Origin of the sequence: Coleofasciculus sp. G1-WW12-02 (assembly GCF_040219735.1) — a bacterium.
In the GTDB taxonomy this organism is placed as follows: domain Bacteria; phylum Cyanobacteriota; class Cyanobacteriia; order Cyanobacteriales; family Coleofasciculaceae; genus Coleofasciculus.
Genome location: NZ_JAVJRX010000103.1, coordinates 1 through 41,974 on the forward strand (window position 1 = coordinate 1; position 41,974 = coordinate 41,974).

37 protein-coding genes and 1 pseudogene are annotated in these 41,974 nt (G+C 45.1%); 30 read left to right on the forward strand and 8 right to left on the reverse strand.

Annotation, left to right across the window (positions count from 1 at the left end; all coding sequences use genetic code 11):
* The first annotated feature begins 8 nt into the window (after positions 1-8).
* Complete coding sequence (locus RID09_RS17220; protein WP_446337191.1) at positions 9-143, forward strand: WD40 repeat domain-containing protein; 135 nt, start codon at positions 9-11, stop codon at positions 141-143.
* Between the two features lie 237 nt (positions 144-380).
* Positions 381-1,328 (forward strand): glycosyltransferase family 2 protein, encoded by a 948-nt coding sequence (locus tag RID09_RS17225; protein WP_446337155.1) that lies wholly within the window; start codon positions 381-383, stop codon positions 1,326-1,328.
* 5 nt (positions 1,329-1,333) lie between these two features.
* Here the strand turns inward: RID09_RS17225 and RID09_RS17230 are convergent, their stop codons facing one another.
* Both RID09_RS17230 and RID09_RS17235 read right to left on the reverse strand, forming a co-directional pair.
* Complete coding sequence (locus RID09_RS17230) at positions 1,334-2,203, reverse strand: polysaccharide pyruvyl transferase family protein (RefSeq protein WP_446337156.1); 870 nt, start codon at positions 2,201-2,203, stop codon at positions 1,334-1,336.
* A gap of 150 nt (positions 2,204-2,353) precedes the next feature.
* Positions 2,354-3,235 carry a phytanoyl-CoA dioxygenase family protein gene (locus RID09_RS17235; RefSeq protein ID WP_446337157.1) on the reverse strand — a complete coding sequence of 294 codons (882 nt, stop codon included), beginning with the start codon at positions 3,233-3,235 and terminating at the stop codon, positions 2,354-2,356.
* A 562-nt stretch (positions 3,236-3,797) separates the two neighbouring features.
* Between RID09_RS17235 and RID09_RS17240 the strand changes: the two genes are divergently transcribed.
* The 5 genes from RID09_RS17240 (at position 3,798) to leuS (ending at position 11,698) form a co-directional block, all read left to right on the forward strand.
* Positions 3,798-5,666, forward strand: a complete 1,869-nt coding sequence (locus RID09_RS17240) for a protein kinase domain-containing protein (RefSeq protein ID WP_446337158.1) — start codon at positions 3,798-3,800, stop codon at positions 5,664-5,666.
* Positions 5,667-5,739: 73 nt separating this feature from the next.
* On the forward strand, positions 5,740-7,161 hold the full coding sequence (locus RID09_RS17245) for a DnaJ domain-containing protein (protein ID WP_446337159.1): 1,422 nt from the start codon (positions 5,740-5,742) through the stop codon (positions 7,159-7,161).
* A 217-nt stretch (positions 7,162-7,378) separates the two neighbouring features.
* The gene (gene adhP, locus RID09_RS17250; RefSeq protein ID WP_446337160.1) at positions 7,379-8,404 is read left to right on the forward strand and encodes an alcohol dehydrogenase AdhP; all 1,026 of its coding nucleotides are present in this window, start codon (positions 7,379-7,381) and stop codon (positions 8,402-8,404) included.
* Positions 8,405-8,409: 5 nt separating this feature from the next.
* Positions 8,410-8,550 (forward strand): hypothetical protein, encoded by a 141-nt coding sequence (locus RID09_RS17255; protein WP_446337161.1) that lies wholly within the window; start codon positions 8,410-8,412, stop codon positions 8,548-8,550.
* Between the two features lie 580 nt (positions 8,551-9,130).
* On the forward strand, positions 9,131-11,698 hold the full coding sequence (gene leuS, locus RID09_RS17260; protein ID WP_446337162.1) for a leucine--tRNA ligase: 2,568 nt from the start codon (positions 9,131-9,133) through the stop codon (positions 11,696-11,698).
* A 422-nt stretch (positions 11,699-12,120) separates the two neighbouring features.
* On the opposite strand, the gene RID09_RS17265 is transcribed toward leuS, so the two are convergent.
* Together RID09_RS17265 and RID09_RS17270 are read right to left on the reverse strand one after the other, a co-directional pair.
* Positions 12,121-12,285: a hypothetical protein gene (locus RID09_RS17265; protein ID WP_446337163.1), complete on the reverse strand. Its 165-nt coding sequence runs from the start codon at positions 12,283-12,285 to the stop codon at positions 12,121-12,123.
* Between the two features lie 243 nt (positions 12,286-12,528).
* Positions 12,529-13,836, reverse strand: a complete 1,308-nt coding sequence (locus RID09_RS17270) for an SUMF1/EgtB/PvdO family nonheme iron enzyme (protein ID WP_446337164.1) — start codon at positions 13,834-13,836, stop codon at positions 12,529-12,531.
* Here RID09_RS17270 and RID09_RS17275 point away from each other — a divergent pair.
* The 8 genes from RID09_RS17275 (at position 13,814) to RID09_RS17310 (ending at position 25,896) form a co-directional block, all read left to right on the forward strand.
* The gene (locus tag RID09_RS17275; protein WP_446337165.1) at positions 13,814-16,525 is read left to right on the forward strand and encodes a two-partner secretion domain-containing protein; all 2,712 of its coding nucleotides are present in this window, start codon (positions 13,814-13,816) and stop codon (positions 16,523-16,525) included. The genes RID09_RS17270 and RID09_RS17275 overlap by 23 nt on opposite strands.
* 447 nt (positions 16,526-16,972) lie before the next feature.
* Positions 16,973-19,264, forward strand: coding sequence for a formate C-acetyltransferase (pflB, locus tag RID09_RS17280; RefSeq protein WP_446337166.1), 2,292 nt, complete (start codon positions 16,973-16,975; stop codon positions 19,262-19,264).
* Between the two features lie 243 nt (positions 19,265-19,507).
* Positions 19,508-20,287, forward strand: coding sequence for a pyruvate formate-lyase-activating protein (pflA, locus tag RID09_RS17285; protein ID WP_446337167.1), 780 nt, complete (start codon positions 19,508-19,510; stop codon positions 20,285-20,287).
* 16 nt (positions 20,288-20,303) lie between these two features.
* Positions 20,304-20,561, forward strand: coding sequence for a (2Fe-2S) ferredoxin domain-containing protein (locus RID09_RS17290; protein WP_446337168.1), 258 nt, complete (start codon positions 20,304-20,306; stop codon positions 20,559-20,561).
* A gap of 25 nt (positions 20,562-20,586) precedes the next feature.
* Complete coding sequence (locus RID09_RS17295; protein WP_446337169.1) at positions 20,587-21,093, forward strand: PAS domain-containing protein; 507 nt, start codon at positions 20,587-20,589, stop codon at positions 21,091-21,093.
* Between the two features lie 94 nt (positions 21,094-21,187).
* Positions 21,188-22,354: a SpoIIE family protein phosphatase gene (locus tag RID09_RS17300; protein WP_446337170.1), complete on the forward strand. Its 1,167-nt coding sequence runs from the start codon at positions 21,188-21,190 to the stop codon at positions 22,352-22,354.
* 20 nt (positions 22,355-22,374) lie between these two features.
* Positions 22,375-22,926, forward strand: a complete 552-nt coding sequence (locus tag RID09_RS17305) for a hydrogenase maturation protease (RefSeq protein ID WP_446337171.1) — start codon at positions 22,375-22,377, stop codon at positions 22,924-22,926.
* A 225-nt stretch (positions 22,927-23,151) separates the two neighbouring features.
* A complete protein-coding gene (locus tag RID09_RS17310) occupies positions 23,152-25,896 on the forward strand; it encodes a bifunctional acetate--CoA ligase family protein/GNAT family N-acetyltransferase (protein WP_446337172.1) in 2,745 nt (914 codons plus the stop codon).
* 102 nt (positions 25,897-25,998) lie between these two features.
* On the opposite strand, the gene RID09_RS17315 is transcribed toward RID09_RS17310, so the two are convergent.
* On the reverse strand, positions 25,999-26,667 hold the full coding sequence (locus tag RID09_RS17315; protein ID WP_446337173.1) for a hypothetical protein: 669 nt from the start codon (positions 26,665-26,667) through the stop codon (positions 25,999-26,001).
* A gap of 119 nt (positions 26,668-26,786) precedes the next feature.
* Here RID09_RS17315 and RID09_RS17320 point away from each other — a divergent pair, with 119 nt between their 5' ends.
* The 9 genes and pseudogenes from RID09_RS17320 to RID09_RS17360 all read left to right on the forward strand — a co-directional run bounded on the left by RID09_RS17320 (position 26,787) and on the right by RID09_RS17360 (position 33,135).
* Positions 26,787-27,050: a hypothetical protein gene (locus tag RID09_RS17320; RefSeq protein ID WP_446337174.1), complete on the forward strand. Its 264-nt coding sequence runs from the start codon at positions 26,787-26,789 to the stop codon at positions 27,048-27,050.
* A 119-nt stretch (positions 27,051-27,169) separates the two neighbouring features.
* On the forward strand, positions 27,170-27,451 hold the full coding sequence (locus RID09_RS17325; protein WP_446337175.1) for a DUF433 domain-containing protein: 282 nt from the start codon (positions 27,170-27,172) through the stop codon (positions 27,449-27,451).
* The gene (locus tag RID09_RS17330; RefSeq protein WP_446337176.1) at positions 27,448-27,795 is read left to right on the forward strand and encodes a DUF5615 family PIN-like protein; all 348 of its coding nucleotides are present in this window, start codon (positions 27,448-27,450) and stop codon (positions 27,793-27,795) included. Before RID09_RS17325 ends, RID09_RS17330 begins: the two co-directional genes overlap by 4 nt.
* 212 nt (positions 27,796-28,007) lie before the next feature.
* A complete protein-coding gene (locus RID09_RS17335; protein WP_446337177.1) occupies positions 28,008-28,142 on the forward strand; it encodes a hypothetical protein in 135 nt (44 codons plus the stop codon).
* A 580-nt stretch (positions 28,143-28,722) separates the two neighbouring features.
* Positions 28,723-29,196 (forward strand): glucosaminidase domain-containing protein, encoded by a 474-nt coding sequence (locus RID09_RS17340; RefSeq protein WP_446337178.1) that lies wholly within the window; start codon positions 28,723-28,725, stop codon positions 29,194-29,196.
* Positions 29,197-29,271: 75 nt separating this feature from the next.
* Complete coding sequence (locus RID09_RS17345; protein ID WP_446337179.1) at positions 29,272-30,267, forward strand: glycosyltransferase; 996 nt, start codon at positions 29,272-29,274, stop codon at positions 30,265-30,267.
* 121 nt (positions 30,268-30,388) lie between these two features.
* Positions 30,389-30,664 (forward strand): annotated as a pseudogene (locus tag RID09_RS17350) (ATP-binding protein); the annotation flags it as partial.
* A 41-nt stretch (positions 30,665-30,705) separates the two neighbouring features.
* A complete protein-coding gene (locus tag RID09_RS17355) occupies positions 30,706-31,506 on the forward strand; it encodes a tetratricopeptide repeat protein (RefSeq protein WP_446337180.1) in 801 nt (266 codons plus the stop codon).
* A 114-nt stretch (positions 31,507-31,620) separates the two neighbouring features.
* Entirely contained in the window at positions 31,621-33,135 is a 1,515-nt protein-coding gene (locus tag RID09_RS17360) for an ATP-binding protein (RefSeq protein WP_446337181.1), read from the forward strand.
* Here RID09_RS17360 and RID09_RS17365 read toward each other — a convergent pair.
* On the reverse strand, positions 33,100-33,561 hold the full coding sequence (locus RID09_RS17365; RefSeq protein ID WP_446337182.1) for a restriction endonuclease subunit R: 462 nt from the start codon (positions 33,559-33,561) through the stop codon (positions 33,100-33,102). The two genes, RID09_RS17360 and RID09_RS17365, sit on opposite strands and share 36 nt — an antisense overlap.
* Positions 33,562-33,933: 372 nt before the next feature.
* On the opposite strand from RID09_RS17365, the gene glgA reads away from it, so the two are divergent.
* The 5 genes from glgA (at position 33,934) to RID09_RS17390 (ending at position 39,931) form a co-directional block, all read left to right on the forward strand.
* Positions 33,934-35,370, forward strand: coding sequence for a glycogen synthase GlgA (gene glgA / locus RID09_RS17370; protein WP_446337183.1), 1,437 nt, complete (start codon positions 33,934-33,936; stop codon positions 35,368-35,370).
* A 150-nt stretch (positions 35,371-35,520) separates the two neighbouring features.
* Positions 35,521-35,898, forward strand: a complete 378-nt coding sequence (locus RID09_RS17375; protein ID WP_446337184.1) for an Hpt domain-containing protein — start codon at positions 35,521-35,523, stop codon at positions 35,896-35,898.
* Positions 35,899-35,918: 20 nt separating this feature from the next.
* Positions 35,919-37,157: a sensor histidine kinase gene (locus RID09_RS17380; RefSeq protein ID WP_446337185.1), complete on the forward strand. Its 1,239-nt coding sequence runs from the start codon at positions 35,919-35,921 to the stop codon at positions 37,155-37,157.
* Positions 37,158-37,586: 429 nt separating this feature from the next.
* Entirely contained in the window at positions 37,587-39,233 is a 1,647-nt protein-coding gene (locus tag RID09_RS17385; protein ID WP_446337186.1) for an S-layer homology domain-containing protein, read from the forward strand.
* Positions 39,234-39,325: 92 nt separating this feature from the next.
* Positions 39,326-39,931 carry a hypothetical protein gene (locus RID09_RS17390; protein ID WP_446337187.1) on the forward strand — a complete coding sequence of 202 codons (606 nt, stop codon included), beginning with the start codon at positions 39,326-39,328 and terminating at the stop codon, positions 39,929-39,931.
* A gap of 76 nt (positions 39,932-40,007) precedes the next feature.
* Here the strand turns inward: RID09_RS17390 and RID09_RS17395 are convergent, their stop codons facing one another.
* The gene (locus RID09_RS17395) at positions 40,008-40,826 is read right to left on the reverse strand and encodes a Ycf66 family protein (RefSeq protein WP_446337188.1); all 819 of its coding nucleotides are present in this window, start codon (positions 40,824-40,826) and stop codon (positions 40,008-40,010) included.
* A 497-nt stretch (positions 40,827-41,323) separates the two neighbouring features.
* Positions 41,324-41,443: a photosystem II reaction center protein PsbX gene (gene psbX / locus RID09_RS17400; RefSeq protein WP_446337189.1), complete on the reverse strand. Its 120-nt coding sequence runs from the start codon at positions 41,441-41,443 to the stop codon at positions 41,324-41,326.
* 188 nt (positions 41,444-41,631) lie between these two features.
* Here psbX and RID09_RS17405 point away from each other — a divergent pair.
* Positions 41,632-41,974: RNA-guided endonuclease InsQ/TnpB family protein (locus RID09_RS17405; RefSeq protein WP_446337190.1), on the forward strand; the 343-nt coding region annotated here is incomplete at its 3' end.

Here is a 41,974-nt window from a genome sequence, read left to right on the forward strand (position 1 = left end):
GGGAGTTAATTAGCACTTTATCTGAACATGCGGGTGCAGTGACATCAGTGGTTTTCAGTCCCGATGGACAGCAATTGATTAGTGGGAGTAGCGACAAGACAATCAAGATATGGCGTAGGCAACAGGAGTGCGATCGCGCCTGAACTCCAGTCCAGTCAACCTTGCACTGCGATCGCCGTTCTATCTGCTAATAAATTGAGAACATAATTAGACTGCAACTTAGTATTAGTTGTGACAGTTGGGCGTGCGGAATGTGGGCTAATATGACTAAGCGACAAAATTTTGGAACCAAACACCATCAACCACTGGGGAATCCCTTGGGTCGCTCAATCTCAGTATGATCCTGAGTTGATAGCGTCGAACTAAGCTAAGAAAAACAAATGGAATCCAAATTGCCGAGCGTGACTATTGTACTTGCAACTTACAACAGAGCCTCAAGTTTAAGCCAGTATAGCCTTCCAGCAATCACAAAGCTGACTTACTCGAATTATGAAGTTATAGTCATTGATGATGCCTCAACAGACGACACTCACAATGTTTTCAAAACTTATGAAACCCAAATGACCAACTTACGTATACTCAGCAATCATCAGAATCGAGGAGCTTGTTTCTCAAGAAATCTTGGTGTTGCTCATGCAAAGGGAGAGATTATTGTATTCATTGACGACGATGTCAGTCCATTACCAGACTGCCTTAATAAAATAGTCAAAGTTTATATCGAAGATAAAGAGGTAGCAGCGGCTTGGGGTTGCGTTCTCGAAAAGAGCCACTTAACAGATCAATATTCAAAAAAATTCGGCAATGGAAGTCTCTGGTCTGTTCGACGAAAAGTTTTTGATGACTTACGTTTCGACACAAATCTTCAATACTTCAGAACAAGTGCTTGTGATGAACATGAACTCGCCAGACGAATTCAGAAATGCGGGTTTAAGATAGTTCGCGCGACAGAAGCACAGGCTTATCATTTTCTGGCTCCCGCTGAGAACAGAAAATGGAGAGGAATCGGAGGTGATCTTAATTATTTATATGAAAAACTAAAATCAGGATCTATTATCGAGTATTACATTGATTTAATTGCCGCATTTTCTTTATCATTGATAATATCTTTAATTAAGAATGAAGCGAAAAACGCCAAGACTTCTAGAAAATATAAATATAAACAACTATTGCACACGCCAACACGTATACTGATTTTTATAAAAGAACGGGAGTTTAGTTTAGCTCTAAAATGGTTATTCTATGTTGTCATAGATATTCCAATTCGAGCGAAAACTAAAGGCGTTATTGAGTACCTGTCTAAAACTTATAGCAAGAAATGGCCAGCGTGATTTTATCAAGAAAATAATCCTGAGAATACATCAGCTTTAAATTGCTCCAGTCGCTCATCAAGCTGAGTCGCCAATCTTTCAATGCAGGTGTCTTCACTTAACAGGGGAGATGAGTTTTTTGCCGCTTTTAATAGTTGCGCTGCTGATGTTTTTTGCCGAAGCCAATTTCGAGTGACTCGAACAGGTAAAAGAATATCTTTTCTGTTTCGTGGATGATGGAGACGATCAAGATAAACTGGTCGATATTCTAAACCAATAGATGAACACCAATCTTGCCATTTAAAGGGTAAAATAGTTGGGCTTGTAATAATCGGAATCCAGGGAATACGAAGTGCATCCGCAACAATAGCACCATGCATAGCTTCAGTCAATAAAATTTCTGTTCTAGCTAAGCATGATAGAACATTATCTACTGACCCACCCGGATCGATGTAACTAAACCCTAACTCCCTACAAACTAGTTCCCAACCTTTACCCGCTAGTTGATGATGCGGCATATAAGCAAATCGATGGAGCTTAGAATTTTTAGCGTGGAAAACCTTTCTAATTAAGACGGCTGGATCAGTAATAGCTAACTTCTCTGAAACACCAAGAACACGAGCAGAAAGTAGACCCCGAAGACAGTATATTTTGTAAAAGGAGTCTATTTTGGGAATACCTTTACCATATCCTACACCCGTTCCAAAAACTACTCGTTTACGGGCTTTTTTAGTCCGCAAAGGCAAGTTATCGTTAATTAGGCTACCTATGCCAATAAAGGCTGTGGTAGGGTCTTCGTCCAGAATGCCATGAAGCAGTTGATTCCAAAGCCAAGGGTTTAGATTATCACCAAAGTTCTTCATAGTATTAGGTAATTTATGATAGTATAGCTTCATCAGTTGTAACCCAATATAGTCTCATCGGCTTCGGTACAGCGGCTTTGGTAGGGTGATCTAGCATCACTTTAAATTTATCGTTAAGTTGCTGACTTAAGAGTTGTAATTCTTTAGGGGTTGCCGTTAAACTTAATTTATTTATCTGAATTTCTATCCGAAGAAAAGGAGTTTTCCAATCTCCTGTAGTCCAGTAAGTAACTGTCGGGCAGAGTGTCTTGTTTTCTTATAAACTGACCTTAGTTTACGGGTATAAACATAGTCATCACTAGGAAAATTGACAGCTAATCGTGATGGTGCAGGAGGAAAATGCCCTTTAGATAAATCAAATTCTTTATCAGAGTAACCGACATGAGGTGGTCTTAAAAGTTGTTTTTGTACATCGTTATTAGTAAGTGATCGGTAAGGTTCGCACCAATCATAATTCATCCAAGCTAAACACCCTGGTGCATAACTATATATCAGCACTCGTCTGCGATTTTCAGCTTTCCATGGTCTACTACCGTGAACCAGTGCCTCAGTAAAGATGAGCATATCACCCGCTTTCAATGTTGGATTAACCACTAATGGAGAATTCGGTCTAGGCATATATTTTACATTGCCTTTGTGACTGCCTGGTACACAGATAAATCCACCATCACCAGGATTAACATCGTTTAGAGCATAGATAACTTTTACTAATCCATTACGCATCTGATTGTTAGACCATTGGTAAAAGAATGCGAGTTGCTCCCTTAGTGGTCCAGCATGGAGGTCTTCGGGAATACGAGTTGTGTTGCTCATCTCCATCCCAAAAGCATGATCGAAGCGTAGCCATTCACCCAGCATTATTTGAAGAATTGCTAGAGTTTTAGGATGAGCCATTAGCTCAAGAAAGTAAGAATCTAAGTGAAAAAATGAAAACTTTCTTTTACCTCCTACTCCTGCCTGATCAATAATGGTATTTATTTTTTCGATTTCTTCTGGTAAAAGAACGTTAGGGTAGACGATATATCCATTTAAATCAAACTCGTACATCTCTTCGATGGTCATCATTGTTGATACAGATCTTCACTTAAATTTACGAACTTATAGGATAAATTATAACAGGACTTGAGCCAATTTTAACCCAAAGATGGTTCGGTAGCCCTAGTCGAAAAATGGCTTTCCCATACTTGTGGTGATAAAGCAAAGTTATAATATAGCAGCATTAGCATTTTAAGCCTTTGCATCTGACTAAATTTGTATCAAAAGCTACATTATTCCCTAAGTATCGGAGAGAGCCATTTATGCTGTCCAATGTTTTAGAAACTAAAACTAACAATTTAGTACACCAAATACGGAAGAGCCGATAATACCCAGAGTTAAACCGAAATGGATTGGAGATGCGATCGCCATTTCTGTGGGAGCATGTCAGTTTTGCACAAAACGTTCACCCCCGTCTGGAATATCTCATCTCTCAATTCTCTCCTTCCCCGCGTCCCCGCGTCTGCTAACCTACAAAGGTGACATGCTCCCATTTCTGTCGTCAGAGTGGGAAAGGTTTACTATAGATGTAGTACACGCCTGCGTTTCTAGAAATAATACCCCCTTAGATTTGAATGACAAATGACAAATTATGAGCTACTGCCTCAATCCTAACTGCCTACAATGCCAGAACCCTAATAATAGTCGATTTTGTCAAAGTTGTGGGTCGAATTTACTCTTGAGAGAGCGTTATCGGGGAATTCAATTAATTGGACAGGGCGGATTTGGCAGAACTTTTTTAGCCGTGGATGAGGATAAACCGTCTAAACCCCATTGTGTCATCAAACAATTTTATCCCCAAGCTCAAGGAACAGATAGTGTCCAGAAAGCGGCAAGTCTTTTTGAGCAAGAAGCGGTGCGTCTTGACGATTTGGGCTATCATTCCCAAATTCCAGAACTGTTTGCCCATTTTAACCAGGATAATCGTCAATATTTGGTACAAGAATATATTCCGGGGTACAATTTAGCTCAAATTTTAGTGGCTCACGGTGCATTTACTGAACAGCAGATTCTAGATTTACTGAATAGTTTGCTACCATTGCTAGATTTTATTCACGGTCATAATGTTATTCATCGGGATATTAAGCCGGAAAATGTAATTTGTCGTTCTTGCTCAAATTTTATGGGCGCCAGGAAAGGACAACTGGTAATTGTAGATTTTGGCGCGGCTAAATTTGCCACGATTACTGCCCTCACTCGCAAAGGAACAATTATTGGTTCCGCTGGCTATGCTGCACCGGAACAGGCGTTGGGTCAAGCGTTTTTTGCTAGTGATTTGTATAGTTTGGGTGTAACTTGTATTCATCTGTTGACTCGACGCCATCCCCTAGAACTCTATTGTGTGAATGAGGGGGATTGGGTGTGGCGAGATTATTTAACCACGTCCATTAGTCCTGAATTAAGTCAAGTTATCGATAAATTGTTGCAACGTCCCATCCGACGACGTTATCAAAAGGCACAAGATGTTTTACAAGATTTAAACCATGATTCAACGACGACATCTCACCGCTATTTTGCCGCACTAAAAACCTTGGCGATACCTACTATTACTCAACTTATTCCTCCTAAAAATACCTGGAAATGTATTCATACTCTCATCAGTCATTCAAGTTCAGTTTGTTCCGTGGCAATTAGTCCTGATGAACAATGTCTGGCGAGTGGGAGTTTCGATAAAACGGTTAAATTGTGGAATCTTCAGACGGGGGAATTGTTGCATACGCTGACAAAACATGCCAAACCTGTGTTGTCGGTGGCGTTTAGTCCTGACGGTAAAATTCTTGCTAGTGCTAGTGTGGATGACACGATTGAATTATGGCAGTGGCAATCAGCGTCTTTAAGCTGCACGATCGCGGATTATTCCGATGCGAGAGTATCGATATGTCTAGCGATGAGTCCCGATGGGAAATTTTTGGCTAGTGGTAGCGATCGCCAAGTGATTAAAGTATGGCAGATTGATACTGGCAATTTACTCTACACCCTCAGTGATTCACGGGGGATTAATTCAGTCACCTTTAGCCCCGATGGGCAATTCCTGGCTAGTGGGAGTAGTGATAATACGGTGAAGTTATGGCGTCTGGATAATACTGAACTGGTAAACAGGTTTACAGGTCACGAACGGGATGTCAATTCGGTGGCGATTGACCCCCAGGGGAAAATACTCGCCAGTGGTAGCAGTGATACGACGATTAAATTATGGCATTTAGGGAACGGTAAACTCCTCGCTACCCTCAGAGGACATGGGGATTGGGTACGAAGTGTAAGATTTAGTCATAATGGACGAATTCTCGTCAGTGGTAGCGCTGATGCCACAATTAAGTTGTGGGATTTGCACGGTGGTAAAGTGGCGGCGACGTTAGCGGGACATACCAAGGATGTGAATTCTATTGCGTTGAGTCAAGATGGGCAGATGATTATTAGTGGGAGTCGCGATGGCACAATTAAGATTTGGCGGTATCAATAAGATCGTCATTCGTCATTCGTTAGGAAACGGGGAATAAATTCATAATTTATAATTCATATAATTCATAATTTTCATGGATCAGCTTAATCAGTATTATTTAATTTTGGGACTGCAACCGGGTGCGTCTTTAGCAGAGATTAAACAAGCCTATCGGGAATTAGCTAGATATTGGCATCCGGATCGTTTTCCTGATGATCCGCAACGACAAGCCCAAGGACAAGAGGAACTTAAAAAAATAAATGACGCTTACCAACAGCTTAAGTATTATGCCTCGGTATTACCTCAGCCAGAGGTTAGCCAAGATGTGGATGGAACAACCTATTACCAGTGGGGGATGGAACTGGCAAAGGGCTGTCAATATCAGCAAGCAATTGACTATTTTAGCAAAGCTATCTGGCTAGATTTTAATTTAGTTAAAGCCTATAAATATCGCGGACTGGCTTATTCTCAACTGGGCGAACACCGACAAGCGATCGCGGATCTTAATCAAGCGGCTAGTCTGTATTGGCAACAGCAAGATCTACGAGAGTATCAAGATGTGCTTTTCTGCATTAGCAAGTTGCAAAATGTAGTTTTGCAGCCACTCCAACAGAACTGGCGTTGTGTTCATACCCTCAAAGGTCATACTTACTTTGTCTACGCCGTTGCGATTAGTCCAGACAGGCAAACTATCGTGAGTGGTAGCACAGATGGAACGATTAAACTATGGGATGTGCAAACAGGAAAGGAACAACGCACTCTCAAAGGACATGTCGGTAGGTTTGGCTATGTTCAATCTATTGCAGTTAGTGCCGATGGGCAAACATTGGTGAGTGGGGGAAATGATAAAACGATTAAGATTTGGCAACTCAGTACTGGGAATGAACAGCAAACATTAATCGGACATTCGGGTCTATTTGCTGGGGTTAAATCGGTAACAATTAGTCCAGATGGTAAGCTACTTGCCAGTGGTAGCGATGATAAAACCATTAAACTTTGGTCTCTGCCGAAAGGACGAGAATTACGCACCTTTAAGGGTCATAATGCTGGAGTCAATGGAGTTGCTATTAGTCCAAATGGCAAGATTCTCGCCAGTTGTAGCACTGATAAAACGATTAAGTTATGGCAGGTGGGAAAGGCGCGGGAACTTCATACGCTTATCGGTCATCATGATGCTGTAAATGGGGTAGCATTTAGTTCCGATGGGCAGATTCTTGCCAGTGGGAGTGCCGATGGAACGATTAAAGTCTGGCAACTCAGTAGTGGGCGGATACTGCGAACTTTGAAAGGGCATCATGATATGGTCAATGCAGTAGCATTTAGTCCTGATGGACAGATTCTTGTCAGTGGTAGCACCGACAAAACGATTAAACTGTGGCAGATTAGAAAAGGGCAGAAACTTCGCACGCTGAAAGGACATACGGCTGCTGTACATACAATTGCCATCAGTTTAGATGGGCAAATTATTGTCAGTGGGAGTGCGGATAAAACAATTAAGATTTGGCGATGTGATTAATGCTCAATGACAAACTTGATAACATTGGACAGGTTGATGTTAAAGGAGTTCACACTTTTATTATGTTTCGTCCCAATTTTGTAAAATAAATTGATATTGATAAGTTACCTGCATCCCCCCTGCACCTTGGATATATATCCTCCTTTCGAGGGTGCAATCCCAGGGGAGGGGAACATAGAATCAAGCCAAGAAAATCCAACGATTAAGGATAAAGGTTATGGCAAATACGATGAAAGCCGCCGTGGTGCATAGATTTGGCGAACCCCTATCGATTGAAGAGGTTCCTATTCCAGAACCCAAAGCCGGAGAAGTCTTAATCCGTACCGTTACCTGTGGTGTCTGCCATACTGATTTACATGCGGCTGATGGGGATTGGCCCATAAAGCCTAATTTGCCTTTTATCCCTGGACATGAGGGGGCGGGTTATATCGCCGCTGTGGGTTCTGGCGTAACCTTACACAAAGAAGGCGATCGCGTCGGGGTTCCTTGGCTGCATAGTGCCTGTGGACATTGCGAATATTGCTTCACGGGTTGGGAAACCCTGTGTCCTGATCAAGAAAACACAGGGTACTCTGTCAACGGAGGTTATGCGGAGTATATGGTGGCGCCGGCTGACTATATAAGTCCTATCCCCGATGGCGTTGATTTTGCTGATGCTAGTCCCATTCTCTGCGCTGGGGTAACCACCTACAAAGGTTTGAAAGAAACTAATACTAAACCTGGAGAATGGGTGGTGATTTCTGGTATTGGTGGCTTAGGTCACATTGCTGTCCAATATGCCAAAGCTTTGGCACTCCATGTTGTCGCCTTAGACACCAGTGATCAGAAGCTGGAGTTAGCCAAGCAATTGGGGGCAGAACTTACGGTGAATGTGACCAAAGAAGACCCCGCCACGGTGGTACAAGAGAAAATTGGGGGGGCGCATGGTGCTTTAGTCACCGCTGTTTCTACTGCTGCTTTTCGTCAAGCCCTGGGAACGCTACGACGAGGTGGCACTTGTGCTTTAGTTGGGCTACCCCCAGGAGATTTTCCTACACCTATCTTTGAGGTGGTATTAAAACGGATTACTATTCGCGGTTCCATTGTCGGTACGCGCAAAGATATGCAAGAATGCTTACAATTTGCGGCAGAAGGCAAGGTGAAGCCCACTTTAGAGAAGCAGCCGTTAGAGGAGATTAATCATATATTTGAACGTCTCAGAAACGGTGAAGTGAATGGTCGCATCGTGCTGCAAGTTAGCTAATTATTATGACAATTGCATCCTGGGGGGTGGTCAATGCCCAAAATACGCTGATTAATCATGGCACTATTCTCTTTGCGATCGCGTGGGGGTATTGGTGTCTGATTAATGGGATGCGATCGCGAAAATCCTGGCAAGTTTCACCCTAACTCAAAGACATCATCCCGGCGATACAACTCGGATAGTATCATGTCCGGTTGCATCCTCACCGGTGAACCTATCCTATAACTATAACTTTTCGATTTCTCTGTTGAGTTTTAAATTGCTCAAGATAATCGGACTGAAGGCTTAAGTCAGCAACTCCTGGCAAAGCTTGACTTACCGTTGGTTTTGGTTGTAGTATGAGAAAATTAAATCCTGTATATTGGTTTATTTTTGTTCACTTTTAAGAGCAAAACCCATCAAAGCCCTAAAATAACGTCATTTTTTTTTCCTAACTTGGGAAAAACTGAGAAAATACAAACATATTTCAACACCCAATTTTCATCAACTCATCAGGGGCAGATTTGACAAAAAAAACCTTTTGTGCATCTAATACCAAAACAAGGATCAGAAATGACGGGGTTTCGCGTCGCTTTTGGTCGATTTCTGAACTATCGCGTCACGCCAGTAGTCAACCCAGGATTTTAACGGGCTCCCATCCCTTACTACATACAAACTCCTCATCTCCCCTGATGATGTGCCAAAATTGTTAGAACGGATCAGTTCAACCCTGTAGGAGATTCTTTTGTGGAGTCGCGTTATAATCCCGTCGAGATAGAGGAAAAGTGGCAAACGAGTTGGTCACAACAAAACTTAGACCAAACCCAGGACAAGGCAGATAAGCCCAAATTCTATGCCCTGTCGATGTTCCCCTATCCATCGGGCAACCTGCACATGGGTCACGTCCGTAACTATGCGATTACCGATGTCATTGCCCGCAAAAGCCGGATGCAGGGCTATCGAGTCCTCCATCCTATGGGTTGGGATGCCTTTGGGCTACCCGCAGAAAATGCCGCGATTCAACGGGGCGTTCATCCCGCCAAGTGGACGTATCAAAATATTACTCAAATGCGGTCTGAGTTAAAGCGTCTGGGATTGTCCTACGACTGGAACTGTGAATTAGCGACCTGTGCGCCGGACTATTACAAGTGGACTCAGTGGATTTTCTTGCAGTTTTTCCACGCTGGATTAGCCTATCAGAAAGAAGCCGCTGTCAACTGGGACCCCATTGACCAAACTGTACTGGCAAATGAACAGGTGGATAGCGATGGACGTTCCTGGCGTTCTGGTGCGAAAGTGGAACGGAAACTCTTACGCCAGTGGTTCCTGAAAATTACCGATTATGCCGAACAATTACTCAACGATTTAGATAAGCTAGAGGGATGGCCCGAACGGGTGAAGTTGATGCAAGCCAACTGGATTGGCAAGTCCATCGGCGCTTATTTAGAGTTTCCCATAATCGACTTCGATGAAAAAATTGGTGTCTTTACCACTCGCCCAGATACGGTTTATGGCGTGACTTATGTGGTTTTAGCCCCAGAACATCCCTTAACCCCAAAGGTTACGACTCCTGACCGCAAAGCTGAGGTTGACGCCTTTATTAAAGAGGTGACTCAGGAAAGTGAACTGGAACGCACGGCTGAGGATAAGCCGAAACGGGGTATTCCCACTGGGGGTAAGGCGATTAATCCCTTTACTGGGGAAGAAATTCCGATTTGGATTGCCGATTACGTCCTCTATGAATATGGTACAGGGGCGGTGATGGGTGTTCCTGCCCATGATGCACGAGATTTCCAATTTGCCAGGGAACAGAATTTACCCATCAAGACGGTGATTGTAGCAGCAGATGCGGCTGACCCGAAAGCTGAACCGAAACAGGCTTATACTGAACCCGGTGTGGTGGTGAATTCTGACCTGTTCAATGGCATGGAATCAACAGTCGCCAAAGCAGAAATTGTCAACTACGCCGAACGCCAAGGATGGGGGAAAGCCCGGATACAGTACCGCCTGCGGGATTGGTTAATTTCCCGCCAACGCTATTGGGGCGCACCCATTCCGGTGATTCACTGTCCTGATTGTGGTATTGTCCCGGTTCCGGAGAAGGATTTGCCCGTCCAGTTACCGGAAAATATAGCGATGAGTGGCGGGCGTGTCGCCTCCTTAGCCCAAGTGGAGGGATGGACAGATGTGCCTTGTCCCACCTGCGGTACAGCCGCGAAACGGGAAACGGATACGATGGATACGTTTATTGATTCGTCTTGGTATTTCCTGCGCTATCCTGACGCCAATAATGACCAGCAGGTTTTTGACAAGAGCAAAACCAATGACTGGATGCCCGTAGACCAGTACGTGGGTGGCATTGAACACGCGATTTTGCACCTATTGTACTCCCGTTTCTTCACCAAAGTTCTGCGCGATCGCGGCTTACTCAATTTTGATGAACCGTTCCAGCGTCTGTTGACTCAGGGGATGGTGCAGGGGTTAACCTATATGAACCCCAGAACCGGGAAATGGATTCCCTCAGTTGAGGTCAACCCCAGTGACCCCAAAGACCCAGAAACCGGGGAAACCCTGGAGGTGTCCTACAAAACCATGTCCAAATCCAAATACAACGGTGTCGCACCTAAAGAGGTAATTAACAAATATGGTGCCGATACCGCCCGCATGTTTATCCTGTTTAAAGCCCCTCCAGAAAAAGACCTGGAATGGGATGATGCAGATGTGGAAGGACAATTCCGTTTCCTCAACCGAGTTTGGCGTTTGGTCGAGGAATTTGCGGCAAACCGAACCAACCGTTCAACCACCACTCCCCCTGAGTTAAGTAAACCGGAAAAAGACCTGCGGCGGACAATTCACACGGCGATTAAAGAAGTCACCGATGATTTAGACGGGGAGTATCAATTTAATACAGCGGTTTCCGAGTTAATGAAACTCAGCAACGCCCTCGGTGATGCTAAGTGCAAAGACTCCCCCGTTTACGCCGAAGGAATCGAGACACTGATTCTATTATTAGCCCCCTTTGCCCCCCATATTGCGGAAGAATTATGGCATGGCATTGGTCATACCGATTCAGTACACCTACAACCTTGGTCTACCTTTGAACCAGAAGCATTAATCGCTGATGAGATTACCCTGGTGATTCAAATCATGGGTAAAACCCGTGGCACAATTCAGGTTCCTGCTGATTCCGATAAATCAGCCTTGGAACAGTACGCCAGGGAATCAGAAGTTGCCCAGCGTTATATCACAGGTAAGACGGTGAAAAAGGTGATTGTTGTACCTGGAAAGCTGGTTAATTTTGTGGTGACAGGTTGATATCCAGGTAGGGAGATAGAATCATGTAGAGACGTGCCATGGCGCGTCTATGTGTAGGGGCGGGTTTACGCGCCAAACTTTCCCCAAAATATAGCGTGGGTTATAAAAACAATTGAAACAATTGTAGGGGCGACCCGCCGTACCCAATTAACACCACCTAACCCTTACTTTGCTCGGGTCGCCCTGTATCAGGTATCGTCAATTAAAGGTAAAAATGGTGCGACCCGCCGTACCCAATTAACACCACCTAACCCTTAATTTGATCGGGTCGCCCTGTATAAGGTATCGTCAATTAAAGGTAAAAATGGTGCAACCCGCCCTATCCAATTAACACAACCCAACCCTTAATTTAATCGGGTAGCCTCCACCCGGTATCAGTAATCATCCAACACCGCATTTAGACAGGGGCGAGTCGATATAGGTTAATTTTCGCACCGAACATTGATGCAGCGACTCGCCCCTACAGCCCCTAAAACCCCGACAACCGCTAAACTATCGAAAATGATTTCTAAATTACGAATCACGGCATCTTGCATCATTTTATTGGTAAAAAATGCTTGTTTACCTTCATGGGTGTAATTCTTCAACTCTCCATAGAACCTGTTGAGTAACGCTTACGCTCTACCCAACCTACATCTGACGTGCGCCCGATTTTATGGTAATATCTATATCACGATTTTATATGTACCACGCTAGTAGGAAGCGATACAAGCGTTGATGGCGAAGACAGCGCAACTACGAACTTAGCTGTTGAAAAAAATCGACTCGCCTACGGCGAGGAAAGGGAAAAGAAAAAAGGGCAGAGGGGAAAAGGGAAAGAGGACAAAGGGCTAAAGAGTCCTGCCGGAAACGCAGACTACCCGAAACCCGTTGCCGTCGATGTGGAAGTCGGGGTTGCTGAAGAAGCGGAACGCCACGCGGCAGAAATAAGGGAAGTCGTACCAGGAACCGCCGCGCAGGATTCGATAATGATTCTTATTGTCATCAATTATCCAAGCTTGACCATCTGACGGCGCACCTTCATAACTATCATGCCACTGGTCAAGACACCATTCCCACACATTTCCATGCATGTCGTACAAGCCAAAGGCATTCGCTACCTGAAAACTACCCACAGGAGTAGTTTCCTCACGATACTTACCCTCAACACCTGCAACATAGGTATAGTTACCCTTATAGTTAGCTAAATCGGTGGTAATCGTCTCACCAAAATGAAACGGTGTTGTTGTTCCAGCACGACAGGCATATTCCCATTCCGCTTCGCTAGGAAGTCGGTAGTTCCAACCTGTGTACTGCGATAATCGCGCACAAAATTCTACACAATCGTACCATGATACCCGCTCTACAGGGCGGTTTTCTCCTTTAAATCTAGAGGGGTCAGGGTCAAGTTTTCGCTCAACTTTGGGAAAATGAGCCACGGCTTGCCATTGCGCCTGAGTGATAGGATATTTCCCTAGGAAGAAGGGTTTAATCGTCACCCAATGCTGGGGACTTTCACGGTCTCCATGTCCTTCCTCCGTCTCTGGCGAACCCATTTGGAATGTACCCTCCGGAATCGCCACCATTTCCAGAGGCACATCGCCAAGGGTTTCAATGTAATGGTACGCCTGATGGGTGCGACGATTCAGCGTTAGTTTTCTTTCTTTCCCCAACACCCCCGATTTAACCTCCACCGTCACCACCTCAAAGTCAAATGCTGACACGGGTAGGGTTTTGGCAGTTTTTGCCGGCTGAACCGTGGCTGAACTCTCAACGGATGGAGATGTCACCGACAAGATAATTGGCGGTTCAAACGTGAATAGTCCCAACCACGCCTCCATGGATTGAGGGCGGTCTTGCGGTTCTAGCGCCATTCCCGATAAAATAGCCTGGTTCGTGGCATCACTTAACCCAGAAATAATTTGTTGCGGTGGTACTAATTCTGCATTAAACAGCTTACGCCCCAAGGAACCAACGGGACGCTGACCTGTCACCGCATAATATAAGGACGCCGCTAAGGTATACACATCAACCGTAACCTCTCGACTCCCTAGTCCAATCTGTTCATAGGGGGCAAATCCCTGATTTCCCGCCTTATCCATGGTTGTACTCGTGGTTGGCACTAATCCCTTAGCAATGCCAAAATCAATTTGCGCCAAGGCTCAAGGGGTAACACCGGCTAATGACGGAACTGGAACTCAAGTCATTCAAACGGGAAATCAGTTTACGATTACCGGGGGTAGCTATTCCGGAGATGGCGCGAATCTCTTTCATAGTTTTGAGCAATTGAACTTGGATGCTGACCAAATTGCTAACTTTATCAGTTCACCTACGATTCAAACTATCTTAGGGCGAGTGGTTGGCGGTGACGCTTCATTGATTAATGGTTTGCTGCAAGTCACCGGGGGAAACTCGAATCTATTTTTAATGAATCCCGCCGGGTTTATTTTTGGTGCGAATGCTCAACTGAATGTTCCGGCTGATTTTACCGCGACAACGGCTACGGGAATTGGGTTTGGAGAAACGCTTTGGTTTAATGCTTGGGGTGACAATTATTACCAGAGTTTGATGGGTACACCCAATCTTTTTACGTTTGAATTATCACAACCGGGGGCAATTGTCAACGCTGGAAATTTAGCTGTAACTGAGGGGAATTTAATCTTACTGGGGAATCCTGTGATTAATACGGGGAACCTAATAGCCTCCGGTGGACAGATTGCGATCGCGTCAATACCGGGAGAGAATCGCGTTAGAATCACTCAACCTGGACATGTCCTAAATTTGGAACTTGAACCCCTCACCGATAGTTCAGGACAACTCCTCCCCATTACTCCCCTGGATTTAGCCGCATTGCTGACGGGTTCGGCGGATGGAATGGAGACGGGGTTAACGGTTCAACCCGATGGTACTGTCACCTTAACGGATTCTGATACTGCAATTCCCACTCAGGATACAACTATTGTCTCTGGAACGTCGATTACAGCTGAGGGTAGAGATGTGACGATTTCTGGCGCGTCTGTCACGGTGGGGACAATTGATACTTCCAGTAATCTTGACGCAGGTGCGATTAATCTCACCGCCACGGCTGATCAGATTAGCACCCAAACGCTCTTTTCCCTAGCATCTGAAGGTCAGGGAGGAGACATCCGTTTGCAGGCACAGGGAAATATTATCACGGGCGGGATTGATTCCGGTTCGACGAATGGGGATGGGGGTTCGGTTACGCTGACCAGTATCACAGGAAACATTTTTATTGATCCAACGCGGGGAGAATTAAGCCTGGAAACGGGAAGTGGTTTACTGGCTGTAGACGCAGCGGTGTTTACCTTTGCCGGGGGAATGGGTCGAGGGGGAGATATTATAATGAGCGCTCGCGGTAATATCAACACAGGTTCTCTGGGTTCAGGGTCGGCGATGGGGAATGGCGGAAATATTCGCCTAACCAGCACCACGGGTATTATTGATACGTTTGGGGGTGAGGTGCGATTTTTAGGGGAAACTATTGCCAATCCTGGAGTTTTGTTATCCGGTTCTGCGGGGACGGGTAAGGGTGGCGATATTATCCTCAAGGCGGGTCAAGATATTATTACAGGTCCTCTGATTTCCAGTTCTCTCAATGGAGATGCGGGGAAGGTTGAGTTGACGGTAACGGAAAATGAGAGTGATATAGAGGTATCCATAATCAATTCTCAAGCCTTAGATATCGGCGCAGGAGGGAATGTGGAGGCGACAGCAACAGGTATTTTCAGCGCCACAGATTTGACTCAAGACGCCTTGTCGAAAATTCCAGAGGGTGGATTGGAACCGGAGGAAATACCCGACACCTTAGACCGAGAGGCGAGTATCTCCACATCTGGAGGAAGCGGCGGTGGTTCGATTACAATTATTCATCAGGGAGGGTTGCGGGATATTCCCTTTACTGTGGGTGATGGGGGGGAGAACGGGACGGAGGGTTCTCTGACCAGTGGTGAGTTTACCATTGAACCCGTTGAATCGTTTTCAACCAGCTATATTGAAGGCAATATTCAAATTATTAACCTTGGCGATATTAATCCCGTTGACCTGACGCAGCCTCTGACGTTACCAGAACGGCTGATGGTGTCAAATCCCAACACCGAACCCAGTGGACTGGGGGAACTTGACCAATCGATGAGTCAAGATTATGCCGACTATTTTGGCTTAGACAACACCTCAGAGATTACCTTAAGCCAAGCCCAAAGCTTATTGCAAGAGATCAATAGTGTCACGGGTGTCAAACCAGCGGTGATCTATGTCCTGTTTGTTCCTCAAGTGATTACGCCGATTCCCCCAAACCAAGGGAGTGAAAACACCGCTTTGTCACTGTTGCGATCGCAGACTCCCCAAGATAGCGATCGCTTAGAATTAATTCTAGTCACGGCTGACCAACCGCCGATTCGCAAATCCCTGAATGTCACCCGTAGCCAAGTCCTCTCTGTCGTCCGAGACTTTCACGCAACGGTAACGAATGCGAGACGACCTACTGCCTATCGTATTCCAGCACAACAAGTCTATCAATGGCTAGTCAGTCCCCTAGAAAAGGATTTGCAACAACTCAACATCGAAAACTTAAGCTTTATTCTCGACGCCGGGTTGCGCCATATTCCCCTAGCGGCGTTACATGACGGCAATGACTTTATTATTAAACGGTATAGTGTTGGCTTAATGCCCAGTATCAGCCTCACGGATACCCGTTACCAAGATATCACCACCCTAAAAGTTCTGGCAATGGGGGCGAGTGAGTTTACCGAACTCGATCCTACGAAGCTGCTCAAGTATTTCCATGCCCGCCGCACTAGGGGTGCCAAGCCTTTATCCGTGTCAACTTAAGCTATAGCCCTTTGTGAGCAGAAAGAATATTTTTGAAAATATCCTCCCATTTTAACACCAAACTGAGTTTAAGGGGTAGTATTCCCCCGACATTTCATATAAAAATCACCCAACCCTTGACAATTAAAAATCTTTGTAAAGAAGTGGATTGACTTCTAGAAAATTTGCTGATTTAATATCGATGGAGTTAGGATATAGATAGACAGTTAGAGAGAGCGGTAAACGTCCAAGCTAAATAAACCGCAAGGAATAGATTTAGTGAGGATAAACCTTACTGTTCCTCCTCTAGATCCATGAATTTAGTCAAGAGCCTGAGGGAAAAATAAAACACTACGGTTTTTTTAGCAGCAACACAAATACCTTAGAGTTTTGACCAAAATTTACGAAAAATAAAGGATCAGAGCTACGTCTAAAGTCGAAAAGTTTACACAAGAAACGAGGTAAATAATGCATACAGTTGGGACATTTGCACCTAACACGTCTACGCAACAGCAAGAGACAGCCAGTGTTTTATGCGAACAATGGCAGGATTTTACTCCCGGTAAATGGACGAATGAAATTAATGTCCGGGATTTTATCCAAAAGAATTATACCCCCTATAAACAAGACGACTCCTTCTTGGCAGGAGCAACTGAACGGACTAAAATACTCTGGCAAAAAGTCTGCGATTTGATGCAGCAAGAGCGGGAAAAAGGTATTTTAGATGTCGATACCAAAGTTCCCACAAGTATCACCGCCCATGCACCTGGTTATATTGACCAAGACCTAGAACAAATTGTCGGCGTACAAACCGATAAACCTCTAAAACGGGCAATTATGCCCTTGGGTGGTATCCGAGTTGTCAAGAAATCCTTAGAAGCTTACGGCTATCAACTTGATCCCCAAACGGAAGAGATTTTCACCAAATATCGCAAAACCCATAACGATGGGGTATTTGATGCCTACACGCGGGAAATGCGGACGGCGCGGCGATCGGGTATTATCACTGGGTTACCGGATGCCTATGGTCGGGGTCGGATTATTGGCGACTATCGCCGGGTTGCATTGTATGGGATCACTCGTTTAATTGCTGATAAAAAACAGCAGCAAGATTCCCTGGAATTCGATGCGATAGACGAGTCGGTTATCCAGCAACGGGAAGAAATTGCTGAACAAATCCGGGCGCTAAAAGAACTGCAAGAAATGGCAGCTAGCTATGGCTATGATATTAGCCGTCCGGCGGCAAATGCCCACGAAGCGGTGCAGTGGACATACTTTGGCTATCTGGGTGCGGTGAAGGAACAAAATGGTGCCGCGATGTCCTTAGGACGAGTGTCTACGTTCCTGGATATTTACGTTGAACATGATTTAAATAACGGCACTCTCAACGAATCCGAGGCACAGGAATTAATTGACCATTTCGTGATGAAACTGCGGATGGTGCGCTTCCTGCGGGCACCGGCTTATAATGAACTGTTCTCCGGTGACCCGGTTTGGGTAACCGAAGCCATTGGCGGAATGGGTGAAGATGGTCGTCCGTTGGTGACGAAGACGAGTTTCCGTTTCTTGCATACTCTCAATAACCTAGGTCCTGCACCGGAACCGAATTTAACCGTCCTGTGGTCAGAACGGTTACCGATTAACTTTAAGCGGTTCTGCGCCAAGGTATCGGTGGAAACCAGTTCGATTCAGTACGAGAACGATGACCTGATGCGATCGCACTATGGTGATGATTATGGCATTGCCTGCTGTGTATCGGGAATGCCCATTGGCAAACAGATGCAGTTCTTTGGTGCACGAGTCAACCTGGCTAAAGCCCTACTCTATGCCATTAATGGTGGTAAAGATGAAAAAGCTGGCGATCAAGTAGGTCCAGAACTAGCACCAGTTACCTCGGATTACCTAGATTATGATGAGGTGACGGGGAAATTTGACCAAATGATGGAGTGGTTGGCGAAACTCTACGTCAATACCCTGAATGTGATCCACTATATGCACGATAAATATTGTTATGAGCGTTTGGAAATGGCGCTGCATGACCGGGATGTTTATCGGACGATGGCTTGTGGGATTGCAGGATTGTCGGTGGTTGGCGATGCGTTATCGGCGATTAAATATGCCAAGGTGAAAGTCATTCGCAATGACCAAGGTCTCGCCGTAGACTATGAAGTGGAAGGAGATTATCCGAAATTTGGCAATAACGATGATCAGGTGGATGAAATTACTGCCAACCTGGTGAAAGCGTTTATGGATAAAGTCCGCAAGAACAAGACCTATCGCGGTGCTGTTCCTACCCAATCGATTCTCACGATTACCTCAAATGTGGTGTATGGGAAGAAAACTGGGAGTACCCCTGATGGTCGCAAAGCTGGGGAACCCTTTGCCCCGGGTGCGAACCCAATGCATGGTCGTGATAGCAATGGCGCGATCGCAGCTTTAGCTTCAGTAGCGAAACTTCCCTATGAACATGCCCAAGATGGCATTTCTTATACGTTCTCCATTGTGCCGCAAGCATTGGGTAAGACGGATGATGCGAAGGTGAATAACTTGGTGGGAATGCTAGATGGGTATTTCCATGATGAGGGTCATCATATCAATGTCAATGTCTTCAATCGCGATACCCTGCTTGATGCGATGGATCATCCGGAAAAATACCCGCAGTTAACGATTCGGGTATCGGGTTATGCGGTGAACTTTATTAAATTAACCCGCGAACAGCAACTGGATGTGATTAACCGCACGTTCCACGAACGGATTTAGGCGGAGTTGTTTTTACCTGATCAGGTAGACAAGTCCGTTTGTCTGGGGGGCTAGCCCCCCAGACCCCCCAGTGGGGACGTTGCGACCCCCCCACACCCCCGCCGCAACGCTTCGCTATTGTTTGCCATACCTTAATCCATTCAACTTTCAGTCAGGGCGGGTTTTGCACAAACGATATCATCGATAACCATAAGAAGGTTCCTAAACCCGCCTCTATTTTCCTCAAAACTCAAAAATCGAACTATGGTAACGCAATCATCAATTTCTCAATCCCCAATCACCACTCCCCAATCCGCAGTAAAAGGACGCATTCATTCCATAGAAAGCTGCGGTACAGTCGATGGTCCGGGTATCCGCTTTGTTATTTTTACCCAAGGCTGTCCGCTGCGCTGTCTTTATTGTCACAATCCGGATAGCCGCTGTATCCGTGAAGGTCAGGAGGTTACTGTTGATGAACTAATGACCCAGATACAAAAGTATCGTTCTTATATGCGCTTTTCCGGCGGCGGCGTTACTATCTCAGGGGGTGAACCCTTGATGCAACCGGAGTTTGTCCGCGAAATTTACCGACGCTGCCAAGATTTGGGGATTCATACTGCTCTGGATACGTCTGGTTATGTCAACTTGGATCTCGTCAAACCTGTACTGGATCATGTCGATTTGGTCTTGTTGGACATCAAGTCCTTTGATCCCAAAATTTATTTTAAGATTACCAACGTTTCCCTAGAACCCACACTCGCATTTGCCCAGTATTTGAGTGAGATTAAAAAGCCAACCTGGATTCGCTTTGTCTTAGTCCCCAACTTATCCGATAACTTAGAGAGTATTGAGGGATTAGCCCGCTTTGTCTCGACCTTAGGCAATGTGGAAAAAGTAGAAGTTCTCCCTTTTCACAAAATGGGAGAATATAAATGGGAGCAGTTGGGGTACGACTATCAGCTCAAAAACACGCCAACGCCCTCGCCCCAACAGGTGCAGCAGGTGATGGAAATCTTCCAAAGACAGGGGCTGAACGTGCAGTAAAATTGAGGTGTAAAATATGGACGGGAAAGAAAATCTCTATTTATGTATGGGTTCGGCGTGTCATCAACTGGGTGTTTATGAAGTATTACCCAAAATTCAGGAGTTGATTAGCACATACAATTTGGGGGATAAAGTTGAATTAAAGGGTTCCTTTTGCCTAGAAACCTGTAGCGCTGGTATTGTGATGAAATTCAAGGATAAATTTTTTGTCAATATCAATGCTAACAATGTCGAGCAAAAGTTTAAACAAGAGATTTTGCCTTGTCTTCAATGATACAGCATCTTGAACAATAAATAATATGGCAAGTAACGATAAAAGTTTGTGGGAACTACTGTGGCAGTATGATCCCAATGGCTTAATTGTCGTGGATAAAGATATGACAATTAAGCTGGTCAATCCTGCCTTTTGCAAAATGTTTAAGGTGGAGCAGGAGGCGGCTGTTGGTCAGTCCGCCTCCCAAATTTTAACAGATGTCAGTGATTTTCAACGGGTCTGGGATAATAATGAGGTGATTCAGGGGAAGGAAAAAGAGTACGCAAATCACCAACTTTATGTCAGAGAAGTTATTTTTCCGATTAAAGAGGAAAATATAATTGCAGCTATTTTTGTGAATATGAGTTATGAGTTACAGCGGAAGCGAGAATTGATAAAAGTTAAGCGGGAAACGGTGGAGAAGGTTAATGAGGTGGTGGATAATCAAATGAAAGTTGTACAAGAAATTGCTGGAATATTGGGAGAAACGACGGCAACGACGAAGGTGAGTCTATTGAAAATTATTCAAATGGTAGAACAGGAGATGGGGTAGAAGATAAGTAGAGTCGCTGAATAAGTCTTGCAGTGGGGTTGTAGAGACGTAGCATGCTACGTCTGGGAGCAGTAGTTTCACTAGAGAATAGCTTATGAGCAGTGATAACTTTCTGGATATCTATGATTTGAGCTTAAATAAAAAGGGAGAGGAACTGTGTGGCGACAAGGTTAAGTTTATCAAGACGAAGGATAAGAGCACAATTGTTTTATCCGATGGGTTGGGAAGTGGTGTCAAAGCAAACATTCTGGCAACACTGACAACGGAAATCTTGATCACCATGTTGAATGCTGACCTGTCCCTAACTGAGGTGATCAAAACGGTAATTGGTACTTTACCAATTTGTCGGGTACGGAAAATTGCTTACGCCACTTTTACGATTATTCGTATTAATCATCAAACCAATAAGTTTAAAGTTATAAACTTTGATAACCCACCAATTTTTCATTTTAGAAGAGGAAAACCTGTCCCAGTTGAAACGCGCACGGAGAAAATTATGGAGAAAGACATTGTTATCTCAGAAGGGTATTTAGAACGGGGAGATTTCCTGGGTGCGATTAGTGATGGCGTCTTGTATGCGGGGCTGGGTGAGGTTTTAAATTTTGGCTGGGGCTGGGAAAATATTGCCAAATACATCGAAAGCTTATATATTCGGGATACCTACACTGCCCGTAATATTGTCCGCAAAGTGATTAGCGAAACGCACAGCCTGTATCAAGGGAAAATTGGGGATGATGCCACGTTTGTGGGCGTCTGTGTGCGACAGCGTAATGAGTTAATGATTTTTACAGGTCCGCCTTTAGATCAACGTCAAGACAAAGTTTATGTGGAACGTTTATTAAACTTTGAGGGCAGAAAAGTGATCTGTGGCGGAACCACGGGGAATATTGTGGGCAAATATCTGGGCGAAGAGGTGGAAATGGATATTGCCACTATGCGACCGGATCTGCCGCCGATTGGTAAGTTAAGTCAAATTGACTTGGTAACCGAAGGGATATTAACCATCTCGAAAAGCCTAGAAATCTTAAAAAAATGTAAATGTGATATCGATCGCTTACCCAATGACAGCAATGGGGCGGTGCTTCTCGCCAAGGAAATCTTGATGGCGGATTCGGTACTCTTCTTAGTGGGACAGAAAATTAACGAATTTTACCAAAATCCGCTGTTACCCAAAAACATTTCCATCCGCCGAAATTTAGTAGAAGAGGTAGTGAAATATTTGCAAAACCATAAAAAAGAAGTCCAGTTAGAATACTGCTAACACCAATTGGGGTAATGAGAATGAATGCCACCCTTACGACCGATTTAGGACAAGCCAATCCAAATCCTCAGTCATGGGTGGTGATTGGCTATGGGAATACGCTGCGGCGGGATGACGGTGTGGGTCAAGTTGTGGCAATGCAGGTGCAAGAGTGGGGGTGGCTTGGGGTGCGATCGCTCCCCCTACACCAACTGACCCCAGAACTGGCACAAACCTTAGCTACTGTGGATGGGGCTATCTTTGTGGATGCTTATCCCGTTACTGGAAAGAAAGCCTTGGTGCAAGTCTTTCCGCTGCGATCGGGGGAGGCTGATTCTGTCCCATTCGGGCATCATTGTGATCCGCGATCGCTCTTAGCTTTAGCCCAAGCCCTTTATAATCATTCTCCCCCCGCTTGGTTGGTTACCATTCCCGCTGTTGACTTCGAGTTTGGCGAAACCCTCTCACCCATTGCCCAACAGGGAGTTACCGATGCCCTCATTTATATTCATCGCTTGTTGGCAACACAAGGGGAGTCGCCGACTCAAGAATCATCAGGTTGCGCCGATATGAGGGAGATGAGGGAGTTGTGAGTTAAATCTCGCACTCAGTCTGGGCGGGCGCGAGTCCCATCTTTTGTGAGGGAAGAAACGACAGTAGTAAAACCCGCCCCTACACAATCAACACGTCTTCCCCACCTTCTCCAACTCAGATGGCAGATTATCAGGGAGAACCCTAGACTTGAGTCCTTGGGTGTTCAGCGTTAACCGTTCCGTTTCAATTTTTCCCAGATTAATTAATAAGGAAAGGAAAAAACAATGGTTAAGCCACTTAAACCAACCACCGATCCAGCTTATGATATTCTGCGTTCCGAACGTCAACCCCTGCACTCCTTCTTCGCCCCCGATACAGTTGCAGTTATTGGGGCGACGGATAAAGAGGGAAGTGTAGGGCGAACCCTACTGTGGAATTTAATGAGTAATCCCTTCGGGGGAACCATTTTTCCCGTGAATCCCAAACGGCATAATGTCCTCGGGATTCCCGCCTATCCCAGCATTAAAGAAATACCCGATCACGTGGATCTGGCTATCATTGCCATACCCGCCCCCCTGGTACCCGGAGTTATCCAAGAGTGCGTTGATGTTGGCGTCAAAAGCGCGATTATTATTTCGGCAGGATTTAAAGAAATTGGTCCAAAGGGAGTTGAGTTAGAACAACAAATCCTGGAAACCGCCCGGGGCAAGATGCGAATTATTGGTCCCAATTGCCTCGGTTTAATGAGTCCGCGCACCGGGTTAAATGCTACCTTTGCCAGTACCATGGCGCGTCCGGGTAATTTGGCGTTTATTAGTCAGAGTGGGGCATTATGTACCGCTGTCCTCGATTGGAGTTTCTGGGAAAATGTCGGCTTTAGTGCCTTTATTTCCATTGGTTCGATGATTGATGTGAGTTGGGGGGATCTGATTTACTATCTCGGAGATGATCCCCACACCCATAGCATCGTCATTTATATGGAATCCATTGGTGATGCCCGATCCTTCCTCTCTGCGGCGCGGGAAGTGGCATTAACTAAGCCGATTATCGTGATTAAAACTGGGCGAACTGAAGCCGCTGCTAAGGCATCAGCGTCCCATACCGGTTCCCTAGCAGGTAGCGATGATGTCCTTGATGCCGCATTCCGTCGCTGTGGGGTGGTGCGTGTGAATACCATCTCTGAACTGTTTGATATGGCAGAGGTATGGGCGAAACAACCCCGTCGTCCCAAAGGACCCCGCTTAACGATTATTACCAATGCCGGCGGACCCGGAGTTTTGGCGACAGACGCCCTGATTAGCGCTGGCGGTGAACTGGCAGAACTATCTGAGGGGACAATAACTGCCCTCAACGAAATCTTGCCGCGCCATTGGAGTCATGGCAACCCCATTGATATTCTCGGTGATGCTGATCCCGATCGCTATACCAAAGCCTTAGATATTGCCGTTGACGATCCCAACAGTGATGGCTTGCTGGTGATCCTGACACCCCAAGCCATGACTGATCCCACCCAAATTGCCGAACAGTTAAAACCCTATGCCCAGAAAGCCGGGAAACCCGTGTTTGCCAGTTGGATGGGGGGATCAGAAACGAAAACCGGTGAAACCTTACTCAACCGTGCCAGTATTCCCACCTATCCCTACCCCGATGATGCGGCGCGGTTATTTAATTTAATGTGGCAGTACAGCTACAACCTGAGTGGGATCTACGAAACGCCGATTCTGCCCTCATCCGAAGAAACCGCACCCGATCGCGCTTGTGCCCAGCAGATGATTGAAACCGCACGCAAGGCGGGGCGGACGATTCTGACGGAGTTGGAATCGAAACAGCTTCTGGCTGCCTATAATATCCCAATTGTGCATACAGGGGTGGCGAAAACGGAAGAGGAAGCGGTCAACTGGGCAAATTCCCTGGGGTATCCCGTGGTACTCAAACTCTTTTCCGAAACCATCACCCATAAAACGGATGTGGGTGGGGTACAGTTGAATCTCACCGATGCGGAGGCGGTACGCTGGGCGTTTCGGGGGATTCAATCCTCTGTGACAGAGAAAGTCGGCGCCCAACATTTCTTGGGCGTCACGGTTCAGGAAATGGTGCGTTTGGATGGTGCTTATGAATTGATTATTGGCAGCAGTGTTGATCCACAATTTGGACCGATTTTAGTCTTCGGATCGGGTGGGCAGTTAGTGGAGGTCTTTAAAGACAGCGCGATCGCACTACCTCCGTTGAATACCACCTTAGCGCGGCGGATGATGGAACAAACGAAAATCTATAAAGCGCTTAAAGGGGTGCGGGGACGTCAACCTGTGGATTTGACCGCATTGGAGCAAATTCTGGTGCAATTTAGCCAGTTAGTCATCGAACAACGCTGGATTAAAGAAATTGACATTAATCCGCTGCTGGCGTCTTCTGACAAATTAATTGCGGTAGATGCACGGGTTGTGCTGCACGAACCGGATATGCAAGAAGATCAACTCCCCAAAACCGCGATTCGTTCTTATCCCAACCAATACACCTCTCCCTGGAAGCTTACTGATGAGACGCCGGTGAAGATTCGTCCCATCCGTCCGGAAGATGAACCCCTAATTGTCAAGTTTCACACCACCCTATCGGATGAAAGCGTATATTTGCGGTATTTCAATGCCATTAAGCTGAGTCGGCGGATTGCCCACGAACGCTTAACCCGCATCTGCTTTATCGACTATGACCGGGAAATGGCGTTGCTTGGGGATTATAAGAACCCTGAAACCGGAAAGCATGAAATTTTAGGTGTGGCGCGACTGAGTAAACTGCACGGAATTAACGAGGCGGAATTCGCCATGTTAATTAGTGATCCCTATCAGCGCCGAGGATTAGGCACAGAATTACTGCGGCGCATTGTGCAAATTGGGCGGGATGAGAAACTCAGCCGGATTACGGCAGAAATTCTCGCCGAAAATATCCCCATGCAGAAAGTGGCGGAAAAAGTTGGATTCCGTCTCTCCCGTGCGGGGAATGAATTAGTCAAAGCAGAGATTAATTTATCGTAACTCTGTTTCCCTCGTTCCCAGGCTCTGCCTGGGAATGCTCTTGTGGAGGCTGGAAATTCTAAATATTAAAAACAAAGATTTAGACAGAAAAAAAATTACATCCTAGCCTCTATTTTTGCCCCGTTTTAACCTTTTACCAATCAAAAAAGTACTAATCATTACTGTCCCTATAGTTAATGAGGGTTCTGGAACAGTTTTGGAATCTGTGGAAAAAGCGGCATTGAATGAATAGTCCCGATTATCTCCATTGTTGTACCAAAAAGCATTGTTTTTACTGTAATAAAGACCGTATCCTTCTGAATAAGAATCCTGATCAAAATTATATCCAATGGCTCCCGAACCCGGAGTTTCCACGTTCAAATAAGCTACGTACTGCTGTCCAGCAAGCAGAGAAATTTCTCCAGTGTTAAAAGTAATTTCAGCATAACCAGACGGTTTAGCTGTATATCTCGGCAAACCGGCTACTGACTGAGAATCGCTAGAGTAGATGTCTACCGCTGACTCGAAGGTAATGGGATTCCAGGGTGCAAGGTGGGCTGTGAACTCTGTAGGAGGGCTTTCTACTGAACTGAGAAAAAAGCTAAAGGAATTGATCACATTATCCTTTGGTACGGTGAAGACTTGTCCATAGCGACTGTTCTCGAATATATATCCTTCACCTAGCCATCCGGCTGTCGTATCGATTTCAGCCGCCTGTGCTATCTCAACTGTTCCTAAACTGAGTAGTGTCACCCCGGCTGTAGCGGTTAATAAGTTTTTTACACCCAACATGAACTTTTCCCTCATCATACACATCCTCTAAGTACCTGTACTCATGATTTTAATTCATTCCCACCTCAGACGCTTAATATGACGTGTTATAAAGCCAGCCCAGAATCTCGCCTTCTACAATGGAAGCATCAGCCCAATTCGAGGAGAAAGTCATGGCAGCAGAACGAGAATTTGATGATGCTCTACATGAAGCTGGCGTAGAGGCGGCTAGGGTACTGATAGAGTTTCTCAAGAATCCACCGGAAGGAGAAGGCGAGACTATATCCTCCTTCTCTGACAAAGACGCAACAATAGTCAAAGTTAAAGTTGCTCTTCAGGTACTGGCAATAGCCAATGATTTACCAACTCCGCCATTTTTTATCGACCAGAGCAATAAATCTTAAACGAAATACCCCTGGCTTCAGGCGATAATTTAGTCTTTGATCAGAGAAAGCCTACATCAAGCGCTAAGCTTGGTGCTAGGAGTACGCTACCTAAATGATAACGATTTCTGAGAGTAGCAATGGTTCAAACCACGGAATATCTTTACATTGTTAGAGACGAGCAGATTTTGAAGGGTGAGCCAATTATTAAGGGAACTCGTACACCCGTAAGAGCAATTGTTGAAACTTGGCGTATGGGTGTTGCACCAGAAGAAATTCCCAAAGGGTTGCCTCATCTGACTTTGGCGCAGGTGTTTAGTGCATTGACTTATTACAGCGATCATCAAGATGAAATTAACAATTACATTGAACGTAATCGAATTCCTGATGAGTTGATTGACCCATTGGTTAAAGATTTGTGAGCAACCTTTTTATTTGTTTGTACTTAGATGAAGATGTCAATGTCTTGGTCGCAGACTTACTCAAAGCAAGAGGCTTTGATGCAATCACCGCACGAGATGTAAGAAAACTTCAAGCTACTGATGCAGAGCAATTTGCCTACGCCGTGAACCAAGAAAGAACCTTAGTTACCCATAATAGAACTGACTTTGAAGAACTTGTACAAGCTTATTTTGCTTCAGGGCAGATGCACTATGGTGTAATTTTTGCTGTTCGCCGTCCACCTCAAGAAATTGCACAACGATTATTAGTGATTCTGAATCAAGTGACAGCGGACGAAATGCAAAACCAGGTGCGATATATCTAGTTATATAATGGCTATTGTCCTGCAAGATTGACGAATTTCTTGGCTCTATGAGACCAACCCGAAAACTGTAGATCCGTTACGGTAAATCGCTTTTACAGCTTGGGGCATAAAGAAAAACTCCGGAGTAATTTAGTACATTTGTATTAAAGCAATCACGCGCCCCCTCTGCGATCGCTGATGCTTGTCTATTAGTGGTGACAGTTGCCATGGACATGGTGAACAAAGCGTCCTTAGTTGATTGTAAGGTTAAACGGCGATCGCGCAAAAGGTACGAAGGCAAAACGCCTCGATTGCGCCTTGGACACCTAACCCAAGCGAAAAAAATCTGCGATCGCACCCTTACTTGATACTTATACCACCTTGCTTTCTCCAGCAGGGATAGGTGAAACAAAAGTAAGTTATCACTCCATCTTATGATAGATGTGCCATGGCACGTCTGTACGTTACTTTTTTGATAGCTAGCTGGGATTACAAAACCAAGACTTTAGTGATCGCTATCACGAAAAAATCCATTTTTAACACACAGTAGTGGAAATTTAGATCACAACAATTACCACTAGAAATTTCTACTCTAGAAGTGAAGCCCACATTTCGATTTGAGTACGTGCTGTCAATCAGAATGTGGGCGGCTGTCAGGGTTTTAGGGGTGCATCTGCCCTTTCATATTCATTTAGGGTCTTTTATAAGGCAGGGTGCATTTGCTTTCTCTAGTTTCCGCCAATTATCAGCAAAATGGGTAGAGTTACGATGAAATCTGACCCGCTGAATATGAAAATTTAGTAAAGTGTTATAATTTCCGACCTGTTCGCCATTCTCTGTAAGCCTGTGATATTCATCGATAAGTATAGGTAAACTTTTATATCAAAATCCCATCTTTCTAGATGACACTCTGTACAACGTTAATATCTAGAAAGGAGATAATCAGCAATGAGTTGGACTCAATTCATCGAAGCGATAGCCCATACGGAGATTGAGTTCCCACAGCTAGCAACGGCGTGTCTAGCCCAGGCAATTCTGGAAAGTGGACGCGAAACTACAGAATTGGCAAAACGACACAACAACCACCACGGCATGAAGTGGCGCGACGAGATGAAAAACATCGCTGTACCAGTTTACTATAAAACAGACAGTGAACCAAGAGGGGGGGCGGAGTTTTGCAAGTTTGCCACAAAAGCCGATGCGGTTCGCGGCTACTGGCGTTTTCTTGACCGTTCACCCTATCAAGGATGGCGCAATCACGTCCAAAGTCCTGAGGCGTTTCTTACCTTCATTAGTCCAATTTGGTGTCCTTCTGGCTACACAGACACCTGGAAATCCCGTCATGGTGGGTTAGTCTACCATGAATACATTCTTCAGAAGTTGTATAACGAAGCCTCTGAACTTTTCAACTCAGTGCGTTAACTACACTATAATCTTGACTGAAGTCAATGATATTCATTGTAGTATACAGGCAATCTCACTGAGGCAATTGGTGTTTTGAGAACCCTTTACTTTTTAGTCCCTGGAACCTATGGTACATTTGCTTGTGGAGGTCTTTGGGCGGAGTTGAAAACCCTGAGTCTGGCAAAGCAGGTTTGCCCTGCTGAGGTGGTAACCTATCGTCAACGGGAAAAGGATATCTTGTTCCTGGATGATTTGCTCAAGCAACAGGATTTAAATAATGTTATTTTTGTAATCAGTTGGGGATTTGATATTCCTAAACTTGTGGCAAAACTCAAGTCCTATCCGGTTATTTACCATGCCCATAGTGCTGGGTATCGATTTAAACTTCCAGCGCGTATTCCTATCATTACTGTTAGTCGCAATACTATGGGATATTGGGGACAGCGATCGCCTAATTCTCTCATTTACTATTTACCGAATCATATTTCGGAAGAATTCCAGAATTTTAACCGAGAACGAGATATTGATGTGTTAGTTCAGGCGCGGAAATCGTCTGAGTATTTACTCCAAGACTTGATACCAGAGTTACAGAAGCATTGTCGTGTTAAAGTTGTTGATTCCTACGTCGAGGATTTGCCGGGACTTTTTAATCGGGCTAAAGTTTATTTGTATGACTCGGCTGAATATTGGGCGCAACAATGGGTGAGTGAAGGCTTTGGGCTGCAACCGATGGAAACCCTTGCCTGTGGTTGTCAGGTTTTTTCTAGTGTGAATGGGGGCTTATCGGATTACTTAGATCCGGGGTTCAATTGCTATAAAATAGCGGGATACTCTTTAGAGTATGATAGTAAACGCATTCTCAGAGTTATAGAAAATGCCTCATTCAAGGCTTTGGATAAACAGTTTTTTTTTGAATACCGTTCTGAAACTATTATCCGTCGCATTCAAATAATTTTGTCTGATATAAATGAGTTTTTTGATTTCAGCCAAAATCTACCGGGTAATATTCCAAGTTTAACAAGAACGCGGCTAGCTAAGTTAAGTATCGAGAGATTTTCTAATAAGCTATGGCAAAAAATATATCGTTAGTAACTAATTTTTTCTAAAGTGTCGTAAATTAGTGGCGGATGTAACCAATTCGCTTTTTCAGTGTAATAATCATTTTACGAATGATAAATAACGAATGACTAAACTCTAGGGAACCGGGACGATGAAAGTAGATCTACAGACTTTTTTTAGAGCCACGAATCCCAGCAGAACGCTGGTTGTGGACAATCCAGAAGACCAGAAATTTTATACCGACTTTTCCCCAGTACGCGGGGGTAAGATTATTGAAGAACTTAAAGATAATATTACCTTTTTCTCACCTGATGAACCAACCTGCGCCTTATTTACGGGACATATTGGTTCTGGCAAATCGACGGAGTTATTGCGACTGAAGGCAGAATTAGAAGAAGATGGGTTTCATGTCGTCTACTTTGAGTCGATGTTTTAGCTCAAGGTTGTTTAACTCGTTCAGAACTAGACTTGGCGTTAAAAGAGTTACCCCATCGCTTGCAAGATTTAGACCCCCAGCTTGAAGCGGGATTACAGTTCATTCGCGGGTTAAATGTCGGAGATAGTCCAGAAGCATTAGAGTATTTTCAGCAAAGTTTAACATTTTGGCAACAGGTAGGGGTGGGTTTTACAGATAACGTGTCTCGCCAAACAGATAACATAACTAAACCCGCCCCCATTGACCCCAATGTAGAGACAATCGATAACGAAACTAAACCCGTCCGGATTAATGCCAAATTAAAAGCTGGATTAGTTTTATTTTATATTGGACTCTACCACTATCGCACAACGGACCGCAAAAAACACCAGGCGATTAACTGGCAAACATCCAAGATTCATCTCCAGCACTGTCTAGAAATTTTTGACCAAGAAAACCGCCCCGATTTAGTAGCAAAATGTATTACTCAATTAGAACGAGTGCTGCAACGGATGCAAGCCTGGGATCAACTAGAACAGGTAGCGCAAAAAGCTTTACCCTTGCATCAACAGTATGGAAGTACGAGTAAATTAGCCCAAGATTATAGCTTTTTAGCTGAAGTCGCATTACAGCAACAGCGCTGGGATGATGCTCGTCAAGCAGCACAGCAGGCTGAGAATATTATCAGCCAACTTCCTAAACATAAACAGTGGACTCAGGGATTAAATTTGCTGTTTCTAGCCCAAGCCGAACGGCTATTAGGGAATAAACAAGCTGCGATTTCTCATTTAGTCAAAGCCAGAGATTTAGGGAATTTTGGACATCCCATTATTTATGTACGAATATTAGAATAGTTACGAGAACTCTATTTTGCAGAAAAACAATATTTAGCAGCATTTACCACAAAACAAAAGCGGCTTTCCATTGAACAGCAATATGGCATTCGCGCCTTTATTGGCGCTGGACGATTGCAACCGCATCGGGAAAAAGCTGTTTACTCGCGGGATTTGGAAAACCTCTCTCCTGCTCTTGAGAAGGCTTTAAATTCTCCCTCTTCCGTAAAAAATCAGCAAGAAGCTTTATCCAAAACGGATCATTCAGAGTCGGTTGCGCCAGAAATTATCGCCTCTGGACGACAGCGAGATTTAGAGCGATTAATAGAACGGATTGGACGAAATGATTGTAAGTTAATTGTCATTCATGGACGCTCTGGGGTGGTGAAAAGTTCTCTGGTGAATGCGGGATTAGTTCCGGCATTAAAGCAAAGCGTTATTGGCACTCATAAGAATTGTCCAATTTCCATCCGAGTTTATACGAATTGGATAGAGGAATTGGAAAAACAGTTGCTAAATGAAGATGAATCCGTAGGGGCTAGTTTAGACGATAACTTGTCGGAAAAATTACCAAACTCTCAACAAAACCTGCCCGATTTCTCAAGTTTAGATAATAACGTATCTGGATTATCAATAAACTCTCAAACAAACCAACCTTATGCCACAATCCTGGAACAGTTAGAAGAAAATGAACAGCGCCAGCGGCGGACAGTACTAATTTTTGACCAGTTTGAAGAATTCTTTTTTGTTTATACTAATCAGACTGAACGGCGACTATTTTGGCAGTTTTTGGCAGACTGTTTAAATATTTTATCCGTGAAGGTAATTTTATCGCTACGGGAAGATTATTTGCACTATTTGTTAGAGTGCAATCGTCTGGATAGCATGAGTGTGATTGGTCATGATATTCTGGGGAAGAATGTGCTGTATGAATTGGGAAATTTTTCGCTCACAGATGCCAAAGCTATTATAGAAGATTTAACCACGCGATCGCGCTTTTATTTAGAACCTGCTTTAATTGATCAACTGGTCAAGGATTTAGCGGGTACAACGGGGGAAATATTACCGATTGAGTTGCAGGTAGTGGGGGCGCAATTACAGGCGGAGAATATCAAAACACTGGCGGATTATCGGGAGTTAGGGACGAAAGAAGAATTAGTCAAGCGCTATTTAGAGGAAGTAGTTGAAGACTGTGGCGCTGAGAATAAGCAGGCGGCGGAATTGGTACTATATTTGCTTACGGATGAAAAAGGGACTCGTCCGCTAAAGACTCGCGCTGAATTGGAACGGGATTTAGAGGGATTAGCGGCGGGTTTGACAACGGAAGCGAGTAAATTAGATTTAGTCTTAAGGATTTTCGTTGAGTCTGGTTTAGTGTTTTTGTTACCAGAAACTCCTTATGACCGTTATCAATTAGTCCATGATTATTTGGCTGAATTTATTCGTAAGCAGCAAGAATCGAGGTTAAATGAGTTAATTGCAGAACTCAAACAAGAAAGGGAACAACGGAAATTTACCGAAGAAGAGCTTAAACGCACTGAACAAGCTAAACAGATTTTAGCAGTAGCCAATCGAAAAGCTAAACGACGAGTTCAGGTAGGTTCTGCTATCCTGTCAGCAGCCGTTGCTGCCTTGATTCTGATTTTTTAGCATATAAAACAAAGCTTGTGGCAAAGCTTTATCCACACTAAACTGCTTATTTTTTGCTTCAACCACCGCTACCCATAATTGCTGCTTTAATACCAATACATCTATCTTTCCTCGGACGATTTCTTCCTCATCCTTCGCTGCAACTTGTACCTCAGCATCTGGGTGAAAAGGATAACGAAAAAAGCCAGCCAATGAAAGCAATGGTGCTAACACGACCATCTTTACAACCTCCTCATGCAAGGGATATTCGATGATTGAAATAAAATCCGCTTTGACCCGATCTAACCATTGTTTTTCCGCATCCGTTACCTCTGGCAAATCATCCTGCCATTCTCGGAAAAATTGTTCATCCTCAACCTGCTGGAGGTTAAACTTTTCTTTGACATCGTGTAGGGTTAATTCACTCGCTTGAATAACTTGTGCCATAATCGTTGAGTCCTTTGGCTAGCATCCTTTCAGGATAAGGGTTTAAGCCGCTGATGGAACCGGATGCGATCGCGCGTCTGTGGCAGATTCTCAGCCAAGGGCAACCTGAGCGTCTGTAGGGGCGGGTTTTACCGATATCATGCTCTTCAAAACGGGTAATATCAAATCCGGGTTAGCCACCCCCTTTATAATCTAGTCCGCGCAGGCGGACGAAAGGCAAGTGTAGCAGCGATTTCAATCGCCTCCTCTTGCTGATCCCTCTATCTCTCCACACTGGCGCGAAAATGCCATGAATTCAACGATTCGTCATTGTAAACGCCCCTCAGAAGGATACTATTACTACTTGAGACTTCATCGTACACAACTATCAATATGAATATTCTTTTTGTTGCCGCAGAGGTAGCGCCCCTGGCAAAAGTCGGCGGTATGGGGGATGTTGTGGGCGCATTGCCTAAGTTCCTGAAGCGCTTGGGACATGATGTGCGGATTTTTATGCCCTATTACGGCTTTTTAGCCGACAAGATGGAGATTCCCAAAGAACCCGTCTGGTGGGGGTATGCCATGTTTGAGTCATTCGCCGTCTATGAAACGGTTTTACCCGGAACCGATGTCCCCCTCTATCTGTTTGGACATCTTGCCTTCTCCGGGCGAAATGTCTACGGAGGAGAGGATGAAGACTGGCGCTTTACCCTGTTTGCCAATGGTGCATCTGAGTTTGCCTGGAACTACTGGAAACCGCAAATTATTCATTGCCACGATTGGCACACCGGCATGATTCCCGTGTGGATGAACCAATCCCCGGATATTTCCACCGTCTTCACCATTCACAACTTGGCGTATCAAGGTCCCTGGCGCTGGCGCTTACAGCAGATAACCTGGTGTCCTTGGTACATGCAAGGTCATAACACAATGGCGGCGGCGGTACAATTTGCTGACCGAGTTACTGTCGTCTCGCCAACCTACGCTGATCAAATCCGCACCGCTGAATACGGCGAAACTCTAGAAGGGTTAATGTCTTTCATTAGTGGTAAAACCGTCGGGATTCTCAATGGCATTGATACAGATAGTTATGACCCAGAAATCGACAAATACCTAGAGCAAAATTTCACCGCCGATACAATTGAATTACGTCGCAAAAATAAAGTGACCCTGCAAGAAGAGGTGGGCTTAGAAGTCAACGCCAATGTCTTTCTCATGGGTATGGTCACGCGCCTAGTTGAGCAAAAGGGGATTGACCTATTATTACAAGTCCTCGAACGCTTTATGGCTTACACCGATGCCCAATTTATATTACTGGCTGCCGGTGAACGTTACTACGAAACCCAAATGTGGCAATTGGCATCCCGCTATCGGGGTCGCATGTCTGTCCAACTCCTCTATAATGATGCTCTGTCCCGACGTATTTATGCCGGTTGTGATACATTCTTGATGCCATCCCGGTTTGAACCTTGTGGGATTAGTCAACTGCTAGCCATGCGCTACGGCTGTGTCCCTATTGTCCGGCGTACAGGGGGTCTGGTGGATACCGTTTCTCACCATGAACCTGTTAGCCAAACCGGCACTGGCTACTGCTTTGACCGCTATGAACCCTTAGACTTTTATACCTGCATGGTGCGGGCTTGGGAAGGCTTCCGCTTTAAAGATCAATGGACAACGCTACAGCAGCGGGGGATGCGTCAGAATTTTAGCTGGGATAAATCAGCCAAACAGTATATCCGCGTATACCGAGAGGTGTTAGGGTTACCGCCAGAGGACGAAACTGTCCAACTGCAAGAGGCAGATTCACCCCTGACAGGGGTTATCAGTTAAAATTACTTCCTCCCCGACTGTAGAGACGTAGTATGCTACGTCTCTACACCACATCTTGGGATCAAGTGTATTCTCTTGAACGACCAGGCGCGATCGCATTTATGGTAAGGTTATAACTATTGCCCAATAAAAAATCGGAATTGAAGCTTTTTGTCTGAGTCGGATTTTTTGCCTATCAATCCCACCAACAGTATAGAAATCGACTTGGATCGCTTAGAGGAAGTGAGTCTAGGCGAAGTCGAGTTAAAACGCGAACTGCTCGTCGCCTTGTTGGAGGTCATTCACGTTAATCTAGAAGCGATTAAGCAAGCTGAAGCCGCCAATGATTATCTCACTGTCGCACGATGCGCCCATCAGATCAAAGGAGCTGCGGCTAATATGGGCGTTTCCTCACTTAGGGCGATCGCGACTGAATTGGAGCGTCAGGCAAAAGCCGAGAAGTTGTCCAGTGCTACCGATCTGCTTGTTGCACTAAAAAGCCAGGAGTTAGGGGTACAATCTTATATTTCTAACCAACTCCCCGAATAAAGCATTGCGGTTAATCGGCTATGGCGAAAATTTTAGTGGTTGATGACGATTTGACGGTTCAGCTTGTGCTGAGAAATCTACTCACCAGTCAAAGTCACGAAGTCGCGATCGCACAAAATGGAGAAGAAGCCCTACGCTATGTCAAATCACTCCATCCGGATTTGATTATATGTGATTGGATTATGCCGCGCCTAGATGGACTAGAAGTCTGTCGGCAAGTGAAAGCTGATCCAGAATTGGCAACCACGTTTATAATTTTACTCACCATGCGCGATCAAATTACCGATCGCGTTCAAGGCTTGGATGCTGGTGCTGATGAGTTTATCTCCAAACCCATTGATGTAGAAGAGTTATTAGCGCGGGTTAGGGCGGGGCTGCGATCGCGTCAATTAACCCAACAGTTAAGTCAAGCCCTGCGACAGTTGCAACAAACTCAGGCACAATGGGTGCAAACGGAAAAAATGGCAAGCTTATGGCAGCTTGTCGCCGGCTTAGCTCATGAACTCAATAACCCCGTTACATTTATCTACAGTAACATCAGTTACCTTGAACGCTACACCCAAGACCTCATTGAACTCCTCAATCTCTACCAAGGAATCACACCGAATCCTCCCCCGGATGTTATTGACAAAATTGAAACCATTGATCTGAACTTTCTCATTGATGATTTGCCTAAAGTTTTATCATCAATGCGTCGAGGAACCCAGCGCATTCATAAAATGGTTCTTTCTCTGCAAGAGTTTTCCCAGCAAAACCGTTCTGGCTTGCAAACAGTTGATATTCATCAGGAGCTAGACAACACATTATTAATGTTGAACTATCGCTTACAATCTCCAGAACTAGATATCGAGGTCGTCAAAGACTACGGAAACTTACCCTTAGTCGAATGTTATGCCTGTCAGTTAAATCAAGTGTTTCTGAATATTATTAACAACGCCATTGATGCCATCAGAGAAGAAACTCGTACAATACCCGCTCGGATTATTCTCCGGACGGAACAATTAGAGAACGAGCGTGTGGTTATTCGCATTGCCAATAACGGGTCTCATATCCCCTCAGACATTAAAGCTCGCATATTTGATCCGTTTTTCACCACTAAACCCATTGGTACGGGTACTGGCTTAGGACTAGCAATTAGTTACCAAATTATTGTCGGACAACACAAAGGTTCAATCCAATGTCTATCAGAACCCGGTACAGATACAGAGTTTCGGATTGAGCTGCCCACCTCTGTCAACGCAAAAACCATTTCCAGTTAGGCAACAGGGGAGCATGTAACCTTTTGTCCTCCTGTAGGGGCGACCCCCTTGCAAAAATCAACAACTGTATCCATTCAATGGGATCGGGTCGCCCTTTACTCAAACCTCCGTGTCATTTTAGCCAAAGCCAGCTATTATTGTTAAATTAACATTTAATAAGCTTGAAGGTGTCCCACGATATAAAAGCAAAATTGGTAAGCACGTTAGATAATGCTTGACATTTTAACAACTATTGTGTAAATGTCTGGAAAATTCCGTTAAACCCTGTCGGGCTATAACAGAAGTATCCACGCCAATTTTTTAGATAAATTAAGGCATTAATCGGCAAAACTCATGTACCTTTGAGGTAACAACGAGAGCTTCGGGAGCATAGCAAAAGTGATGAGGAGATATAGGTTTAAGGGTTGTTTCGAGCCAATCGGCAAAACTATGCACCATTGGGGGTATCAGGTTCTTGGTTCAGTGTTGGGCAGCACGTTACTCAGTGTGGCAGCCAACATAGCCAGTCCTCAGAATATTGCCCAAGCCCAAACTAACCCACAAACTAATCAAAAAGGCTCACTAGGAGAATCACTCCTAAATAACATGCTGGGTGCTGATGCCCTGCGCCCCCAAAACTCTGCCCCAAATACAAATCAACCTGCCCAAACAGCACCGAAATCGCCGCCTAGTCGTGGGGTGCAAATCGTGCAAGCTACTACCTTTCCAGATATTCAAGGCAATTGGGCGCAAGCCTTTATCGAAGCCCTAGCCGCACGGGGAATCATCCAAGGATTTCCAGATGGGACATTTAGACCAAATGCCCCAGTCACCCGCGCTCAGTTTGCGGCGATGATTCGTCAGGCGTTTGACCAACCCCTGGAACGTCCAGGAACTCAGTTTGCGGATATCCGGGCTAATTTCTGGGCATTGGATGCCATTCAAGAAGCGTATCGTATGGGATTCTTGGAAGGATATCCTAATAATATATTTCTTCCCGATCAAAATATCCCGCGTGTGCAAGTGCTAGTGGCATTAGTCAGTGGGTTAGATTTATCGGCTCCCGCTCAAAGTACAGCCATATTAAATCAAATCTTTCAGGATGCCGCTCAAATTCCTGGCTGGGCGCAGAATAGCATTGCCGCCGCCACAGTGAACCAGATGGTGGTGAATTACCCCAATGTGGCGTTCTTGAATCCGAATCAGACTGCCACTCGTGCCGATGTAGCCGCCTTTATCTACCAAGCATTAGTCAGTCAAGGTCAATTACCCCAACTCCCGCCCACCACTGTAGCAACCCGTTACATTTTGGGGTACGAACCCATTGCCCAAGAACCCCCAACACCACCAACACCGACACCGGAACAAGTTGCTGCCTTGCGACGGCAGTATCTCCTTCCCGCACCGCCTGTGGAGGAACGATTGCGTCGGATTGTGGTTGGCGGTTCTAGTATTAATACTCCAACAGCCTTTGGCGCTCAAACGGGGGATATATTCTTCGGTGCTACCTATCAAGAGCAAGTACGGTTTTTCAATGAAGACGATGGTGCTGTTGTTGTCGGTTTTGGCGTCGGTGATGCTAGGAGAATTGTTGCCCTAGAAACCGCTGTTTCAATTTATGACTTATTTGGCGATACCTTTGAAGATGGCGGAGTTAGTTTCAAACTTCACCGCTTAATTGGTGATGATCTCGCTGTGGCAATTGGTGTGGAGAATGCCATTGTTTGGGGTAATACTGATGGCGACCAAAGTGTTTATGGGGTTGTCAGTAAAGTTTTCCGTTTGCGAGAAAATTCCAGTGAGCCTTTGAGTCGGCTAACTGCCTCGGTTGGTCTCGGTGGGGGGCGTTTCCGCTCATTAGATGATATTGAGGATAAAGAGGGTTCGACTAATGTTTTTGGTAGCATTGGTCTACAAGTTGTAGAACCTGTTACTTTAATCGCCAATTGGACGGGTCAAGATTTATATTTAGGCGCTTCAATTGTGCCGATTCAGGGGGTTCCTCTGGTGATTACCCCGGCTGTAGCTGATGTGACGGGTAATGCTGGTGATGAACCTCGGTTCATTTTGGGGATTGGTTATGGGCTATCGTTCTAAAAAGTAGAGATTGAGCCACCTTCAATTCTCGGCGTAGGGGTATAGCATCGCTATGCCCATTACTCAAGTCAGTTATATTAAGGAGTAGAAAAATGAGACATTTGGCGTTTCAGTTAGGACTGAGTTTAACGGTAGGCGTGGCAGGAATTTTATCGATGACGACATCGAGTCATGCCCAGCCTGTTCTGTCTGATGTTACGGGGAATATTATCACCACGAGCGATATTGTGGGTGATTATTTTGGTCGAGGTGGGGGTGGTGAGCTGCGTCTTGTGTTTGAAACATCTCAGATTAGGGCAAATGTTTTCGATGCAGCGGGTATCGTGAATGAACGACTTGCCCAACGGAATTTGCCCAGTGTGGGGAATGACACGTCTCCTATTCCCGCATCAGTCCAGCAAAACTTAGCCCTAGTTGTGACGGGGACGGGTAACGTTGAGGCTGGGGTGAGTCAAATTCAAAACGCCCTCGTGAATGCTGGGGCAAATCCAACCCTTGCCCAGAATCTCGCCACTAGCTTATCCGGATTGACAGCAGGTGGTGACGTGAATGCCGCTCAGTTTGCGGCTGTAGTTGAAGCCTACAATGCTTTAATTAATGCCAGCAGTTTCGAGTTTTTAGGGGAACCGCCGGAAGAACTGCGGGCAATTCGTTCTGTTCTGGCTATTTTATTAAATGCGGCGTTGGCTAGCAATTAGGCTAGGAAACATACCATTAGTAGGTTGGGTTGAGGAATGCAACCCAACTCTACTAACGTGGCACACCTAATTGAATTTAGTATTCTGAACCTTTAGGTACGTAATCATCTTCATCATCATCCTCCAAGGGATCGATGGGTTTATAATCCACATAATCACTGGGAGGCGGTTCTACCTCTTGATCTGCCACAGATACCGTTGATTCTTGGGGAGGACGACGCCTTCTAGGTGGAGATTCTATGTCGGGTTCAGGGTTGCGACTCGGTGGACGCGAAGGGCGAGGACGACGAGTGGGAGTCGGTTTATCGTCCCAGTCATTCTCTACATCAGCTTCCCATCGTTCCGCAGGTGGTCTTGAGGCACGAGTTGCAGGACGTGGACGGCGTTTACGGGAGCGTTCTTCTGGAGGGAAGTCATCGGAGACGCTTCGACTTCTAGGACGGCGAACCTCGGCTTCGTACCTGTCGCTGCGGTTATAACGAGAATCGGCTGTTCCCCGGAGGCGACGACCAATGTAGGGATCTTCATCTTCCATTGGTTCTAGTTCATCTAACTCAGCCACCTGGCGATAAACATTGCTCACCGGGCGTTCTTCATCCACAATTTTTGTATTGCGCTTGGCTTGTTCAGTGGTGATACCACGTAGACGAATGGTTTCAACCGCAAAGAAAATGGCAGAACCCGTCAGCAGAAACTGACCAAACTGGAGAATGGGATCAAGTCGCCATCCCTGGAATAACAGAATAAAGCCGCATAAGAGTCCGACAGCGGCGAAGAATATATCATGATCTCGTGCTAATTCCGGACGTACTGAGCGCAGGAAATAAAGCCCTGCTCCGGCAACTGCCAAGAAAATACCCAGAATACTGGCTGAGTTCAGCCCAAAATTTACCATTCCTGCTCTCCTAAGTCAGTTCTTTGACATCCTCCACCCACTAACCAATCGAGCGGTATAGTAGGGGATTTCCCAGAAAGGTAATTGAAAAGTGAAGGGCTTCACCTATTCTTCCTTTCTAGTTCGGTTCCTAGGCTCCCCGCTATGGCGGCAGCGATATCTCCTTCCTTTTGGGATTCCCTGTTGATTCAGGGACAGGCATAACTTTCGGGCTGACCACCCGTAGAGAAGCTATTCCAAGATTTTGTGCGGCTCTTTAAATTCACGCTTACGCGGTGAAGCTGACCAGGCTCACATGCTCATAGTAGCGAGTTTTGCCAATAAATCTCTACCTTAAAGTTACTATGCCCAAATTTGTTTACTCAGTTGGGCATAGTATCCAATACGCCTCGGATAAGTACTACACCGTCTTAGAAAGTTCTCTAGATAGGGACAACAGGGTAGCCTCGTCGCTACCCTGTTCCTTGACGAGGGTTTGACAAATGACGCTCCCAAACTTAAGAGCGTTGGATTTTATCCTTCTGGCTGATAAAGATTAGGGCAATGGTGGCGGGAACAACCACAATCACCCCACCCAAAAGGAGACTCCATAAAAAGTTGGCTAATGAGGGCGTCATAGAACTTTAATCCTTGTAACTAATGTTTATACTAATTTTAACTTAACAATGTCGCGGAAGTCCTCACTCTCAACGATAGTAGGGTGAGGATGGACACCGGGAAATTTCGTGCCTCAATTTCCAATCTTCCGGCTCAGCTTACCCTAAATAGTATATAGTGGTAAGAGAGGGAAAAGGAGGTGAAAGCGATGCGACATCAAGCCGTCAAAGTTAGACTATATCCGACAACTGAACAACAAGTGATACTAGCTCAACACTTTGGCTGTAGTCGCTGGTGGTGGAATTATGCACTCAATTTGTGCATTGAAACTTACAAGGCGACGGGTAAAGGCTTGACACGTTCAGCATTAAACGCATTTTTGCCTAAGCTCAAGAAACAGGAGGAAACCGAATGGTTGTCTGAATGCTACTCTCAGGTATTACAAGCTACTACACTCAACCTAGTGACTGCCTATAAGAACTTTTTTGAGGGTAGGGCTAGATACCCTAGGTTTAAGGCAAAAAGAAATAAGCAGTCCATTCAGTATCCCC

Bases quoted from the DNA above. Each gene is read 5' to 3' on its own strand.
- RID09_RS17225 (WP_446337155.1), top strand. From the start codon at position 381: ATGGAATCCAAATTGCCGAGCGTGACTATTGTACTTGCAACTTACAAC.
- RID09_RS17230 (WP_446337156.1), bottom strand. From the start codon at position 2,203: ATGAAGCTATACTATCATAAATTACCTAATACTATGAAGAACTTTGGT.
- RID09_RS17235 (WP_446337157.1), bottom strand. From the start codon at position 3,235: ATGATGACCATCGAAGAGATGTACGAGTTTGATTTAAATGGATATATC.
- RID09_RS17240 (WP_446337158.1), top strand. From the start codon at position 3,798: ATGAGCTACTGCCTCAATCCTAACTGCCTACAATGCCAGAACCCTAAT.
- RID09_RS17245 (WP_446337159.1), top strand. From the start codon at position 5,740: ATGGATCAGCTTAATCAGTATTATTTAATTTTGGGACTGCAACCGGGT.
- adhP (WP_446337160.1), top strand. From the start codon at position 7,379: ATGGCAAATACGATGAAAGCCGCCGTGGTGCATAGATTTGGCGAACCC.
- RID09_RS17255 (WP_446337161.1), top strand. From the start codon at position 8,410: ATGACAATTGCATCCTGGGGGGTGGTCAATGCCCAAAATACGCTGATT.
- RID09_RS17275 (WP_446337165.1), top strand. From the start codon at position 13,814: ATGCCAAAATCAATTTGCGCCAAGGCTCAAGGGGTAACACCGGCTAAT.
- pflB (WP_446337166.1), top strand. From the start codon at position 16,973: ATGCATACAGTTGGGACATTTGCACCTAACACGTCTACGCAACAGCAA.
- pflA (WP_446337167.1), top strand. From the start codon at position 19,508: ATGGTAACGCAATCATCAATTTCTCAATCCCCAATCACCACTCCCCAA.
- RID09_RS17290 (WP_446337168.1), top strand. From the start codon at position 20,304: ATGGACGGGAAAGAAAATCTCTATTTATGTATGGGTTCGGCGTGTCAT.
- RID09_RS17295 (WP_446337169.1), top strand. From the start codon at position 20,587: ATGGCAAGTAACGATAAAAGTTTGTGGGAACTACTGTGGCAGTATGAT.
- RID09_RS17300 (WP_446337170.1), top strand. From the start codon at position 21,188: ATGAGCAGTGATAACTTTCTGGATATCTATGATTTGAGCTTAAATAAA.
- RID09_RS17305 (WP_446337171.1), top strand. From the start codon at position 22,375: ATGAATGCCACCCTTACGACCGATTTAGGACAAGCCAATCCAAATCCT.
- RID09_RS17310 (WP_446337172.1), top strand. From the start codon at position 23,152: ATGGTTAAGCCACTTAAACCAACCACCGATCCAGCTTATGATATTCTG.
- RID09_RS17315 (WP_446337173.1), bottom strand. From the start codon at position 26,667: ATGTTGGGTGTAAAAAACTTATTAACCGCTACAGCCGGGGTGACACTA.
- RID09_RS17320 (WP_446337174.1), top strand. From the start codon at position 26,787: ATGGAAGCATCAGCCCAATTCGAGGAGAAAGTCATGGCAGCAGAACGA.
- RID09_RS17325 (WP_446337175.1), top strand. From the start codon at position 27,170: ATGGTTCAAACCACGGAATATCTTTACATTGTTAGAGACGAGCAGATT.
- RID09_RS17335 (WP_446337177.1), top strand. From the start codon at position 28,008: ATGGTGAACAAAGCGTCCTTAGTTGATTGTAAGGTTAAACGGCGATCG.
- RID09_RS17340 (WP_446337178.1), top strand. From the start codon at position 28,723: ATGAGTTGGACTCAATTCATCGAAGCGATAGCCCATACGGAGATTGAG.
- RID09_RS17365 (WP_446337182.1), bottom strand. From the start codon at position 33,561: ATGGCACAAGTTATTCAAGCGAGTGAATTAACCCTACACGATGTCAAA.
- glgA (WP_446337183.1), top strand. From the start codon at position 33,934: ATGAATATTCTTTTTGTTGCCGCAGAGGTAGCGCCCCTGGCAAAAGTC.
- RID09_RS17380 (WP_446337185.1), top strand. From the start codon at position 35,919: ATGGCGAAAATTTTAGTGGTTGATGACGATTTGACGGTTCAGCTTGTG.
- RID09_RS17385 (WP_446337186.1), top strand. From the start codon at position 37,587: ATGCACCATTGGGGGTATCAGGTTCTTGGTTCAGTGTTGGGCAGCACG.
- RID09_RS17390 (WP_446337187.1), top strand. From the start codon at position 39,326: ATGAGACATTTGGCGTTTCAGTTAGGACTGAGTTTAACGGTAGGCGTG.
- RID09_RS17395 (WP_446337188.1), bottom strand. From the start codon at position 40,826: ATGGTAAATTTTGGGCTGAACTCAGCCAGTATTCTGGGTATTTTCTTG.
- psbX (WP_446337189.1), bottom strand. From the start codon at position 41,443: ATGACGCCCTCATTAGCCAACTTTTTATGGAGTCTCCTTTTGGGTGGG.